This is a genomic window from Dyadobacter sp. LHD-138, assembly GCF_030929615.1.
Lineage (GTDB): Bacteria > Bacteroidota > Bacteroidia > Cytophagales > Spirosomataceae > Dyadobacter.
This window is the reverse complement of sequence record NZ_JAVFVU010000011.1, coordinates 1-57671: the sequence shown is the minus strand read 5'-3', so window position 1 is coordinate 57671 and position 57671 is coordinate 1. Positions and strand designations below refer to the sequence as shown.

Genomic DNA, 57671 nt, shown 5'->3' with positions numbered 1-57671 from the left:
CATCATGCTCGCTGACGTCGTCAAAATAGCATCAGAATTGCAGATTCCAGTGATTTCACATATTCACGAGCTGTCTGCAATGTATTCTCAAATCAGCAGCAAAGATTTTGAAACCGTTTTAACGAGCTCAAACCTGCATATTGGCTGTTCCGACATCGTTTGCCAGTGCCTCGAAGAATCCGGAAGTACCCATGTAAAAAGACTTTACCCCTTTGTTGACCTGAACGAAATACATCCGGATCCTGAAAAAGTAAAACAGATCCGGCAGGAATGGGGTGCCGGCCCCGATGATTTCGTGTGGATTATGTCGGGTACAACATCCGAGCGAAAAGGCTTTGATTTACTCCCTGAGATTGCGCTGCAGATACCGGAAGGCTCAAAAATTCATCTCGTTTGGGTCGGACATTCCAGTGACGACGGGCTGGTTTACTGGACCAAAAGGCGCTGTGCAAAGTTAACAAACGTAAAAGTCCACCTGATCGGCGCGAAAAAAGCCGACTATTATTCCTACATGGACGCAGCTGACGGGTTTATGCTCACATCCCGACAAGAACCTTTTGGTATGGTGCTCGTGGAAGCTGCCTGGCTGGGCAAACCAATCGTTTCTTTCGCAAGCGGCGGACCCTCTGAATTTATCACGCCGGAGCTTGGCACGGTGGTCCCCAATCTGGATATTTCCCTTTTTGTGTCCAGTATGATCGCGTGGAACAACAAATTAACAACTTTCAATAAAGACCTTTCGCGTCGGAAAGCACAGGAATTTAGCGTGGAAAACGGAGTTGCACAATGGCAAAAAATTATTGAACAATTTTAACAGATCATCAGTCATTAACCATTTCCTGATTAAGCGTAAAAGAGCCGTTTTTCACGCATTTAATTAATCCAATACTTCAAAAATTTTTTCCTATTGGTATGCTTGCATAATATTAGGAAAGAGAATATATTTGCTACACACAATATAGTATGCAAGCATACTATATTCGTTCCAAACTTTTAGTCAAATCCAAAAATCAATCATCATGGCTGTTGCAGAAGGTAAAAAAACGTCGATCAAGGGAGGTGAATTTTTAATAAAGGAAACCCCGGCATCACAGATTTTTATTCCGGAGGAGTTTAACGAGGAACAGCAAATGATCGCCGATACCTGTCGTGATTTTCTGCGTACAGAAGTTTGGCCGCGTCTTGACGAAATCGACCAGGCGAAAAGTCCTGAACTGATGTCCTCGCTAATGGATAAGGCTGGTGAACTGGGTTTGATGGGCACTGTGGTTCCGGAAGAGTATGGCGGGTTCGGGATGAATTTCAACACTTCCATGCTGGTTGCGGAAGCCACCGGTGCAGGAAATTCATTTTCCGTGGCACTCTCCGCGCATACAGGCATTGGCACTTTGCCCATTGTGTATTATGGAAACGAAGCACAGAAATCTAAATATTTACCGCAACTGGCGTCCGGGGAATGGAAAGCCGCGTATTGCTTAACGGAGCCTGATTCCGGATCGGATGCAAATTCCGGAAAAACAAAGGCCAAACTCAGTGAAGACAGGAAGCATTATATCCTCAATGGCCAAAAAATGTGGATAACCAATGGCGGTTTTGCTGATCTTTTTATTGTTTTTGCGAAAGTGGTTGAACCCAACGGAGAGACGGACAAACATCTCAGCGCCTTTATTGTTGAAAAAACGTTCGGCGGTATTACCATGAATGAGCCGGAACACAAAATGGGCATTAAAGGCTCTGATACACGTCAGATTTTCTTTAACGACTGTGCCGTACCGGTAGAAAACATGCTTTCTGAACGCGAAAACGGCTTTAAGATCGCGGTGAATATTTTAAACATTGGACGGATAAAACTCGCCGCCGCGGCCCTTGGAGGTTCCAAACAGGTAGCACGACAGGTGATCAATTACGCCAATGAGCGTAAACAATTTGGTATCTCCATTTCCAGTTTTGGTGCGATCAAACATAAACTGGCTGAAATGGCTATCCGTATGTTTACCACGGAATCTGCGGCATACAGAGTAGGACAAAACATTGATGACCTTATCGTTGCGTTGCAAGAAAAAGGTTTGAGTGATGCCGATTCCAAATTGAAGGCACTGGAAGAGCTGGCTATCGAATGTGCGATCATGAAAGTGCATGGATCGGAAGTTTTGGATTATGTCGTGGACGAAGGTGTTCAGGTGTATGGCGGCATGGGTTATTCCGCTGATGCCCCGATGGACCGTGCGTACCGCGACAGCCGGATCAACAGGATCTTTGAAGGAACCAATGAAATCAACAGATTACTCGTTGTGGACATGCTTTTAAAACGCGCGATGAAAGGTCAGCTTGATCTGATGGGTCCGGCGATGGCCGTTGGAAAGGAAATTATGTCAATTCCGGATTTTGGACTGGATGAAGATGAAACCCTATTCGCTGCCGAGAAAAAAGTGATCAGGAACCTGAAAAAGGCCGTGTTGATGGTAGCCGGATCGGCCGTTCAAAAATTCATGACAAAACTTTCCGAAGAACAGGAAATTATCATAAACCTCGCCGACATGGTTATTGAAACCTATGCGGCTGAATCTGTTCTTTTGCGTGTTGAAAAACGGATCGGTCTGCTTGGTGCGGACGCCAGCACCTTGCACAAAGATATTGCACAGGTTTATTTACATGAAGCCGTAGAGCGTGTTAACAATGCCGGAAAATCTGCAATAACCAGTTTTGCCGAAAGCGATGAATTGCGGGTGATGCTGATGGGTTTGAAAAGATTTACCAAAATTGAACCAGTCAACCTGAAAGACGCCCGTCGCCGGATCGCCGATGCATTGATTGCCAAAAACGACTATATTTTTTAAAAAAACAGGTATACCGAACTTATTGCACCGTGTATTATTAACCTAACTGTTAAATAATATTAAAGAAAAATCAGGTTTGAAACCTGCACAACTAAAAACCAATACGATTAATTTATAAGGCCGGAGCTGGTTCAGTTTCGGCCTTTTTGTGTCATTTTTTTGCATCAGCAAATGCCGGTTGCTTAACAAGTGTTAATGAAGTAGTTTAACTCAGGTTTTTTCATGAACTTTCAGTCCGATTGCCGGGTTTATTTTGTTAAATGCACGTCACCCTAAACACTGATTCCTTTGCATTCCTTAATTGAGACTGAAAAACCACCTTTCATGACTGTTCATTCCCTTGATTTGCGTAAAACGGGGCAATTCCCTACGCTACTTCTCGATTATCTGGATCAAAAACCATCTCTTAAAGAGTTTTACGGTACTTTTCCAAAGGTTGAAAATGCAGCAGATGTAATGAAGCAACGGGCAGATTTTAGCATTGAAAAGCGTCAGACACTGGTTAAGGTTCTAAAAGAACAGTACAAAGACCAACCGCATATGCCGGATTTTTCCATTCTTTTGGATGAAAAAACGTTTACGGTAACTTCCGGTCACCAGCTCAATATTTTCACGGGCCCACTGTATGTGATTTATAAGATTGTTACGATCATTAAACTCGCTAAAAAGCTAAAAGACACTTATCCCGACCACAACTTCGTCCCGGTGTACTGGATGGCTTCAGAAGATCATGATTTTGAAGAAATTGCATCTTTCCATTTGATGGGGAAAACCCATAAATGGGAGGGAGAACACAAAGGCGCAGTGGGAAGGCTTAATCCAAAGGAATTAGAGGGCATATTAAGAAATTTACCCAACAGGCCTTTACTTTTTGCAAAAGCTTATCTTGAGAACAACACCCTTTCCGATGCGGTTCGATGTTATATGCACGAATTGTTCGGCAAAGAAGGGTTGATTTGCCTGGATGCAGATGATGCAGATCTTAAACGCCAGTTCGTTCCCGTCATCAAAGAAGAGCTTACAACTTCATCTTCCGCAGAAATTGTAACCAATACGACTTCAAAACTTGCTTCGCTCGGGTATCATACCCCGCTCAGTGCACGCGAAATAAATTTATTCTACCTTCAGGACAACCTCCGCGAACGCATCATTAAGGAGGATAATCTCTTTAAAGTCCTCAATACCGATCTCTCTTTTACAGAAAACGAAATCACAGCGCTTGTCGACGAGCATCCGGAATATTTCAGCCCGAATGTTGTATTGCGTCCGTTGTATGAAGAGATCATTTTACCAAACCTTGCTTACATTGGCGGGCCGTCCGAAGTACCGTACTGGATGCAGTTAAAAGGTGTTTTTGATCACTACAATGTAACGTTCCCCATGCTGATTCCCCGGAATTTTGCCATGTATATTACGGATCAGCAAGGCAAAAGGGTAGAGAAACTAGGTGTAAATTATGAGGATCTGTTTCTCGATGAAGTCTCGCTGAGAAAACATTTCGTAGAAAGCCATTCAAATAACGTACTGGATTTGAATGAGGAAAAAAAATCGTTTTACGCGCTTTTTGAAACCATACTGGGCAAAGCCATCGCGATTGACAAATCCATGGAAGGTGCTGTAAAAGCCGAAGAAACCCGGATCCGGCACTCCTTTGAGCATCTGGAAAAGCGATTGAGAAAAGCGGAAGAACGGAATCATGAAAGTGAAATCGAGCAGCTTCTTGCGCTGAAATATAAACTATTCCCCGGCAAATCTTCACAGGAGCGTTATGACAACTTCCTGAATTTTTACCTGAGCGATCCGGCCTTTATCACAAAACTTATGGCTGCTTTCGATCCCCTGGATTTCCGTTACAATGTGTTGGTTGAGGAGCAGCCAGCGTAGTTCAGTTTTTCAGTTTCACGTCCCCAAAGTTGGAATAAACGGTGATTTTTGCACCGGAGCCGGTACCGATTTTACCCTGATATTGACGTGACTGATTTGATGATTTACCTTCATGTGAAGGCTGTTTAGAGAAATTGACATTAGTTGGGTAGCTAAAATCTCCGTTCGTAACGGTAACATTAAAACTGTTTGACTCGGCTGGAAGCGTAACAGAAGAAAACTCCGCGTGGATATCAAGGTTTTCTTCTGAGGACGTAAGTTCCTCCATTCGAAAGTTATTGGTATAGTTCAGTCTGATCTTCCCCGTCCCTCTCAATTTTCCGATAATCGCCTTGGAGTAATTCATATTGGTCGTGAGGTCATTAACATCTCCGATGGAAAGTTCCCCGCTTTTACTATTCAGAATAAGCGTCTGTACTCTGTCCAATTTGAGATCTGAATTTTCAAATTCAAGATTTCCCCCTTCCATCTTACCGATTTTCACCTGTCCGAATTGAGAGTAAATGACATTCTGGGCATTTCCTAAAATATTTGCATTAAAATTCCCATGTTTCGAATCAATGGTTAAGGGCGCTTCAAAAGAAGGAATATTGGTATCGCCAAATTGATTTTTAACCACCAGCTCGTTTTCCCTGGGCATGAAGATCGTGTAATCGATCTGGATGAAATTTTTCTCCCCGGTCTTTCTCTTTAAAGCACTCCATCCACTTCTTGCAAAGCTACTTTTATCAATTGTAGTTCTCAGGCTTATCAGGTTTTTGCCCCTGCTTTCGCCAATTTTTATAGAACCCAGATATTCCACCACCTGCGATTCGCTTGGCGCAGAGGCCGTGATGATCACTTCAACTTTTATCTCATTTTTATTCCACAGATTGACCTTAACCTCTCCATATTGATTGTCCACCACCAGTTGGTCCTTTTCACTCACTTCATACACTTTCACGACATGCCTTCGTTTTTCAATGAGTATAAAAGACTCGGTATCCAGTGAAAAACCGAAAGAAGGCCAGCATATTACAAGACTAAATAGTAGGCGAATTATATTTTTCATGGCTTTGGGTTGCCTTATTGATGCGTTGTAAAATATTTAACTGTCGGTTCAGCAAATCCACCTGAAATTGCAGATTTTCAATCATCGCACGAATCAATGCTTCCTGGTTCGGGGCATTGCCCAAATCAGATTTCAGATTTTGATAGCTGTTCTCAAGACTTTTGAGGTCAGCGGAAAAATCTCTGTAAAGCTCTGGACTGTTGCTGGCCAGCTTTAAAATTTCACTCCGTTTTTCATCAATCAACGTGTTATACTGATTGAATTCGCGGGCATAGGCCGGTACTTTCAGCGCAACACCAGGATCTCTGGTGACGCCATACTCGTTATTGAGGTAAAAGAGGTAACCCGTTCCCAGTGCGAGGATCACGCCGGCAGCAATTCGCCAGTCGAAATAAGGACTACTCAGACGTCTAACTTTTTTTTGCGGTTCAGCGGGAACAGAGGGAATACTATTCTCAATCCGGTCCCACAAAGAATCCTGAGGCAAGAAAACGTCGAACCCATCCCTATTATCTCTCACAAACCTCTCCAGACGATCTTTTTTATCAGAAAACTTTTTCATTGATCATTAACATAAGTGTAAAGTTTTAACTCAAATGATGATAATTTTTAGTTTACGTGTTATCAATATTTACGCTCTTTTTGTACTTTCCGTTGCTTAAGTCAGTCCTCATTACGCCCTTCCGAGCATTTCCGTTAATTTCCTTTTTCCCCGCATATACTGCGTTCTCGATGTCGTTTCACTGATCCCCAAAACCTCGCCAATTTCTTCGTGATCATACCCCTCGAACAAATAAAGGCTCACCACCACGCGATAACCGTCAGGCAAACGTAAAACTGCATTTCTTATCCGTTCTACTTCCAGCGTTGTATCATTTTCGTGCCAGGAAAAACGATCTTCGATATCCTCACAGTCATCAGGGCTATCCTGAAATTCATCTATTTCCACCCATTTTACCTTTCTGCTGCGCAGGTGATTGATAGATTTATTGACGACGATTTGCTTGAACCAGGCGCCAAAAGTCGACTGCTGACGAAACTGGTGGAGGTTCGCAAAGGCATCCACGAACGCCTCCTGCAAGACATCCTCTGCTTCACCGTGATGATTTATGATCCGCATGCAAATATTGAACATAGCCTTCGAGTAGCATTTGTATAACTCATACTGCGCTTTGCGCTCTCCGAGTTTACAACGCTCTACCAGATCCACATGCTGGTCGGTGTACAATTTCGTTTTCAAGCAGAAGGTTTAGATTTGAACGTTCTGTATTAAAGAGGTAAAAGGGAATGCGGATGTTGCATCAATTTACAAAATATTTTGATGGCTTTCGGCAATCGGCCGTCAACAGTCGGCAAATCCTGGACAAAATTCCTTTTATTAACCTTCTGAAAGCCAATCACCGAAAGCCGAAAGCCATTTTGATTAACCACCTGAAAGCCGACTGCCGAAAGCCGAAAGCTTTTTTTGAACAAAGCCAATCCCTCATTTGTTACCCAAAAGAATAAGTCAGGTTTTGACTATTGCTCAAAAATGGCCTATTTTGTTATTTACAATCTACTGAGTCAGTCAATGAAAACGTTTAATATACCCGATTTTTACCGGAGCCGTGTTATCACACCCATTAAGGAGTTTCGCCGTAAAAACGATAAACTGAAACGTGACTATACACCAACGGTCCTCGATTTCGGACCGGTGCAGTTTCTTGTTGCGCGTCATTTCGGCTTCTGTTACGGCGTGGAAAATGCCATTGACATCGCCTACAAAGCCATTTCCGAGAATCCCGACAAACGGATTTTCCTTTTGAGCGAAATGATCCATAACCCGGACGTTAACCGGGATCTGACCGACCGCGGCGTAAAATTCATCATGGATACCAAAGGCAAACAGCTGATTCCATGGGAACAACTGACGCCTGAAGATATCGTGATCGTCCCGGCTTTTGGTACGACCATTGAAAATCAACAGAAGTTAGCCGAGCTTGGCATCAATTCATACATCTACGACACCACTTGTCCCTTTGTGGAAAAGGTATGGAACCGTGCAGCACAGATCGGGGAGAAAGATTATTCGATTGTCGTTCATGGAAAACCCTTTCATGAAGAAACCCGCGCGACTTTTTCCCATAGCAAAGAAAACGCGCCAACCCTGGTGGTTGAAGATATGAAGCAAACCATTCGCCTGGCTTCTTACATCACCGGCGAATTACCTGCACAACAGTTTTTTGAAGATTTCAAAGGTCAGTACTCGGATGGATTTGATCCGGAAAAAGATTTACAACGGATTGGCGTAGTGAACCAGACTACCATGCTAGCCTCTGACACACAAGGCATTGCGGATTATCTTAAAAATGTAATGACCAAACATTACAGCCTGCGCCCGGAAGAAGTGGAAAGCCGCTTTGCCAATACACGTGATACGCTTTGTTATGCCACCAACGATAATCAGGATGCAACTTATGCGCTGCTGACGCATCAGGCCGATCTTGTGATCGTTGCCGGTGGTTATAACAGTTCCAATACTTCCCATTTGGTGGAGCTTTGCGAAGCGAAACTTCCTACCTATTTTATTGAATCGGTCAGTAAAATCCTCGATAAACAGCTCATCAGGCATTTTAACATGCATACAAAGGAAGAAACGGTGACAGAAAATTATCTGCCTGAAAAATCTCCCGCACGTATTATGTTAACCTGCGGCGCTTCCTGCCCGGACGCCGTCGTGGAAGGGATCCTAATGCGGTTATTATCATTTTTCGAAGGTGCAAAACCCATCGAAGAAATTATGGAAGCCTTTTAATACCGCATGCAGTTGAAAAATTATGCTTACCGTTAACACATTTGTGAGCCCGGAAAAATAAGATTTGCTGCAATTAAAGTTAAATTAGACGGATGGTTTTTTGTTATAAAAAATCATCCGTTTTTTACATCCTGATTTTGGATAAAAAAACGTTATTGCCGGAAACATAGTCCTGTTAGTCTGAAAAATTTCGTTTAAAATCCTCATGAGAAAACGCTCCGCCGCTGTTTTATTTTCCATTCTCTTTACAGCCTATTTTTTCAACAGTTGTTCTTCGCTAAATGAAGTCAAAATTGCAGGAACGAACTTCAAAGACGAAATCGGGCAATCTCAAAATCTGGTTTTTACTTTTAACAAAGATCTCGTTCCTGAAAGTCAGCTGGACACCTGGGACTCTACCCAGTACATCAAGTTTGAACCTGCCGTTCGCGGAAAATTCAAATGGTCAGCGCCCAATGAGCTCGTATTTTCACCTGTGGCTGGCTTCGGCTCGGCGACGGCATACAAGGCAAAACTCACAAATCAGTTATTAACACAATCAAAAACGGATAAAAAATACGATGTTTCGTCAGAAACAATCGATTTTCATACACCTTATCTGCAATTGATCGAGACAGAAAGCTGGTGGACACTTTCAAAAGAAACCGGCAGGCAGGAAGCGCATGTCAAACTCATTTTTAACTATTCCGTCACCACGCAAAATGTTGCGGAGCGACTCAAACTGGCCCTGAACGACAAAGACGTTCCTTTCCGAATCCTGTCATCCGCCGAAGGAAAAAATGTTACACTTGCTTTGACCAATACCGGAGCGGCGGACAATAATCCGTTACCCTTGACGATAAAACTGGAAAAAGGACTGAAAGCGCAAAACACCGCTTATGTTACCCAGGAGGTTTTGGAAAGAACGACAAACCTGCCTTCACCGCTGCATCTGGAAGTGGCCGATATCAAGACCGGATTTGAAAATAACGCGGCTTACGTGCGGGTGATCACCACCCAGGAAATCGTTAAAGAAAGTCTTGAAACAGGATTTTCGATTAATCCGACAGCTACACTGACCAGTGAAGTGATTGAAAACGGTTTTATTCTGAGAGGCGATTTTAATGAAACAGATACCTATGCATTACTGATCAACAAGACATTAAAAGGAGTACTTGGTCAAACGCTGGAAGACGGAACTTCGCGGGACTTGTTTTTCGGGAAAATGCCTGCGGGTATCTCGTTTGCCAATAAAAAAGCCCTTTACATGACGCCCAAGGGTTCCAGAAACATGGGTGTCCAGATCGTTAATGTGCCTAAGGTACAGGTGAAAATCTCCAAACTTTATGCCAATAATATCCTGAGTTACGTGCGTGCAAATCGCTGGGAAGAATATGGTTATGTGAGTGAAGAATGGAAATCGACCGGTTCTTTTAATTACAGCGGAGACGAGGACAGTAATTTTAGCGATGTCATTGTTAATAAGGTCATTGACACAGAAAATCTCCCCAAAGCAAAAGGCGTTTCAGCACTGAACATCGCGCTTCCGGACGACAACAGCCGTCGCGGTATTTATCTGGTTTCGGTTAATTCGAAAGAGGAGGCCTATCTGGGCGCCACCAAGCTGGTTTCTATTTCCGATATCGGGTTGATTGCCAAGCAGGGAAAGGATGAAATCTGGATTTTCGCCAATTCAATCAAAACGAATGAACCGCTGGCTGGTCTTGAAATCACCCTGATCAGCAGCAATAACCAGTCGGTTTACATAGCTACTACCGACGGCGATGGCATTGCCCATGTGGATAAACTTGGCGAAAAAGCACCAGGATTTCGCCTGGCGATGATCACGGCCGGTAGCAAGGATGATTTCAATTATCTTCTTCTCGATGACACAAGGGTAGAAACTTCGCGTTTTGAAGTAGAAGGGCAACGGGATAATACTTCCGGTTTACAGGCATTTATTTATGGACAGCGCGATATGTACCGCCCCGGCGAAACCGTTCATTTTAATACCGTTTTACGAAACCAAAATTGGCAGACTGCCGGCGAAGTTCCATTGAAACTGAGGTTGGTTACACCAAACGGACGCGAATATCGTACCTGGCGAAAAAGTACCAATAAACAAGGCGCTGTTGAGACAGAAGTAGCCATGGATGCGGCGGCGCTCACCGGGACTTATGTGCTGGAAGTTTATAATGCAAATGACGTTTTGCTGGCCTCACAGTCGGTCAATGTCGAAGAATTCATGCCTGATCGTATCAAAGTGGATTTGAGCGGCGCACAAAAGGAATACGTTTCCGGCGGTATGGTTGCGCTTACCGCTACGGCACTTAATCTATTCGGGCCACCGGCCAGCAACCGGACTTATGAGATGGAATCCCAGCTGAAACGAAAGCTGTTTTTAGCACCCGGTTTCCCTGAGTTCACCTTTGATATTCCCTCTGAAGCGACTTTTGAAAAAGAAACGAGACAGGGCGTTACCAACGACCAGGGACAGGCAACCGAACGGTTTGCATTAGCACCGGGGCTGAAAGACATTGGTGTACTTGAAGGGAAAATTTACGTGACTGTTTTTGATGAAAATGGCCGTCCCGTTAATCGTTTGCAGCGATTTGATGTTTTTACCCAAAATACATTTTACGGTATTCATTTACCGGATTCCTACGTAGGCGTGAACGCACCTATTCCTGTTGAAGTGATTGGGGTAAACAGCAAAGGTATTTTACAGAACGGAGCCAAAGCAAAGATTGAGGTGATCCGGCTTGAATACCAGACCGTTGTTGAAAAAAAGAACGAACAGCTGACCTACACTTCCCGAAAAAGCGAAAAAGTAGTTTATTCCAATATTCTTAATCTGAACAATGGCAAAAACACATTCCGTTATGTGCCTACGGTTTCCGGAGAATATGAAATCAGAATCCGACGACCAGAGGCCGCGCATTACAGCGTTGCCAGTTTTTACGCTTATGGTTCCGGTTACACCCAATATTCTTCGTTCGAAGTAAGCAACGAAGGGCGGGTTTTAATGGAAACCGACAAGGCAAAATACAATGTCGGAGAATCTACCAAAGTGCTTTTTAAAACTCCATTTGACGGCCGGTTACTGGTCACTGTAGAGCGTAACAGCATTCTTGAACATCACGTTTTAACGACTGAGAAGAAAGCGGCCGAGTTAAAGCTAAATCTCAAAGAAGAGCATTTGCCAAACATTTTTGTAACAGCTACGCTCATTCGCCCGTTGGATAGTTCAGACCTTCCATTAACTGTCGCAAACGGATTTATTCCGGTTTTGGTGGAAGACACCAAGCGAAATCTTCCGGTCGCGATCACAACCGTTGATAAGTCCAGATCAAAAACAAAACAACAGATACGTATTAAAACACAACCCAATGCGCAGGTAACCGTAGCCGTTGTGGACGAAGGGATTTTGCAGATCAAGAATTTCAGGACGCCGGATATCCACGGATATTTTTATCAAAAACGTGCTTTGGAAGTAACCAGCCATAATTTGTATGCCTTGCTTTTCCCTGAACTAACCATTTCGGGCGCTTCAAGTTTTGGGGGTGACGGTTATGATCTGGAAAAACGCATTAACCCGTTAAGCAACGGCAGGACGGAGCTCGTGTCTTTCTGGAGTGGCCAGTTAACGGCAAACGGAAGCGGAGAGGCCACTTTTGACATCAACATTCCCCAATTCAGCGGCGACTTACGAGTTATGGCGGTCGCTTACAAGGATAATGCTTTCGGTTCTGCTACCAAAAATATGAAAGTGGCTGATCCCGTAGTGATCAGCGCCGGTTTACCACGCTTTTTAAGTCCGGGTGATGAGTTGGTTTTACCCGTAAACATCAGCAATACCGAAAGCAAAGCGGCGAACGCTACGGTCTCACTGGCGGTTAGCGGTCCTTTAAATGCAGGTGCCGCGCCATCCGTTCAAAAGATCGTCATTCCGGCAGGTAAGGAGACAAGGGCTATATTTTCAGTCAGAGCGTTACTGGCTATCGGGGCAGGAAAAGTTATTGTGCAGGTGAATGCTTTTGGAGAAACTTTCACTCAGCAAACAGAAATAACGGTTCGTCCTGCTTCTCCACTGCTCAAAACGAGCAGTTCAGGCCTGATCGCTGGCGGACAGCAAGGTGTGATCAACCTGACAAACAGTTTTATTCCGGCTACCAACAGCAGCCAGGTCGTATTGAGCCGGTCGCCGCTTGTCGGTGGGGGAGGAAAAGTACTCTCCACTTTGTTGGGTTATCCGTATGGCTGTCTCGAGCAAACCATTTCAAAAGCATTTCCTCAGCTCTACTTCGCAGACCTGGCCAAAGCCATGGCTACGCCTGTTTATCTGGTCAAAACCGGTGAAAGTGATTTTAATCCGGTGACGAATGTGCAGCAGGCAATCCGCAAGATTGAGTCGCAGCAATTGTTTAGCGGCGGTGCCGTGATATGGCCCGGTGCAACCACCGAAGACTGGTGGACGACGGCTTATGCAGTACATTTTCTCGAAGAGGCGCGTAGGGCAGGTTTTGAAATAAATCCCAAAACATTAAGCAAAGCCATTGCATATCTGACGGCTAAAACCGGAACCACAGCAACCCGGGAAATTGCCGTGGCGAGCGCCAATAACAATTTACCCAAAGAAGCCGTGACGCAAATTCGGACCACCGTGGCGCGGCGGGAGGCAATTTACTCCTTGTACGTTTTGGCCTTAACGGGCTCGCCTAACCGGTCTGCTATGAATTATTACAAACAAAACCCTCAGCTGCTCACACAGGATGCACGTTACTTGCTGGCTGGCGCTTTTCAGCTGGTGGGCGATACCAGGAGTTTTAGCGCGCTCTTACCCCAAAGTTATACTTTGCAAAACAGCAATGTCGTGTTTGACGACAGCTATTCCTCTCCTTTGCGGAATCTTGGACTCGTATTGAATACACTTCTGGAAACAGATGATGACAATGTGCAGATTACTCCGCTGGCCCGTCAGTTGTCTAAAGCGATTCAATCGGCTTCCTACATCAACACCCAGGAAGCAAGTTTTGCGGTGCTGGCTTTGGGAAAAGTGGCCAGGAAAACTTCTGCTTCGACAGTCACCGGGACAGTAACCATCAACGGCAAAAAAATCGCCGGTTTTGATGGCAAGGAATTGAAAATCGCGAAGGGTATTGCCAATCAGAAATTGGCCGTCAACACGCAGGGAAGGGGTGATCTGTATTGGTTTGCACAATCGGAAGGGATGTCGGCTACCGGTGCTTATGTGCAAGAAGATCAGGGGCTGCGCATTCGCAGGGAATATTTAACGCGGAATGGAAAAGCGATTACGACGTTACATCAGAATGATCTGGTGGTCGTCAGGTTAACACTTTCCAGCGCCAATGGATTGCCTGTTGAAAATGTTGTGGTAACGGATCTTTTACCGGCAGGTTTTGAAATTGAGAACCCGCGCATTACGGAACCCCGGGATATGCCCTGGATCGTAAATGCGGCAATCCCGGCCTATTATGACATCCGCGACGACCGTATTCATTTCTTCACGACCGCGGACAAAGCGGACAAATCATTTTATTACCAGGTGCGTATCGTTTCCAAAGGGACTTTTACCGCCGGACCTGCCGCCGCTGACGCGATGTACCAGGGAGAATACCGGAGTTATTCAGGAGGAGGAAAATTGAAGGTTGAATAGGTTTTGCTTACCCGTCAGACGGTAAAAAACCGTCGGACGGGCCGGCAAGCCGGTCGGATGGCTGTTTCGCCATCCGACCGGTAAAGACCTGCACGCACAAAAAAGGACTGCTCCGAATCGAAACAGTCCTTTTGAATTACTATGGCGAAATTATATATTGTCTTTATATCTTAAAAAGCTTCTTTAAACAACTTCCTAGGCGGATTTTTGTCTCAAAACATCCAACAGGAGACTCCTATGGAGTCAAAATAAATATATCTCAAATTCATGGCTATAAACAGGGTATTCCTTCGGAATTCAAATTCATATCTACAAATAGGATATGCCTACGAAATTATTCTAATCGACCAGATTTACCATTTCCAACACGAAATTGTATCCTCTTCGTCTGCAAAACACTCTTTTAAAAGCATCCTGTTTATAGAAAAACCCTGACATTCTCGATTACTTGGCTCCATAGGAGCCGCCTGATTTTAAGCCAGATTTTCCATATCCTTATTTTCTTATCACGGCCTGTTCAACCAATTCCTGCCACGCAGCCAGCTCAGGCGAACCCGGTTTACGTTTTCCAAAAAACTGGTTAAACATCACACCATCCTTGTCAATCAATTCAATTCCGGTAACAATTCCGTCTTCCGTAGGTTTTTTCACAACCCAAGCCTCATCAATCGCATCTTCACGTAAATGCAGGTTGAAGGCCGGATCCATGATATTCAACCACGGACCCATAACAAAAATCTTTTTGATCGGTCCCGTATGGATCTGAATACAGTTCGGATTTGAAACAAAAACCATAATGGGCAATGCTGTTTCAGAAGCAGCGTCGAAAACGGCCTTCATACTTTCCGGTTTGATCTGGTATGCATATCCTTCCGGCGCATGACGCAGCGCTTCTTTCCTCGATAACTTATATTTACGCAACAGTCCGAAAAACTCGTGTGTATCTTTCAAAGTCAGCCACTCCGCCTGAAACGCGGCTGTATCGATATCTCCCACCGGCTCTTCTGCTTTTTTCTCAGGTTTCGCGGTCGTTATAGCCATTCCTTCCTGATCCGCAGCCCGGTATTTTTCAACCAGCGCGTCATAAGCTCCCTTATCGCTTTCCTCTGTCAAATAAATCTTATGTGCTGCATCTCCATAGCTATTGAAAAACTGAAGGCTGTAACGATCGCCTTCATGGACAGCGAAACCGAATTTCCAGTCGCCAAGGAATAACCGAAGATCAATATCTTCCCCCAAAACCAATCCTACGTGGTTATTGAAAGAGATATTCTGGTAAACACCTTTACGCTCATGCACCACATGGTCGTTACGGGTTAACGCCATCACATACCCGAGCGATGTTACCTCTTTAAGCAATTCACGAAAATCTCCTTCCAGCAAAGTGATGTTATCACCAAGGCCCGTCGCCAAGAGATCAGCTTCTGTGGTATCCAGTTCCCTGGCTGCATCGCGGATACGGGTTTTAGGATTTTCGGATTTAAATTCAGACCAACGTTCTTTAAGATCAGCTCGGCTAGCCATTAATATTGTTTTCATAGTGAAAGATAAATTATTGATACGGAGATATTTATTTAATTTTTTGAATTAATTTTTAAACGATTGCCACCGGACTTGCTTCGGGTATAATGACCGGAAACGGTGCGTCATCAGGCTGAAAAATTCTTACCGAAACGCCGAAAGCATCCCGGATATTTTCTCCTGTCAAAACTTCACTGGCATTTCCGATCGCAAACATTTTGCCTTTTTTAAGCATCAGAACCCGGTCCGCGTATTGCAGGGCAAAATTCAGGTCATGGACTACGGCGATAACACCGTAACCTTTTTGCGTCATTTCACGCGCCAGCTGGAACGTCTCATATTGATGCAGCAGGTCCATTCCCGACGTTGGTTCGTCCAGAAAAATAAATCCTTCCTTTACTTCCCAGATTTGTGCGAGCGTACGTGCAAGCTGAACCCGCTGCTGCTCCCCTCCGGAAAGTGTCGGATACAAGCGGTCTTTAAAATGAACGATACCAACCGTCTGAAGACAATGACCGACAATCGACAAATCACGTTGCGAAGGCTTAGAATCGTAAAAGGGATACCGGCCCATCAACACAATATCTTGGACGGTAAAGGCGAGCGTAATCACATTTTGCTGCGCCAGTACCGCACGCTTTTGCGCCAGTTCTTTTAAGGAATACTTTTTTAAATCCTTATTGTGAAAAGAAATATTTCCCTGCGTTGGTGTAAGTTCTTTCGACAAAAGTTTCATTAATGTGGACTTACCCGCACCATTTGCTCCAACAACAGCCCAGAATTCACCGGCTTTTGCCTTAAAGCTAACACCCTGCAAGAGCGACTTATTCTTGACGCCAAAATGTATATTTTCAACCTCGATCATACACGGTTACGTTTTTGGTTCCAGAGAAGATAAAGGAAAAACGGTGTGCCCAATAAGGCAGTCAGGATACCGATCGGAAGCTCACCGGGTGCCACAATGGTCCGCGAAATGGTATCTGCGAGCGTCAGTACAATGGCACCGCCAAAGGCGGACCCGACGAGCAGATAACGGTTATCCGGACCAAAAACACTTCTGATGATATGGGGGACAACGAGTCCTACGAAACCAATCGTACCCGCCACAGCCACCGATGATCCCACGGCCATTGTCGCCAAAACAATTACACCACGTTTCAGTTTGACCATATTTACGCCCAAATGCGCCGCCTGGCTTTCCCCTAAAACGAGCAGATTCAATGATTTGGCCAGATAAGGCATAAACAAAATGCTGCATCCTACAAATGGCAAAACGGAAAGCACAGTGGTCCAGTTGGCTCCTCCCAGACTTCCCAGCGTCCAGAAAGTGATGGTCCTCAGCTGCTCATCCGTGGCCATGTAAGTCATCAGGCCAGTCAAAGCACCCACAAAAGCATTGATTGCAATACCGCATAACAACATGGTTGTGATCCCGCCCTCCCCTGTAATTTTGGAAAGCTGATAAACCAATGCCGTCGTCACCGCTGCCCCTATAAAGGCCGCAAATGAAAGTGTATACGCACCCGCTATTTCGTTGATAATGCCAAAAAACTTTATGTTTAACATAATCACAATCACGGCAAAAAGCGACGCGCCGGACGTCACACCAATCAGCGTGGAATCCGCAATCGGATTACGAAAAAGCCCTTGTAATGCAGCGCCTGCTACGCCAAGACCGGCCCCAACCAATATCCCAAGACAAACTCTCGGCAGGCGTATCACCCAAAAAACAATCTCTTTCTGCTCTTCTTTAATAGGTGTTCCGGTCAGTCCTATTTTATAGGAAACGATCCCGACAATCTCCGAAAAAGAAATAGACAAAGCCCCGGTTGCCACCGAAAACAAAACACAGGCAAGCAATGCCATCCCCAAAATCAGGATAACCCAACCGGGAGACAGCGGCTGTTTGAGCTCCTCCCGTATTATTTTTTGATCTTTCCGCTCTGTTTTTTCTATGGTTTCTTCCTTGATCATTATTGTACTTTTAGCGCAAGCTCTGTGGCCGCTTTCCCCAAACGGGGACCAAATCCGGTCAGCAATTGGCCATCCATTGAAACAATTTTTTTATTTTTCCCGGCATTGGTATAGGCAATACCCGGCACTTTTAACAAGCCCTCAATACCGTCAACACTTTCAAGACCACTGGAAAAAAGGACCAGCACATCCGGATTGGCTGCCAGAAGCGACTCCGAAGTAAGCGGCTTGAAATCTGTAAAATCAGTGACTGCATTTTTATGCCCGATCAAACTGAACATTTTATCCGGTGAAGTATTCTTGCCGGAAACCATCAATGTTCCCGTGCCCCGGGCATAAATAAAAAGAAGCTTTTTCGATGCAGCAGCCTTCGGAAGTTTCGCCAGATCAGTCTGAATAGTCTTCACCATCTTTTCCGCCTGTACTTTTGCGTTAAAATACGCTCCCATTTCACGGATCAGTCTGACGGTACCTGCATGAGATAAATCTTGTTTGAACATCAGCACTTTTTTACCGGTGCTACCCAATTGTTTGGCTACGGTCGGCGACAACATACTTTGATCGCTCACTACGATCACATCCGGATTTAAGGATAAAATCCCCTCCGCCGAAATACTTCGGTTATGCCCCACCTTTGGAATCTTGTCCAGTGAAGCGGGGTATGTACTCGTGACATCAACCCCTACAATCTGAGATTCAAGCCCCAGTCCCACCAGGATTTCGCTCAGCGTGCCATTGACAGAAACGATTCGTAACGGTTTCCCTGCCACACTTAAAGTAGGTTTTACGGCAAAGCAGACAATAATTAACAGAGCAAAAATCGCTCTATACGGGCATGTTGTGCGCATCGTCTAAAAATTCAATTATCTTTTGTATGAAAATATTTTATCAATTTCCAGTGCCAGCAGGGTTTCCTGAAAAAGCCCCTTGATCTCTTCCACTTCCTCGTCGTTAAAGGACAACATGAAATTAGGAATCGGGGAAGGCAACAGGTGGTTTCTTCCGTGTGGCAGTGCAGTTTCCATGGTATGGAACTGCTGTTGGTCGTACAGCACCGAATGAAATCCATTCAGACCGTCTTCTGAGAAAATAAAAAGTACATTACCGAATACAAAATTGTAATGATCACAACAGTTGCACTGGCCGATATACCCGTTTTTCGACTGGCTTAAAATCCGTAATGACGAATAAGAATGAGAAGCGTCATGCATAAGTACCTATCAATAAAAATGCCCTGAGATAAATTAGATATTCCGGAATACTATATCGCCACCATTAGATGTGCACAAATATAGAAATTTATTTAGACCAAGTATAAACAATAAGAAAAAATAGTTTTCTGTGAGCAGGGCCGATAAAAAAGTACTTTAATATTGTAACTTGACTACCATCCAAAATCCTGACAGAAATCAAGACGGTGTAAATTCCAACGGATAACCCTTTATTCCTTAACTACTCACAAAATTGAAGAAGCTCTTTACCAACCTTACCTTTTGGGTCCTGACTGCAATCACCGCCGGTGCACTGCTGGGGCACTATACTCCGGAAACGGCGGTTCAGATGGACGTTTTAGGCAAAGGTTTTATCCAGATTGTCAAATTGTTTATCAATCCCATCATTTTCCTGACCATCACGCTGGGAATTATTGGCATGGGAGATTTAAAAAAGGTCGGCAAGGTTGGGGCCAAAGCGCTTCTGTATTTTGAAGTTGTGACAACGCTTGCGCTCGTTGTCGGGGTATTGGTTGCCAACATTGTGCGTCCCGGGGACGGCGTAGCGACGGCAAATCTTCAGAAAGGTGATATTTCCGTATATGCCGCCAAGGTGCATGATTTTAGCTGGCTCCAATTTTTCCTTGACAATATGACGCTTCAGGTGCTCTTATTTTCTCTTATTCTGGGGGTGGTGTTAAGCCGGTATTCGGGTAAAGCGGTTATTGTTGAATGGCTGAATTTTGCTTCAAAATATGTTTTTAAAGCGCTTCATCTGGTGATGATGTTTGCCCCCATCGGTGCTTTCGGAGGGATGGCGTTTACGATCGGAAAATACGGAATTCATACTTTATTCCCCCTGGCCAAGCTGATGGGAACGGTCTACCTGACCATGGCGGTCTTCATCTTTGGCGTTTTGGGATTGATTTTAAGAACTTACAAGATCAGTATACTGGCCTATCTGAAATACATCCGCGAGGAATTGCTGATTGTTTTGGGGACATCGTCCTCCGAGGCCGCGCTGCCTTCCATCATGGAAAAACTGGAACGGATGGGTTGCTCAAAACCCGTTGTGGGGCTGGTTATTCCGGCCGGTTATTCATTTAACCTCGACGGAACCACGATTTATCTTTCGATGGCCACCATTTTCCTCGCCCAGGTTTTTAATGTACATCTTACAGTCGGGCAGATATTGTCTGTTATTGGCATTCTGATGGTCACTTCAAAGGGCGCGGCGGGCGTTACCGGGAGCGGTTTTGTCGTGCTTGCCTCCACGCTGACGGCGATTAAGGTGATTCCGCTGGAAGGCCTGGCCCTATTGCTTGGTGTCGACAGATTTATGTCAGAAGCCCGCGCCATTACCAATATTATCGGCAACGGTGTGGCCACAATCTGGCTGGCCAACAATGAAAAAGAATTTGACCGGGACAAAATGAATTTCGCCTTTGCCAATGTGCACGAAACGGAGAATATCATCACAGATAATCTGACGGATGTGACACAGCAGTCGGGGAAGTAGATGTCAACGGTGTGCAGCCATTTTCCTGCGAAACAAAAATCCGGCCAGGAGCAGAGCAAAAGCAGTCGTTGTTAAAATCACATAAATTCCGCCTTTCGAAATTCCAGTTTCAACGGGTTCCGTATTTCCGACAAGCACCATACCAGCCCATGCATAAGGCAGCTGGTCGCTTTTGGACGCGGTTTGAAGCCATTCAATCTGAGCCTGCTGCAATGCAACATCCAGTGGAAGTCCATTATCGAGCTGGTTATAAAAAAGTTCTGTTAATTCATAAATTGATTTATTTTCAACACTCCATAAGGTTGTCAAAGTTGAAGGAATACCGATGCCAGCAAAACCACGGGCCAAACTAAAAACACCTTCCCCTTTCTGATTTTTTCCTACACCCGTTCGGCAGGCGGACAAAACGAGCAGTTGTGTTTTGGATAAACCTGATGTCGGCAGCTCAGAAAGTTTAAGTGTCGAATCGGCGAAGTATAACGTTGGCTCCACTTCGGAGCTGTCTGCGCTGGCGTGTGTGAGCAGCTGAATAATCCGGTGGTCGGAAAGTTCTGTCAGAAAGGTCTTTCTGGATGCATCTGCCCCGGTGACGATTTTGGAAAAGAGAAAATGCTTGTTGATCGTTTCCAGCGCCAACTCAGATCCTGGCAGAGACGCCTGAACAAGTTTGGGAGAAAACGTGCCCGGTGCCATTCCGAAAAACATTTTTGTGTTCAGAAAATCACTTTTTGATCGAAATGTTTTGGTCAGGAATCCTGCTGAATAGGTATAACTGAACGCGTATTTTTTTACGAGAAATTCTGGTTTTGACGAGGAAAAACTCAGACTTTCAAAAGGCATAAAGTTACCGTCAGGGGAAATAATCACGCGCCCGGATTTAATCCCAAAAGGTTTAAGCAGCAATTCATACAGACGGTTGGAGGCCGTCAGATAATTACCGAATTCTTTGTTCTGATTTTCTCTGTTACCCAATAACCGCTGAAATTCCTGAGTATAACGTTTATAATCTGCTATATTTATTTTTCGTAGGCTAATCTTATTCGCCGTCACATTAAGCCCATAAACGGCACTGTCGCCAACAAAATAAGAGATCAACGCCTGTCCATCCGGAATAACTTTTGCCCGGATTTCCTTTAATGTCGCAACACGGTTATCATACTTATAAGCATAATATTGCGGATTGGCTTTTTCCAACTGCTTTACAAAAATTTGCTGCTCCTCCTGCACATGAAACAAATCGTTCCGGAGACTTATGTACTGCTTTGATTCCGGTTTGCTTTCACCCAGCTTATTTTGCAAATCACTGATCCGTTGCCGCAATGACCTTTCACGTTCCGCATCCTGCTGACTTAATTGCTGGTTGGCTCCCAATTCATTCAACTGGTCGTTGAGCATAACCGCCCGGCTTTTCTCAAAAAAATAAAATGCCGTGACGGGGTCGTTCAGCAGATTACACGTTTCGATGGCATGCTCGTACATAGCACGGGTTTTATCCCGCCAGAAAAGTTTTGTTACATTACCCGTATGCTCCCAACGCATAAAATCGATCATCGTATCGGCAAGCATGTAGGTTTTGAGGGCGTTTTTTAGTGTGGGAATATTATTTGAATTATGTTTAGCATAATCAAGCAAGGTGTTAGCTTTATCACGAATAAGAGTCAATAAGTATAACTTATTTGGCGATATTCTAATGAGTTTGGCCGACGGATTATTATCCTCCTTCCCTAAAACATTACTCTGCGCAACCCTTGAAAGTGCTTCTTCATAAATTTTGACTGCGAGCTCATAATTTCCTTGTTTGCTGTATGACTCTGCGATGTTTCCAAGGATTCGAGAACGGGCCAGGTCCTGGTTCACATATTTCAAAGATTCACTAAAAAAAAACAAAGCCTTAGAATAATCCTTTAATTCTTCAAGATAAATATTCCCGATATTATTTGTGACAGCAGCACAGTTAAATAGAGCATAACTATCTGTTTTAACATTTTTGAGGTGCTCTTTAAACTCTGTCAACGCTTGGCCGTACACTTCGATTGCTTTTGTAAAACTATTCTTGGAAGCATACAGATCCGCCACCTGCGTCAACACAAATCCTCTGGTTTTATGATCGCTCAATTGTCCAACCATTGCATTGGTCTCCTTCAGCAATTCAAATGCCCCTTTTACATTATTTAGCGCGTTGAGTGCCTGAATCCTTTCAACTCTATTATTAACCTGCTGAATCACAGACCCTTGATTTTTGGCAATACTTTCTCCGATTTCTGCATATGAGAGACATTTTTGGTAATTGCCTGAATCATAATACAAGTTCGCGAGCCGTTGATATATCATCGGCAACAAATAAATCTTATCCGAATAGTTTTGTGCAATTTGAATTCCATTCTGGAATGCCTGGACCGATTTATCCGAATTATTGAGCGACCGTTCGATATTGCCTAAATTTAAATAACTATTTGAGGCATTTTTGGGACTTGCAGTATTACTTTTCGAAAGATTAATTTTGATTGCCTGTAAAGTGTATTTTTCTCCGAGAGCAAGACTGTCAAGCTGCCAATAAGAACGGCCGATAAGATGCAATATCTTTGCCTGAATTGAATCGTTTTTATAGCTGCATTTCAAAAAGTTTTTTTGTAAATCAATACAAAAAAACAGCAATTCCCTATCTCCTAAGTCGTCATTAGCTTTTTCAAGATTGTCGTATAAAACATTTATTGGTACGCATTGGGCTTTTGCTTCAATGCGTACCAATAAATTGAATATGAATACTAACAATAAACGAGATTTCATTCCATATTTTTATTTTAAGGAATAATGGTATTATTACCACTTACTTGTGCGGGAGAAATCCAATTTTGAGGCGATGCAATCTGAGATAATAAATTGGGATTCACAGCTGCACCTCCCGCGATTTTTGCTGCGGCTTTGCCTGCCGCGACTGGTGTGGCAAATGAAGTTCCTATGCCGGTGCCGTTCATAAGAGAACCGGATAATAAAAATCCACAAGAACTATCTGCCCTAACAGCCACTTTTATATACTGAGGCGAATAATTTTGATTATCACAGACTTCCAATAAGCCAGGAGATCTTCTGGATTCAACAGACGAAGTTACCGAAATCAAATTTGGTATATTTTTTAAACATGCCGGAAAAAACAGAAGGTTTCTGACAGACAAATTACGGCTATGGGTTCCATCCAATACGTCCATTTCGGGACTCTCATTCCCGGCCGCTGCAAAAAACAAAGCACCGGTTTCCTTGATACAAGTTCCGATAAATTCGTTTGTTACCTGGTCTTCTTTTGGAGCATAATACCCTAAACTGGCATTAATAATATCAACTTTTTTACCCTTTAATGATGACAACGCACATATCAGATCAAAAATGCTCCCATTACCGGCTGAGTTTAAAACCTTGACAGGTATAATACCTACCCGGACATTCTCTGGCAATTGCTTTAAAATTAGTTCGGTGACAAAAGTACCATGTTTGGTGTCATCGTCGTCTATGGGATTGTTAAAGTATTTTGAAGACAGGATACATGGGTCTTGCAAAGAAAAATTGGGAAATACCGTTCCATCACCATAACCAGTATCCAAGACCGCAATTTTTACAAATTTATCTTCCTCGTTTATAGCAATGCCGGGAAATTTCCAGGTATATTTTGAAGTCTCACCACGATATGTTTTTAAAGTTTCAAAGCCGGATGGTCCTTTTTGCAATCTATAATTAGGTGCGAAACCAATTACGTTTGAAAATTCTACATCTCCCTCCTTCGTAGATCCATTTCCAACCGTCAGTTTTTCACCACTTTTACTAATTATGCCAATTGGGAAATTGTAATATCTCCTCAAACGTGGGCTACAATCACAGACCTCCACATGCAGATCAGGATATTTCGTCCTTACTTCATTCTCAATTTTCTCAATTTCTAAAATGTCAAAACTATCTTGATATTTAAATATAAAATCAATAGGAACTTCGCCATTGCCAGCAACAAGTCCAAACTTAAGAGACTTATCATGTTCGAAATCTTTATCTAATTTTTTTACAAGTTTACCATCTTTTAATGTTTGGTAATAACCTCTATTACAGTCTGATTTCCAAGCAGGAGTTTTCTTTTTTTTCCAACGGAAGACAAATACAAAAAATGCGGCTAACGCGGCGGCTAGTGAAAATAAATATTTCATGACCTGGGGGATTTGTAATTACATTTAAACTTTAAAACTATTTAACCCACTTCACAGCCTCTTCCTTTCCTTCCAAATTACCATCAATTACCTCCCTTAACAAACTGTCGGCTAACTTCTTATCCAACGGTAAACCACGTTGCAGGCGGGCAATGGCTTCATAGAATTTCCCGGGATTGGAGAACAATTGTTTTTGCACTCCAAGCTGATGAAAATGGTTGATCGCTTTGTCGTAATCTCCTTCCCTCAGGGAAACAATACCCGCAATTTTTTGTGCCTCAGCATTTTGAGGATCAAGTCTCAGCATAGCGTCAACCATGGATCCCGCCTCCTTATAATTGCCTTTATTGTACTGATTAATAACCTGTTGCAGGCTGTCCGCGTTACCGTCCATTTGTACGCTCAGTGTTGAAAAATTTTCCTGAACATAATGTTCCGCCAACTGCTCCCGGCTCTGGACACCCGGACTTAAAAAGTACCAGCCCAACCCCATGGCAATGAATAAGACAGCGGCGGCGGCGTAATAAAATAACGTTCGGGAAATTGTTTTCGGCTGACTGTTCGGCAATTTCTGCCATGCCTCATGCCTTTCAGCCAGTCTTTTATCCCGTGCTTCCTGCCCGGCAGCATTTTTCACGAGCAGGTAAAAGGCAACGGATTCGGCCAGTTCAGGATCCGTTTTTAAATCCTTTTCAAACTGTTCCTTCTCCGGGTCGGAGAGTTGCCTTTTAAAATAATCTTCGATGCGCTCTTCCATGACTTTTTAATTTTCTCCACTATCCTTTTTTCACGCCCTTATGATACAGCTCCTTTAACTTTTCAAGGCAGCGCAACCGGCTTGTTTTGACCACAGCCGCTGACTGGTAGCCCATGTCAACGGCTATTTCCTGATCCATAAAACCTTCTCCCCAGGCTTTGATCATTTGCTGGCATTTGTCGCCCAGTTCACGCAGGCGCCGATACAAAATTTCCGTATCATACTGATCAATAAGCCTTTGCACAATACTCCGGGAATCATCGGGAAGAATGTTAATAAAATCATCCAGCGTTTCGCCATGGTGTACCTGCTGACGATTAGTCGCGTTTTTACGTAGAAGGTCAACACACTTATTGGAAAAAATTTGATACAGATAAGTCTTCAGGCCCGAGCGGCCTTCAAAACGGCCATTTTGGATATTTTCAATAATGGTAAGAATCGTATCGGAATAAGCCATGGAGCAATCATCGGCCGTGAGACGGTGTTTCCAAACACCCTCCCGAATCAAATATGCATATTTTTCATAAAGTCGATTTTCAAATGAACGCCGTTGGCGGTCATTCGATAAAATACCGTCTGTCAGCGCATTATCTGAAATCGTTTTCTGAAAGAAAGACATAATACATAGCGGATACCCTACGGAAATATACCTAAAAAAACCAAGTCTTTGGCAAATTCACAATGCATGTTTGCGCAAAATATACCTGTTTCGATTAAACGGCAAGGTTACAAGGGCCTGGAATTCGTATAAATCATTTTTAAGTAGCCGTTGGCAATTAGCTATATGCGATTAGCTCAGTAACCGGATGATCAATAGCTTATTATAAAAATCAGTAATATAAACTAATTTTTCACTACCCCTTATCAAAAAAATAATTAAAAAAATATGTTTCCATCCACCCCGATATCCATCCATAGCTTTCAGATTCCAGCAATTCCATATTACCTTTGAACAACAAATTATCGCAATCAAAGGAAAGATGATAAATCAGGAAACTACGACGTTGACCCGATCCAACCGGGCTTTTATAGGAGAAGAATTTGATCTGAAAAAATGGGATGACCTTCAGCCGTTTTACGATAATCTGGTCGCCCGGGAAATTAAGTCGGCACCGGACCTGCGCCAGTGGTTTTTGGACAGAAGTGAGCTGGAATCTTACTTGTCGGAAAATTTCGCCTGGCGATATATCCGTCAAACCTGCGATACCGCCAATACAGGGCTGATCAATGCCTTGCAGTTTTTCATCACAGAAATACAGCCAAAACTGGCAGAATACGGAAATCAGCTTGATAAAAAAGCTGTGGAAAGCCCATTCCTGAACGAATTGACAGATCAGGGATTTGCGATCACCATCCGCAGTATGAAAAAAGCGATTGAATTATTCCGCGAAGAAAACATTCCACTTCAAACGGAAATGCAGACCGAGGAACGGAAATATGGTGCCGTTGCCGGTGCCATGACAGTCACCCTCGATGGAGAAGAAATGACTTTGCAGAAGGCCTCTGACCGCCTGCAGTCGGCCGACAGAGCCGTGCGTGAAGAAGCTTGGCGCGCAGTGGCAGACAGACGTTATCAGGATCATGAGACGCTGGATGAGTTATTGAATAAACTGGTGACATTGCGGGATCAGGTTGGAAAAAACGCTGGATTTCCCAACTATCGTGACTATATGTTTGCAGCCATGGGACGTTTTGACTACACGCCGCAGGACTGTTTTAATTTCCATACCTCCGTGAAGGAAGCCGTCGTGCCCCTTTTGAACGACATGGCCAGCAGCCGGAAAAACGCTTTAAAAGTTGAACAGCTGCGTCCCTGGGATACCAAAGTGGATCCGAACGGGTTGCCTCCACTGAAACCTTTTACCAGCGGAGAAGAATTGCTTGGTAAAACAATACGCTGTTTCAGCCGTTTGGACCCGTTCCTTGGCAACTGCCTTCAGATCATGAAAAACATGAAACATCTGGATCTGGAATCGAGGAAAGGAAAGGCACCAGGTGGCTATAATTATCCGTTGGAAGAAATCGGCGTACCATTTATTTTCATGAACGCAACGTCCAATCTTCGGGATATGGTGACGTTATTGCACGAAGGTGGCCACGCAGTCCACTCGCTGGTGACCCGTGACCTGGCTTTGAATTCGTTCAAACATACGCCTTCCGAGGTTGCAGAATTGGCTTCTATGTCGATGGAATTGATTACTATGGACTTTTGGGATGAGTTTTTCGATAACGATGACGACCTTCGCCGCGCCAAAATCCAGCATCTGGAATCGATCATTGAAACATTGCCCTGGGTCGCTACCGTGGATAAGTTTCAGCACTGGATGTATGAAAATCCGACACACACGGCAACGGAACGCACCGATGCCTGGGTGAAAATTTATCAGGAATTTACGGATGAGGTGATGGATTGGTCGGGACTGGAATCTTTCCGAAAATATCTGTGGCAGCGCCAGCTGCACATATATGAAGTGCCATTTTATTATATCGAATACGGAATTGCGCAACTGGGTGCGATCGGTGTTTGGAAAAACTACCGCGAAAACCCGGCAGAAGGCCTGAAAGGATATCTTGACGCCCTGAAACTGGGATATACCGCTCCGATCACGGAGATTTATGAGGCTGCCAATATTCCATTTGATTTTTCAAGGAAATATATAACAGAACTCATGCAATTTGTCCATAATGAATTAGAAAGATTAAAAATTTAATAATTCAACTCCTATCCGTTTGGTGGTTATGGAAAAGGCCGTTATTTTTGTGCGTATTACTATGAACAGCAGAGAGATGAAATTTAGTAAAATAGCCGCCTTTGTGGCATGTATCGCATTGTTATCTTCTTGTGACTATCAAAAATATAATCACAAAGAACAAAAAGACCTAAATGCAAAGAATCAGTATGTTTACGGCGTAAGCCCTGATTCTTTACCACGTCAAATGGCTAATAAATACGAAGCAAATCCTGAGCTTGAGCCACGTGTCAACGCAATCCGTGCGAAGTTGTATGATGGTGCCGGTAGTGCAGTTGTGAAAGAATAACACGGTCTCTTAACAGGCTAATATCATAAAAAAAGATATCCTCAAAAATTGAGGATATCTTTTTTTATGCCCGACTTTCCCATTAATTCAATAAAGAAAGGATGTGAATGCCTTCTGTTAAATAATAAATGAGGTATAAAACCGAGATGGAAAGCATGGATAAAATGCTCAGGTTAAATAGGAGCGAAGACTTTTCACGGATAAAATTCAATCCTGCATACAGAATCCAGATAATCGAGAAGAAGGCCTGAAGGAACAGCCGGGATTGAAAACACACCCAGACGTTGTATTTGGCCCCCGCAATAATGACGAGTAAAATACTTAAAAGTAATATACCCAACCATGCTGCTTCTTCAAGTCCTTTCTCAAAGGATGCTTTTCCCGTTGATTTCAGTTTACCAATAAATTTAAAAACAGATACCGATTTCAGGAATGTCCCAAGCAAAATCAGTACCGAAGGAATAAGTCCTATGACATAAATCACGCTGCCAATGTATTTGAAGGAAGTTCTGGACCCAAGTTCAAATCCGTTTAGCGGTTCGCAGAATTTGTACCAGAACGTGGCATAGAATATGATGGGATAAACGTGTTCAAGCATCGGATCCCCTTCAAAAAACGTTGGATATTTAACCAACTGCTTTAAGTTGAAATACAAAATACTTTTGAGCCCGATAAACGTGTTCGCCGGCATGTAATAGAAGAAATCGATATTGTGGGCTATAAACCGGTGCTCGGCGTAATAGTTTTCCAGATATTTATAGGAACCGAGCAGGAAAGTCACCACACCAAAAAGTACGAGTCTTGCCAAAATTATTTTTACCGGTATCTCCTTTTTCCACAGTGATAAAATCACCACCAGTCCCAACGGAGGGCCAAAAGCCAGAAATGTACCTTTCGTTAACAAACCAAGACCAAGCAGGGCGGCAATAATGATTTCGTTTTTCAGATCCGGTTTACGGATGTAATGATGGAGCGCATACAAAATGCAGGTACCTAAGAAGTACGCCAGGGTATCATTAGAAACATACAATGAAAAGGTGACAAACGAATGCAGGAAGACCGCCAGTAGAAAAGATATATTCCTGACAAGAATATTGGACAGCAATCTTTTGCATAAGACAAACAATAGATAGAGGTTCCCACAGGCCAGCAAAAGCGAAAATAGCTGTGTTACTTTTTGGCTGTGCACATCATCAAAATAAAAAAAGGGCAGCGCTAACAAATAATAAAGCGGTGGATGCATGGCGCAAAACACTTCGCGGGTGAGCGGCAATCTTCCTTTTTCAATAATAAAATTAATTACCTCACCATGCGCATCAACGCCAAACCCGGGTAATGTGAAATACAAAAAAATTCGGAGCGCAATACCAGCCAGCAACAGATAACTTAAAAAGTTATCTCTTCCCAAAATGGCAGTCAATTGTTTAAACATATATTTAAAGTGCAAGGGTAATGCCTGCAAAAAGCAGAACAGATCTTGGAATGCATACAGCTTGCATCACAACGATCCATAGGTTCGTTACAAAATAGCAATGAGACGCCTTAGGCTTTTCCGACGATATTGTAGAAAATTAAGACTTTCAAATAAGGAGAGGTAATTTTCTGTAAAATTATAGAAGTGTGAACGAGAATCGAAATTTTTTATCGAAATAGATCAATTATTTTATAAACGACTGAAAATCCGACACAATCATCCTTGTTGAATCGTTTATGATCAAAAAGGGCAGTTAATTTTCTTACCACTTGAGCAAGCGGTTGGGATAATTGTTCGTTTTTAATTTACTTTACATCCTTAATATACACATCGAAAATATAGTATTATTTTAATACCACATTTAGAAACCAAATATGAATATAGCATTGGTTACCGGCTCGGCCGGATTGATAGGAAGTGAGTCCGTTGCGTTTTTAGCTGATAAGTTTGACCTGATCATTGGTGTTGACAATAATTTACGTGAATATTTCTTCGGAGCAGACGGAAACACAGCATGGAACAAGAGCCGTATTGAGTCCGCTTATGCTAACTACAAACATTATTCGGCAGATATCCGGGAAGTTAGCCAACTGGAACCGATCTTTAAGGAATACGGAACAGACATTAAGCTGATTATCCATGCTGCTGCACAGCCGAGCCACGACTGGGCCGCCCGCGAGCCTTTTACAGACTTTGGAGTAAACGCAGTTGGGACATTGAATATGCTTGAAATGACCCGTCTTCACACACCTGAAGCTGTGTTCATTTTCACCTCTACAAATAAAGTTTACGGAGATAATCCAAACTACCTGCCGCTTGTTGAGCTGGAAACACGTTGGGAAATCGACGAAAATCACGCCTATTTCAAAAACGGAATCGACGAACAGCACAGCATCGACCATACAAAACACTCGATCTTTGGTGCTTCGAAGGTAGCCGCTGATATCATGGTGCAGGAATACGGCCGTTATTTTGGCATGAAAACAGCTGTTTTCCGCGGCGGATGTCTTACAGGACCGAATCACTCGGGCGCTCAGCTGCACGGATTCCTTGCTTACCTGATGAAATGTGCGATCACAGGCAATCATTACACCATTTTCGGATACAAAGGCAAGCAGGTTCGTGACAACATTCACAGCCATGACCTGGTAAACATGTTCTGGCATTTTTACCAAAACCCACGTCCGGGCGAAGTTTACAACGCAGGCGGTGGCCGTTTTGCAAACTGCTCCATGCTCGAAGCCATTACTTTGTGTGAAAAAATCACGGGTAACAAACTTTCTTACTCCTATTCCGACACCAATCGTATCGGTGACCATATCTGGTATGTAAGTGACCTTTCGAAATTCAAGTCACACTATCCGGGCTGGAATTGGGAATATGGCCTGGTGGAAACATTAACTCAGATTCATGACGGTATTTCTTCTCGTTTGGGAAGTGTAAAATAATATGTTAATTTTCGTAACCTCCGAACGAGTTAAATCCATTAACTTGTCCGGAGGTTATTTTTAATCGCCACTATGCCGGAAAACTTTGTAATTATTATACCTCAGTACAACGACTGGGAGGCCCTAAATCTGCTGATCACGAAAATAAACACAGATTTAGATCCTACCGTGCTGAAAAATGCATCCATACTCGTGGTAGATGATTGTTCATCGATAGACCGGACTAAACCTTTTGTTCCATTTGGCGGGAAAGCTATTCAGGTTTTACGTCTTTACCGCAACCTGGGCCATCAAAAAGCCATTGCGATCGGCTTATCTTACGTAGCTGATAATATTGATTGCGATAAAGTGATTGTGATGGATGCGGATGGGGAAGATGCTCCTTCTGATATTAATAAGCTGGTAGCGAAATCACTGGAAGTTCCCGGTAAGATCATTTTTGCCGAAAGAAACAAACGTACCGAAAACTTCGTTTTCAGGTTCTTTTATGTGATTTACAAGTATGTATTTAAACTGCTTACCGGCAAAGTAATCACCTTTGGGAATTTCAGTCTGGTGCCTAAAAACAGGCTTCAAAACCTGGTACGCGTTTCTGAAATCTGGAACAACTATCCGGGCGGAATCATTAAATCGCGTATTCCTTACGACTCCATGCCAACCGACCGCGCGACGCGTCTGGCGGGGGAAAGCAAAATGAATTTCGTTTCGCTGGTTTTACACGGATTAAGCGCCATATCGGTACTGGTTGACACCACTGCGGTAAGAATTTTGATCTTTTCAATGTTCATGTCCGGCGTGGCCGTTGCCTTTATCTGTATTATTTTATTCCTTAAACTGATTGGAAATGCCACCCCGGGATGGGCCTCCACATTGGGCAGCACGCTGATTATCCTGATGCTTCAGTCGTTTTTAATTTCCCTGTTTCTGGTGTTTATGGTACTGCAATATCGCTCACAGCAGCACTTTATTCCGGCCATTCATTACCGCGATTTCGTAGACAAGGTAGATACAATCAACTAGGATCGTATGCTGACTTTCGACAATGCTCCGACAGTTTACTGGTTTCTTGGCTATTCGCTGGCCGGACTGGTCATTTTAGCAAGTATTTACAAAAAAGTGCCGGTCAATGCATTTGTAATACTTTCTATCCTCCTGCTCGGCTTTATGCGTATGCCTGTGATTGTGCTCAACAGAGAGCTGAACGCGGATGAAAGTCAGATGCTCAGCCATGCGATTACACTGCACCAGGATCCTGTTTACTGGCGCTCTGTCGACGGTACTACCATCGGACCTCTTGACAATTATCTGCTTGTCCTTCCTAAAATATTCGGCTTTCAAATAAACTATACGTCGGGGCGAATCATGGGCCTGCTGTGCTGTATCGGGGCTTTGCTGTTTGTTTTTTCAGCAATGAAAAAGTGGTTTGGCACGTCAAACGCGCGGGTTGCGTTTACAGTTCCGGTCATTTTTCTCTCCTTTACACAGGAAACCGATTTTGTTCATTATTCCAGTGAACAGCTTCCCGTATTGCTACTGGCTTGCACAATCTGGTTACTCTCAAAACTTACCGAAGGCAGACAGTTATCATCAGCAACAGCCTTTTTTCTTGGACTTTTTGCGGGTATGATGCCCTTTGCTAAATTACAGTCTGTTCCTCAGGCTCTGGTCGTGGTAATCGCTGCTTTATGGTTATGCTACCAATATTATGGCCGGACCAGACAAATCAAGCCACTTTTAGCCTTGCTTTTAGGGGGAATAACCTTTCCCATTCTGTTTTTTGCATGGATTTTTGCCAACAATGTTTTCCAGGATTTCATCGATTTCTATATTCTTGCCAATGCCATTTACGCCGGAGAAAACAATTTACTGTCCATTCCGTCACAGTTTATAGGTTTGGTCTCAAACAGCCGGGATTTTAGTATTTATTCACTGGTTTTGATCATACCGATGATTCTGGGGCTGTTTCAGGCATTGCGACCGACTCTTACCAGTAAAAAAATCAACGATTTTCTCATTCCTGCAACGGCAGTACTATTGATCCTGGCTGGTATTTACTCATCGACAAAATCAGGAAACAGCTTTATTCATTACCTCAATTTTTGCATTTATCCCTGGATTTTACTCGCTGCTTACGGTATTTCAAAACGAAATACCTGGTTCATCGCCGCTCCGGCTGTGCTGCTTTTATGGTTTGCCGGAAACGATGCCATATCCTACAAACGGGAACATCGCCTGAATGCTTTTGAATCTGTTGGCGGGGCCAATAAGCTCGATAAAAGTGCGGTGGTCAAAGCGCTGGAAAAATTTACCAAACCCGGAGACTACATGGTGGTGTGGGGTTGGCAATGCAAATATTATGTGGAAGCGCAACTCGCGCAGGGAACGGCAGAGAATCACTCGGAACGCTCCATTTTCAAACAACCGATGCAGGATAAATATCTGAGCCGTTATGTGCGCGACCTTCAACGGACGAAACCCGCTGTGATTCTTGATGCAGTCGGGAAATATAGCATGTGGGTGCAGGATAAGGCAACGCAGGGAATCGATAATTTCCCTGCGGTGGCTCAATATGTACACCAGCACTACACACTGGTTTCCACGATAGACGATGTAACCTTATACGTAAGAAAAGATAAGCTGACTAGTCTGCAATCAGCTGCTCAGCCGTACCTTGCTGCAACAAATCACTAAGGGTGGTCTGGTCTAAAACGGCAAGGTTGGCATCTCTCCACTTCTCTAAAACCGTACGCAGGCTGCATGTTTCCTCATCTTTGCAGTCATCACATTTTCCGTAGAAAAACATAGAAACGCAAAGTGCCGGAGCAATAGGACCGTCAATAATCCGAAGCACTTTCGAAAAACTTACTTCTCCCGGCGGAATTCGTAACAAATAACCGCCTCCTTTTCCCTTTTGGCTTTGTAAAACGCCGTTATTTCTCAAATCAAGCAAAATTGCTTCAAGAAACTTCTTGGGAATTCTTTCCTTCTCCGCGATGTACGAAATCAGCACGGGGCCTTTCCCGAACTGCTCCGCCAATACCTTAAGCGCTTTTAGAGCGTATTTTGCTTTTTTTGATATCATTGTTGATAAGTATACTAAATTTCGCCAATTAAAAACTCACAGGACTCATTTACACCACAACCCCCATCTGATCGCTGTACTCACCTGATTTGCTTGGTGTTATAACAATTAATATTGGTTTTCTATTCATTATCCGGCTGTATATCAGAATGTCTGAAAACAATCGTTTGGTTAATAAAGTACAATTTTATAAAATATTATACTTACTCTACTAATTTATAGACTTTTAAAACTAATTTGTAATAAATACAAATATTAAATTCATTATAAGTCGTAGTGAAAAATTAGTTTATATTATTGATTTTTATAAAAAGCTATTAATCATCCGGTTACTGAGCTAATCGCATATAGCGAATTGCCAACAGCTACTTAACATTAAATACACACATCCGATGGCCGCTATTGCAAACCTCCAGCCAGATAAAAATCAGATTGAAATTGTATCCAAACTATACCTGTACGGCTCAGAGGCAACGGACGAAATCGGCGGCCTTATCACGGACGAAATAAACCGGATGTACAACGAACCTCAGGCAATGGTTGAGTTTGAAGGAAAACTGATGAAAGTCGTATTCAACATCAGCTACAAGCTTATCTCAACGGCCGAGGCGATGCTGAGAGCTGCGATCAACCAGAATTTCCGGAACAACTACATACGTATCGAAAACGAAAACCACATTACCCGGTCTTTCATGGGTTTTGGTTTGGGTGATAACGTCGGGCATTGGCTCACAACGGACAATCTTGGTGTTTCAACCACAGCAGCGCACGAATTCGGACATAGCCTAGGTCTCGATCATCCCACTCAGGTTGATTTTCGGGGAAGCGCTACACCGCCGCCCATTATGGCACCAAGAGGCAGCATCGTTGATCCCCAGTATCAGTGGAATCCACAAGCCATAGCCGGTGAATTCGGCGGCACCATGAACCCAAAATACCGTAAAGTCACAGCAGAAGAGGTCCGGCTTATTTTGCAGGACCTCTCTTTTGCAAACGATAAAAATTTACATATCGGTCAGATCTCAAACACGCTTTTTGACAAAACAGGCAGTCCGACACGCTGGTTATCCTGACTTAGTTTCTCGGTGGTTTTCCACCGTTCAGCAATCCCTGCATTCTTTCAAGGGTTTTCTTTTCGCCGCAAAGTGATAAGAAAGCCTCTCTTTCCAGGTCGAGCAGGTATTGTTCCGTGACATTTTGTGGATAACTCAAATCTCCGCCATTGATAACATAGGCCAGCTTGTTGGCAATCTTAGCATCGTGTTCGCTGATAAAATTCGCGAGTTTCATCTGCGCAATACCGGTCATAAACAAAGCCATACCCGCCTTTCCCTGCACTTTAATATCATTTCTTTGCTTAGGCTGTGTATAACCATTGTCAGCAAGATCGATCGCTGCCTGCTTTGCCTCCGCAATCAGGCGGCTTCGGTTCAGCACAATCTGGTCTTTTTCCTGCAAGTAATTCATCGCACGGGCATCATGTGCAGAAGTAGAAACTTTTGCCTGGGCAATGTTCATGAAAGCGGTTTGAAGGATATTCAATTCCGTATCTCCGGCCTGGTACATATCCGAGCACCGCAGCGCCATTTCCTTGGTACCGCCGCCCGCAGGAATAATTCCCACGCCAAATTCCACCAGACCAATATAGGTTTCGGCATGCGCTACCACCTTATCAGCATGAAGGTTAAGCTCACAACCACCACCCAACGCCAGCGTGTGCGGTGCAGTAACGACCGGAATGGATGAATAACGGGCACGCATCATCGTCTGCTGGAATTGTGCGATGACCATATTGATCTCGTCAAATTCCTGCTCAATGGCAAACATAAACAGCATCGCCAGATTGGCTCCCGCTGAAAATGCTTCACTGGATTCATTTCCGATAACCAGTCCGCGGTAGTCTTTTTCGGCCAGACTTATCCCTTTCTGAATCCCTTCGATCACTTCTGAACCCATGGTATTCATCTTGGACTTGAATTCAAGATTCAGAATTCCGTCCCCGATGTCATAAAGATTTGCACCTGCATTTTTCCAGACGATATTGTTCGTCAGGTTGCTCAAAATGATGAAGCTATCCTGACCCGGAATCACTTTATACGTTTTTGACGCAATATCATAATACCGCTTTTTGCCCTGCTCCACTTTATAGAATGACTCATGACCGGCTTCCAGCATTTCATAAACCCAGGGTGCCGGTTTTGCATTCAGTTCTTCCATAATCGCAAGCATTGCTTTTACGCCGACAGCATCCCAGGTTTCAAACAAGCCCATCTGCCAGCCAAAACCGGCGCAAATAGCCTGATCAATCCTGAATATCTCGTCCGAAATTTCCGGAATTCTGAACGTTGCATACTTGAAACAATCCGCAAAAGTCCTTCTGTAAAACTCGCCCGCCTTATCCTTTCCGGCCAAAAGCACACTGAAACGTTTGGCAACATCGCCAATCGCCTTGGTTCCTTCCAGCGTTGCAAATTTTACTTTTTCGGAAGGTTTGTATTCCAAAGTCTGGAAATCGAGCGCGAGAATAACCGACTTGCCCTTTTCGTCTTTTATCTTTTTATAAAAACCCTGTCCCGTTTTGTCGCCAAGCCATTTGTTATCATACAGTTTTTGCATGATAACAGGCAATTTGAAAGCGTCGCGGGATTCATCCGTTCCTTCGCCTGACGCATACAAATTATTGGCAACATGAACCGTGGTATCCAGCCCCACCACATCAGACAAGCGATAGGTACCCGACTTCGGTCTGCCGACCACAGGACCGGTCAGCTTATCCACCTCATCAACCGATAAATTCATTTCCTCTGCCACACGAATGGTCTGGATCAGCGCGAAAATACCGAGACGGTTGGCAATAAAACCAGGCGTGTCTTTACAAAGCACCGTCGTTTTACCCAAAAAAAGATCGCCATAGTGCATCAGAAAATCAACAACCGACTTGTCCGTATCCGCTGTCGGAATAATTTCCAACAAACGCAGGTAACGCGGCGGGTTAAAAAAGTGCGTTCCGCAGAAATTCTTTCTAAAATCTTCACTGCGGCCTTCTGCCATCAAATGAATCGGAATTCCGGAAGTATTCGAGGTAATTAACGTGCCCGGTTTCCGGAGCGCATCCACCTTTTCGTATAAACTTTTCTTGATATCAAGACGCTCCACAACCACCTCGATTACCCAATCGTAGTCTTTAATATCTTTCAGGTTATCGTCAAAATTGCCGAGTTTGATCCTCGAAGCAAAGGCCGGACTATAGAGTGCGGCTGGCGTTGCCTTTAACGTTTGCTGAAATGAATCATTTACGATCCGGTTACGGACAGCAGGATGATCCGTATTAAGTCCTTTTGCTTTCTCCGCATCGCTGGTTTCTTTTGGAACAATATCCAGAAGCAACACCTCTACACCAATATTGGCAAAATGGCACGCAATCCGTGACCCCATAATACCCGAGCCCAGAACGGCTACTTTACGAATAGAACGATTCATTATTTAAAGGTTTTGGTTCGTTGTACTTATTGGAACGCCTTTGAGAGGCATTATTTATCAAAATTCATCTTCAATTTCCCCGGCTTTCAACTTCTGGTTTTCTTCCTCTACCAGCCGGTTGATGTCCTTGATCACGTCAAAAAACACGACAAGCTTATCCAGCGGAATTTTGTCCCGGATCATTGTATTGAAAGATAATACCCCTTCACGGGATAACTCCCTTTTTTCCTTCCCCAGATCCGTCAGCACAATTCTTACAAAACGCTTGTCACTTTCGTCCACCTCCCGACGGATCAAGCCTTTTTCTTCCAGGTTTTTAAGCATCCGCACCAGGCTCCGGGGTTCCATGCCAAGCAGCGGCGCAATTTTGGTTGCCGGCGTACCGTGCTCTATATCAATATTTAACAACACATAACCAACCGCCATGGTGGTATCAAAGCGAGCCGCATAAGCATTGTACATCCTCGAAATAGAATGCCACGCCCACTTAATCTGGAAATCAATTGTCTTTTCCTTGCGCATCTTTGAATTTGGTACGGTATCAGCAAAGTACTGTGTACAAATGTAAGAAATCAAATTAATATTATGCAAGCATACTAATTTAGTTCTATAAAAAAACGCGCCGGAAATTTTTGAACTCCGACGCGCTGGTTTGATTTATTTTTCGCTGAGCAGTTTATCCATCAGCTGATTGAAATCCGTAACAAATTCATCGTAATATTTCCCGGTTCCCGGGCCTGAAAAACCGGTATGTATCTCCCGCACTTTGCCTTTTTTATCAATAAAAATAGTCGTCGGATAGGACATCACCTTGTTTAACATGGGCAAAGCTTTGGCCGTGGCCACATTTGTATTTGTACCGGCCAATAAAACCGGATAATCAATACCCAACCGGCTCACCATTCTTTTCAGCTTCGGCGCAGAAACGGCCAGATCATTCGAATGTTCAAAAGCCAGACCTACAATTTCAACACCCCTCGACTTATTTTTCTTATACCAGGGGACCAAAAAATTGGTTTCGTCCATACAATTCGGACACCAGGACCCCATGATCTGGATAATTACCGCTTTATCTTTAAACCGCGGATCTTTTAGCGAAAGCGGTTTTCCGTTTGCATCAGGAAAAGTAAAATCCACCGTTTCTGAACCCGGTTTTAAATAAGTCAGCTTGGTGGCATCCGGTAATTTCGCATTTTCATTTAACACAGAAGTAAAGGTTTTATACCCCCTAATACCCGACCAAAAAGCACCTTTCAGCGTACCATCCTTCAAAATGGCAGCCTTAATCAGATAAGCATTTGAGCCGTCAAAAGTTGACAGGTATAAACTATCGCCCTTCACATTGCCGGAAAGAAAACGATAATCGCTCGTCGGAGTCAGGAATGAACCTTCCACAATATTTCCCCTTTGCGTAAAATTGCCTACCGCAACTGAAGAATCGCCGGTCACTTCATTTTTAAAAATAGTAGCGTATTTGCCTGTGACATTTTTCACACCTGCCTCAGCATCTTCTCTGAAAAAACGATGGGAATCACCAAAAGTCGCCTGAAAAGGCAAAAAACCCAACACTTTAATCCCATCCAGCCTTTTATACACGCCCGTCAACTTATCACCATTGACCGAAGCGGTTATTTCGGAATCAAAAAGCTGCATCGGGATATGGAGTGAATCCTTTTCAAAATAGGCAGTATCCATTTTCAGGCGCTCGCTGCCATTGACCGAATAGACGGTATAGGTCTTACCATCAGGGTTTTTAGAAACATCAAGAATAATCGGAAGTAACTGTCCGTCACGCGCGAAAGTCCCCCGCCAGGTTCCCGGTTTCAGTACCGTTTCGGCTGATGACTGACATCCCCATATACTTACAGCGGCAAATAATCCAAATATTAATTTTATTGCTCTCATATTCAATTTATTGATATAGAATCACAGGGATCACAAAAAAATTAAATCCCAGCCCAGGCGCCATTGGTACCATTGAAAATTGCTAAGTTTGTAACGGCCTGATGGCAAGAAATAGTTCCTATCTACGTTGCTTTTAATAAATGGATCTTCCTAGTACATATCATGAACCTGTAATGCTGTCCGAATGTCTGGACGGCCTGAATATCCGGCCTGACGGCATCTATGTAGATGTTACCTTTGGCGGAGGAGGACATTCACGGGCGATTTTAGAAAAATTAACAACCGGCCGTCTTTTGGTTTTTGACCAGGACCCCGACGCAATAGCCAATGCAGAACAGTGGAAGGACGATCCGAGGTTTACCTTCATTGCTGCTAATTTCCGGCATATCAAGCGTTATCTTAAACTGCATAAAGCAGAAAAAGTAGACGGCATCCTGGCAGACCTTGGTGTTTCATCGCACCAGATCAATACACCGGAACGTGGTTTTTCAACCCGTTTTGAGGCAGATCTGGATATGCGGATGAATCCGAACAATGAAAAAACGGCGCGTGAAGTTTTAAATGTTCGCTCAGCCGCAGAATTGCAATCGATTCTGGGAAGATATGGTGAAGTAACAAACGCGCGTACAGCGGCAGAAGCGATATTTTCTGCAAGACATAATTCCCCGATTGAAACAGTTAACGACCTGAAAGGAATTTTGATGCGCTACGCCCCGAAACACCGTGAAAATAAATATTTCGCTCAGGTATTCCAGGCTTTACGCATTGAGGTTAATGACGAAATGAAGGTACTTGAAGAATTTTTGATGCAGGTGCCGGAAGTTTTGAATCCGGGTGGAAGGCTGGTCGTTATGTCCTACCACTCGCTGGAAGATCGACCGGTCAAAAACTTTATCCAAAAAGGGAAATTCGATGGAGAAGTTGAAAAGGATTTTTACGGTAATGAAATCAAACCATTGAAAAGCATTACCCGAAAGCCGGTTGAGGCGACGGCAGAGGAGGTGAAACGCAATCCACGTGCAAGAAGCGCGAAATTGCGGATTGCCGAGAAGCCGGAATAGGCCCGGTTTTTGTAACGCACGTTAAAAGTATTGGCTTAAAAAGGGATTCTGGCCTATGTTCTGTCACCCGTTCCGGGTTTTGCAGGGGGATAAGCCAGGATAAATTTTCTATAATACTTTCATCCCTTCGGGATTGCGATTGGTTAGAATCTAAGAAAGGATTTTTGTAGAAAACACACCTATGCAATTATTTCAATATCAAAAAGTCAAAGCCAGAATGACGCCGGGGCTCGATAATCCCGAACGGATGAACGATATTGTAGTATCGGTTGACGAAGCAGCAATTTGAACCCCGGAGGGGTGACACATTTTACGATTTGATGTATTTCAACCTATAAAAACGAAAATTTTTACCGCTATTTGAACAATTGAATTTTGGTAAAACCGACGCATTAATCAATGATTTTTAATGACATTGAACTGTTATAAAAAACATGGCTGAAAATAGAAGACGACCAAAACCTGCTTCGGAAAAAGCACCCAAACCAAGACGGCAATTTAACCTTTTCAACTGGCTGAACCGCTTTCTGCCGTTGGACACCATCTTTGGCGATAATGTTCCTGGTCGGGAAGAAAGGGTTCCGGTAAAGTATTTTTATTATTTCGGCTGGATTGTCCTGCTTTTGGTAATTTATGAACGAATCGGATTTCAGTCGGAAGAATATGTCAGAAACAGCATCAAACTAAAAAAAGAAGTGGATGACCTCAGGGCTGAATACACATCGATTCAAGCCGAATATATGAAAAGCGGAAAACAGTCTGTCATCATTGAAAAGGTTAAACCCGACGGATTGGAAGAAAATCTCAATCCAACCAAAAAGATTATTATCAAAGGAGATTAAACACTTCATATCTATTTAATGACATCACACAGGCATGAAGACTGACATAGAAAGCGGCCAAAATAATAAGAAAGCACTGATATACCGGGCACGTGTCGTTGCGCTGTTGCTTTTCATTTTTGCAGTCATGGTTTTTGGGAAACTCCTCCATGTGCAATATTACGCTACCCACAAAGGCAAAACCTGGTCGGAATATGCCGTCAAAAATGACTTGAAGCTTGATACCATCCAGGCCATGCGCGGCAGCATTTTTTCGAGCGACGGGAGTTTGCTGGCCACTTCGCTCCCTTATTACTATGTGGGATTTGACACGAAAGTTGCCGATTCGGCTTACTTCTATAACAATGTAGACCAGCTTGCCAGTTTGTTGGTAAAAAACTTCGGAGAAAACACTTTTGAAGGTTATAGAAACAAACTGGTCAGATACCGGGTCAGCAAAAATAAAAGATATCTGCGCCTGAAAAGCAAGGAAATCGGGTATCTGGAACGCGAGAAGGTTAAGGAATGGCCATTTTTTAGCAAAGAGAAAAAGGGCGGGGGAGGAAAGTTTGAAATGATCTATAAACGTTACAAACCTTTTAGCCCGATGGCTGACCGGACAATAGGTGGCACAGACCCGAAAAGCGGTCGCGGATACATCGGTATTGAAGCGAGTTTTGACAAAGATCTCGAAGGAAAAGAAGGCGTCAATCTGGTGGAACAGGTTGAGGGTGGCATAAAAATCCCGGTGGGAGACGCCCTGAATATTCAGCCGGAAGCCGGCAAAGATATTTATACAACGCTGGACATGAACTTTCAGGACATGGCCGAAATTGCCTTAAGAAGGAAACTGACGGAAGCGCAGGCAGATTTCGGCTGTGTGATCGTTATGGAAGTCGCTACGGGGGAAATTCGTGCAATGGCAAACCTCACCAAACGTCCGGACGACAAGTACGAGGAAGTTTTCAACTACGCACTCGCCGGAAGTACAGATCCTGGCTCCACTTTCAAGTTGCCAACCATGATGGCGTTGCTGGAAGAAACAAAAATGAACCCGAATCAGGTGACGGTTAATACCGGAACAGGCTCGGTTCGCTTTCGCGGGCTTTCCATCAACGACTCAAAAAGAGGCGGACATGGGGTACTGACAGCCGCTCAGGTATTTGAAAAATCATCCAACATTGGCGTGCATTTGCTGATGCAGCGCTATTTTTTCTCAAAACCTGATAAATATCTCCAGTATCTTAAGCAGTTTCACCTGACTGAGCCGACGGGAATTCACATGAAAGGTGAAAATCCGCCTTACATCAAAGACCGGTCCTCGAAGCAATGGAACAATTATTCTCTTACCTTCATGTCGTACGGATATGAAATGCGCATGACGCCGCTACAAACACTCACTTTTTACAATGCCGTTGCCAACGACGGGTATTGGGTGCGACCCATGGTAGTCAGAGAGGTGCGCAGCGCTGAAAACCTGGAAGACAAAATCCTGCCTTACGTTTCAGAAAAACCGATCTGTTCGCCTGAAACATTACGTAAGATTAAAATAATGCTGGAAGGTGTTGTGGACCATGGCTCTGCCAGAAATATCAAAACTGATCTTTACAAAATCGCCGGAAAAACCGGAACTGCCCAAAAGCTGATCAACGGGATCCACACAGCTGGGAAATATTATACCTCATTTGCCGGCTATTTCCCTGCTAATAAGCCTAAATACAGCTGTATCGTCATTATCGACACGCCACGTGGAGCCAAAGAAAACTATCAGCTTTACGCCGGAAGTGTAGCGGCCCCCGTATTCAAGGAAGTGGCCGACCGCATTTATGCCTATGATCAGAGCATTCAGAAAATATTAAAAGATACCAGCCGCGGGGCAGAAAAAATTGTAAAATGGGCGGGCAGAACTTCCGATCTGAAAATTATCAGCGAAGAATTAAAATTAACGCCAGTGACGGAAGAAAATGAATATTCGGCCGGTTCTATCTTACTTAAAGGCAAAACGAACTGGAAACCGCGTAACATCGAATCCAAAGATGTTCCGGATCTGCAGGGCATGGCGATGCGCGATGCTTTGTTTATCCTGGAAAATAAAGGCTTCAAAGTGACATTCAAAGGTTCGGGCAAGGTGGTGGAACAATCGCTTCCGCCAGGCACCAATAAAAGCGGACTTAAAACGATCCTGTTAACATTACAGTAAATCCATCAATGGAAAGCATTCAAAAACCAATTCATAGTTTAATCGCTGGAATCGCAGGCGTAACAGTTCACGGATCCAGCGATGTCCTTGTTAATAAAATAATTATAGATTCCAGGCGCGTTTTGCCGGGAAGTTTGTTTGTTGCACTCAGAGGCACGCAGGTTGACGGACACCAGTTTATCGAAACAGCTGCTGACCTTGGTGCACTGGCCATTTTGTGTGAAGATCTCCCTGCTCAGCCTAGAGAAGGAATTACCTATATCCAGGTTGCGGATTCGGCGCTGGCGATGGGTTTTATCGCTGCTTCGTTTTATGATCATCCCTCTAAAAAACTGACACTGGTGGGCGTAACGGGCACCAACGGAAAAACGTCGGTTGCAACCTTTCTTTTTCAGCTTTTCAGGGCTCTGGGTTATCGCTGCGGGCTGCTGTCGACGGTTCAAAATCAGATTGAAGACGAAGTTATTCCATCTACGCATACCACGCCTGACGCCGTTGCTTTGAACGAGCTCCTGGCATTAATGCATAAAAGGGGCTGTTCGCATGTATTTATGGAGGTAAGCTCTCATGCCGTCGCTCAGCATCGTATTACCGGCTTGCATTTTGCAGGCGGAATTTTCACCAATATCACCCACGATCACCTCGATTTCCATAAAACATTTGATAATTATATTGCTGCGAAAAAAGGTTTTTTCGATCAATTACCGAAAGGCGCTTTTGCACTTGTCAATATTGATGACCGCCGCGGTTCGGTGATGGTTCAAAATACAAAAGCACGCATAGAAACCTATTCACTGCAAACGCTGGCAACCTATAACGGAAAAATACTTTCGGATACGTTGACCGGCATGCACATGGAAATCAATAACCAGGAGGTCTGGTTCCGTGTCATCGGACGGTTTAATGGTTATAATCTGCTTTCTGTGTACGGAGCGGCCGTGGCACTTGGAGAGTCTCCTGAAGAAATTTTAACGGCATTATCCAATCTGAACAGCCCTCCGGGCCGGTTTGAGCAAATTCATTCGGCTGATAACATCGTGGGTATTGTTGATTACGCCCATACGCCGGACGCTCTGGAAAATGTCTTGCAAACCATTGCACATTTACGTCATGGCAATGAGCAGGTCATCACCATTGTAGGATGCGGAGGAAATCGTGACGCTGCAAAAAGGCCTAAAATGGCCGAAATTGCCTGCAATTTAAGTACTCGGGTCATCCTGACTTCCGACAATCCACGTTATGAAGAACCCCAGGATATTCTGGATCAGATGCTTAAAGGTGTTCCGCCTTTAAAATATAAAAACACGACCGTGATCCCGGATCGTCACGAAGCCATTTTCAAAGCGGTTGCTGAGGCCAATCCGGAAGATATTATCCTGATTGCAGGTAAAGGCCATGAGACCTATCAGGAGATTCGCGGCGTAAAACATGACTTTGATGACAGGCAGGTGTTGAGAGAGGCATTTTTTAGTTTTCATTCTCAGAAAGAATAAAAATTCAGGACACGTTGTGTAGTCTGCCAGAAAACGTCAACTTTGCAAGCGCTAATTACGATTTTACATGCTTTATTATCTATTCGACTACCTAGACAAGCAATTCAACATACCCGGAGCGGGCGTATTCCAATACATTTCCTTCCGCGCACTCGGTGCTACGGTATTGTCTTTATTTATTGCAGCCACCTATGGAAAATGGATTATCAACTTTCTGCGCAGACAGCAGGTGGGTGAGTCGATCCGTGATCTGGGTTTGGAAGGTCAAATGGAAAAAGCGGGCACACCAACCATGGGTGGGTTTATCATTCTCGCATCCCTGCTGATTCCGGTATTGCTGTTCGCCAAATTATCGAACGTTTATATCATCCTGCTGCTGATTACGGCTGTGTGGACCGGGATGATCGGGTTTATTGACGATTATCTTAAAAAATTCAAAAATAACAAGGAAGGCCTTCACGGGCGGTTTAAAATTGTCGGCCAGGTGGGGTTAGGACTTATTGTAGGCTTAACACTTTCTTTCAACGATCACGTCAAAATCCGGATATACGATCAGCCGCTTTTAAGCTCTTCCCTGGGAGAGGTGCAGCGATATAAGGATTTGGTACACCCGACCGTAACAACACTTCCATTCTTCAAAAACAACGAATTTGATTACCGAACGCTGCTTTTTGGCTGGCTACCCGAGGAATACACCTGGGTTATTTATACGATCATTGCTATTTTTATCATCACAGCCGTTTCCAACGGTGCCAATATCACCGATGGTATTGATGGTTTGGCAGCAGGGATTTCCGGCATCATCGCCCTGGCGCTGGGCGTGCTTGCCTACCTGTCCGGTAATACGAAATTCTCTCAGTATCTGAACATCATGTACATTCCCAATTCGGGAGAGCTGGTAATTTTCTGTGCTGCTTTTGTCGGAGCCTGCGTCGGGTTTCTCTGGTATAATGCCTATCCTGCCCAGGTTTTCATGGGGGATACGGGAAGTTTGATGCTTGGCGGCGTGATCGCCGTCGTGGCACTGGCAATCCGTAAAGAACTAATGATTCCGGTTTTGTGCGGTGTGTTTCTTTCTGAGCTCGTCTCGGTGATTACGCAAGTCAGCTATTTTAAGTATACCAAAAAGAAATTCGGTGAGGGAAGACGAATACTGCTCATGTCGCCGCTTCATCACCATTATCAGAAAAAAGGTATACACGAAGCAAAAATCGTGACCCGCTTCTGGATTGTTGGCATCATTCTGGCGATTTTGACACTGGCAACTTTGAAATTACAATAAAAATAAAAAGCGTTCACGGAGAAAATCTTCCTGAACGCTTTTCTTCTGTTTGGGGCACGCTATCGTCCTACCTGTTCTGAATATCTTCTTGGATCATATCCTTTTGCAAAAAGCGGATATTGATCAAAAATCCTTCTCACGACACTCCGGTAATGATTATTTGAGTTTTCAACACCCTTGAAAATCCCCGAAGCATACCCTCTCCACACCACCTGATCACTTTCCGCATCAATCAGAGAAACGATTAACGTACCCTTATCGAGCGCGTATTTGATCGGCTCATATCTGAAACCATCGTTCTCCGTATCCACCCAGTTTTTGATTACGGGCTGCATATATCCCTGATAACGCAGGTTATCATAGAAAATACCATAATTTACTAATAGCGTTGGTTTTTCAGCGGTAAGCTTATAGCCTCTCACCTGCATCTGACGACGGATTGCCTCGTAAATTTCTGTACAAAGATTATTTGTATCACGCTCACATTCCAAAAACGTATAAGAGGAATAATCTTTGAAATTTGTTTCATAACTGTAGTCATGTTCCACAAATACTTTACGACCACTCGAGCAACCCGCTAATATCAATATCACTAATAAAGCGGCATAAGTTTTAATAGACTTCAGCATAGGTATTTAATTTTGTCAGGTTATAAATAGATATAGTTACTCTAATTTTGAAAACCCACTCATCAATAGCTTATGCCGTCCGTCTACCCAGGAACTACCCCATATAATAAGCTACTGCTTTACGCATTTCTGAAACCGGCACTGGCATATCATAACCGCATTTCCCGGCCCCTTCCAAAAGAGAAAAACGCACTTCGCTTCCTCTGTTCTTTTTATCTTGACGGGTCAGCGCAATGATTGGCTCCACATCCTCAGGTTTTATGAGTACTCTGCCATAGGTGGCGAAGATAAACTCCTCAATGTCAATCAATGTCTTCCGGTCTATGAGATTCCTTTTAAATGAAAGGTAACTCTCCATGATCATCCCCACTGCGATCGCTTCCCCATGGAATAATCTTTCCTTCTCCGATTTTCCTAAAAAATACGTTTCAACGGCATGCCCCAATGTGTGCCCGAAGTTCAGGATCTTTCTCAATCCCTTTTCCGTAGGGTCCTGATCAACGATATTTTGTTTGATCTTCACCGAATGTGCAATCAGGTCAGCCCAGTTTTGCTCTTCAAAATCATTATGACTGATCACTTTCCATTTTTCTCCGTCCGCAATCAGGCAATGTTTTATAATTTCTGCAAATCCCGAACGGATCTCCCTTTCAGGTAAAGTTTTCAGAAAAAACGGGTCAATCAATACACTGTTTGGAATATCAAAAACACCGATATGATTCTTAAAACCGTGAAAATCAATTCCTAATTTACCTCCTACACTCGCATCAACCTGTGACAGTAACGTCGTTGGAATCTGAATAAAATCTATCCCGCGCTTGTACACTGCCGCACAAAAACCGCCCATATCCCCTATCACGCCACCGCCAATGTTGATCACCAAAGCATGTCTGTCCAATTCCGCCGCCGTCATGCTTTCCCAAATCGTTTCACAAGTAGCCATTACCTTGTGTTTTTCGCCACTCGGCACCGTTACTAATTTATGTTTCGGTAACAAGGGCTTTATTAATGGATAACAATACTTGCGGGTATTGGAATCCGCAATAACAAACACGTTCGAATACAGTGCTGAACTAATAAACGCTGGTAAAGTTTCGGTAATGGGTGCTAAAACTACGGACTGAGTCATTCTAATCAATTCAATAAAAAATACAATGCTCATCAAATATACGATGATGAGGCCATATTGGATGCGTGAATAATTAACTAATTTAATATATTATTTTGGAAAATATTACTTGGAGCAAGTATTATTGGGTTTTATTAACAAATGGAGATGATTAGCATAACAATCAGTTTTCCAATGCAATGATCCGGATCATTCCAAATTACCTTTTTTCCCGTACAAATTTGGTTGCCAGTGTGAGCATATGGGCATTCAGACCATTCGATCGATGGAAAAAACCGTACCGCAGATTTAACTCATCGAAGGAAATTCTTTTCGTCAGATACGCCGACGGCAGATATCTTAAATTAATCCCGGCCTTATAACTCTGAAAAGAAGCCAGGTCGTAGTCGGAAGTATAATATTTTTCAGAAATCAAATGTTCCTTGTAAGGCCTGAAATAGGCTGAACCTGACTGGTTATAAAATCTAAAAAAAGGTGATATCGTCCATTGTGGTGACGTTTTAATGGCCGCTTCCAGTTCGATGCTGTTCCCCTGGATATTAAAACTGTCCCAATAAAACCCGTAGTTCAGTTTCAGTATTGTACGGCTTCCCATGAAATAATTAAGCCTGACACCCACGGGAACTTTATACCGGTCGCCGGGCAAATTTTCCACTTTCAGGGAATCATTGTTAAAATAAACCCGGTGAAAAGGAGTCGCCAATAACCCTTGCTGGTAGGCAAATTCGGGAAAAATCCCGAGCACGAGCCTTGGGTTGATGACCTGTGTAAATCCAAATTTAAAATTGTAAGATTCCCGCCGGTAATTATCAAACCACTGCTTGTTTCGGAGCTCAACGGGATAAATCAATCTGACCGGTTTGTAATAGTCAGGATCGAGCCGCCCCCAGCGCAAATCGTCAAAGTAAGCCTGAAAATCGAATGAATACGTCCTCGTTTTAGCCGGATTTGTATATTCCGCCGACGCAAAAAAAGGTATTGACATGTAATCCGACTCAATCGAAAAACCCGAACCAATGCCCAACCTGATGTCCTTCTTTTTCAACTGACGCTGATAGTTGAGATTACCATAAGAACGGGCATCGCGTTTGGAAGCCGAAGACACGATAAAATCGATCTTATCCACTGACGCGGAACTGATAATGTCAACCCCACCGACAAAACGGATCGTATTATATTCTTTAAAAGTATGGCCAATACGAACCGAGGGAGAATAAACGGTTAATTTTTCTGTCCCGATCCCGCCCGTCACCGCAGAGTTATGCCCATCCTGAATGTAATGACTGTATACAAGCTCAACTTCCGTTTTTGACAACGTACTTTTCTGGTAGGTGCTATCGGAAGTCTGGGCTTTTGCTTTTAGTAAAAATGCACTGAGTAATCCGGCAAGTAAAAATCTTTTTTTCATAAAACAGGCTAATTACATCCGCATCCACCACTTGATTTCGTCCCGGCGGCCTGCGTGGCGCCTTCCCGGATATTTTCCACGTAATCCTCAAATTTTTTCCCTGCATTGCTGCCCATTTGCATTTCAGGATCATTGATAAAAACGCGTTGGTAAGGTTTCACAGCCTGGCAGCTGAATCCGCCAAGCATCAGGATCAATCCGGCAAACAAATAGTACATTTTAGTTCTCCGCATGTTTAAAGTTAAGGTTTCGTGAGTGAAACACTTCATTTTTATCATTAATAATCAGACAATGCGTCTGCGGGAGCTGGTTAATAAAATGAATACCGACCTCAATACCCATGACAAAGACTGCAGTTGCCAGCGCGTCACAAAGCTCCGCACCCGGACTGATCACCGAGACACTTTTAATGCCGCTTACCGGCTTTCCGGTCCGGGGATCCATGGTGTGTGCGTAACGGATTCCGCCGCGCATAAAAAATTGTTCATAATCACCCGAAGTGGCAACGGAGGCATTTTCAAGGGGCAAATAACACAACACTTCGCTGGCCTCGTCAGGATTGGCGATACCGATCTGCCAGCGCCTGGCATCTGATTTTTGTCCCATTACAGTTAAGTCGCCGCTGGCATTGATGACACCGTGGCTGACAGCTTTTTCCTGCCACATTTTTTTTACCTGATCCGCCGCATAACCTTTCCCGACAGCCGCAAAACTGATGTGCATACCTTTCTTTTCCAAAAAAACATGGTTATCATCCAACAGCGTAATATGTCGGAAACCGACACTCGAAAGCGCATTTTTCACTGCGCTCTTTTCGGGAAATATAAAATCTTCATTCTTAAAATTGTATAATTTTTTGAGAGACCCCACAGTAATATCAAAAGCGCCTTGTGTGAGATTCGACAGGCTAATGCAGCGCTGGATGAGTTGGTAAACTTCCACATCCACCTGAACGGATCTGATCCCGGCGTTGGCGTTCAACTGTGAGGTACAGGACAAGGGATCGAATTCTGTCAGCAGACTTTCCAGCCTCTTTATTTCATTGTGGCCATCGCGCAGCAACATTTCTGCCCGCGTTTTATCCGTGTCTCTGATGATTAATTCAAAGGCAGAACCCATTAACTTTTCAACCAGCCGAAACTCATCCATTTAAATGCTGTAAACGGGTTTTCAATTCGCTTACAAATTCCTGCGGCGTCTGGTTATTGTATTTTACAATTTCAAAATGATTGCCGTCGGCAGAAATAAGGACCAGATTAGGAAAGACACCTTTGGGATTATATTTTTCCGCCAGCGCTTCATTTTGCGCAACAATATCTTTGGAAAGTTTCGTCCGCTGCGGGAAATCCGCCACGACAATTTCAAGATTTTCCCTGGCAAAAGATTCAAATGACGGATCACTCAAAACTTTTTTCCTGAACTGTATACAACCTTTACACCAGTCCGAGCCTGAAAAAACGATAAACCTGTTTTTATTTTCCGCCGCCAGCGCGGGCTGAACCTTTTCCGGCGAAGTTCCGGAATCCTGCGACGACAGTGTGAAAATATTGATTAAAAATACGAAGACCAGTGAAATCATATTTGTCAGGAGTTAAGGTCATTATTCAGAAAACAGCTACCCGCGCAGTTAGTTCCCCTACATTTGAAAACGTCATTTTTTAAAATCAATGTATACCGTTTACGATCAAAAAGATTACAAATACAAGAGCAGCTACGGTGGAAATACCGCAAACAGTTGCGTATCAGCAATCAATTATTAGTCTTCTAATGCCTACTTACTTTTTTATTTTGTAAAATTGCGGTTTGTTAGGCGGCAGGAACATGCAAGTCCGGCCTTATGATTGAAACTTTTGTCTTACATATTAAAAATATAATGCCCTCATGAGTGCTGCACTTATTTCCGGAATACAACAAGTGGGTCTTGGTGTCCAAAACGTTCCAGAAGCCTGGCAATGGTATCGCCGGATTCTCGGATTTGATGTTCCCGTTTTCGATGACAAGGCCGAAGCTCCGTTAATGACCCCTTATACCGGAGGCGCCGTGCATCAAAGGCATGCAGCATTGGCATTGAACCTGGCCGGCGGCGGCGGTCTTGAAATCTGGTCTTTTACCAGCCGTGTTTCTCAGCCTGCTAATTTTAAACTGGAATTAGGCGATTTGGGGATAAACGCGATCCGTTTCAAAGCACCGGACGTGAAAAAAGCACATGCCTGGGTTAAGGCACAATCCAAAGAAGCTGTGGGGCCTCTGGTTTCATTGCCGGAAGGCGAGGGTTTCTGGGGAAATGATCCATACGGCAATATTTTCCAGATCACCAGCGACACTTCCTGGTTCCAGAACACGGGCAAGCCGGTCGGTGGCGTCGCAGGGGTGGTTGTAGGGGTAACCGATGTCCAGAAATCCATTTTGTTTTATCAGACCCTTATCCAGAACCTGGAAGTGGTTTATGATAAAACAGGTGTTTTTGAGGATCTGCCGACTTCTATCGCCGGACAACGTTTCCGTCGTGTTTTGCTCAGAAAAAACTTCACCCCGGAAGGTGCATTCAGCAAGCTTTTGGGAAATATTCAGATTGAGCTTATCCAGGCGCTGGACCGTACCCCAAAAAAACTTTTCGAAAACCGGTTCTGGGGCGACTGCGGTTATATCCACTTATGTTTTGATGCGCTGGATCTGGCTACATTGAAAACCAAAATGCAGTCCAAAGGTTATCAGTTTACCGTTGATAGTGAGTCATCTTTCGGTATGGAAGCAGCTGCCGGACGTTTTGCCTACGTGGAGGACCCGGACGGGACTCTGATAGAAATGGTGGAAACACATAAACTACCCATTCTGAAAAAAATAGGCTGGTTCCTGGATATCCAGAAAAGAAAGCACCAGAAACCGCTACCGGACTGGATGTTGAAAATGATGGGGCTGAACCGGGTAAAAAACTAATTCAGTTACAAGATATTTTTCGCCACGAATGTCATCCATTCGTGGCGAAAAATAAAATCAGCGGTACCGATTTCCCAGATAAGCCAAAATTGGTAAAGCAGCAAAAACCGCAACCGCAGCTTTGAAACCGGCAAATATTCCGACAATGGCGGAAATCACAAGTACAATGACGGGGTATAAATAAAGCAGCAGTCCAAATAATGCAGAATCGTAGAAAACCGATCTGGCCGTTATCTTGGCTACTTTTTTATGAAATGCCTGATAAATAGGGCGGTGAATCAAACGACCCAGCCAACCAAATCCGCTAAGCAAAAAATTCCCTTTCGGAGGTATCGAATCTGCTCCAAAAAAATCATCGAAAGCGACTGAACGTTCCTCCCTACTAGCATCTTCAGGAATCGTTAATATTTCCTGGTTCATTTTTGCATAAAGAATATCGTTAAATTCCCGCAACCATTTTTCGTAATCATCAGGGCTCGTCTTAATATCGTCGTAATAAATGGCATCTCCAAAACGGATTGCAACCCGTTTTCCTGTGCCACGGTAGTGCTCGTAATTCATGCCAACGGGAATCACCTGCATTTCCTTCAGATTCCTTTCTCCAAACCAGGCCTGATGCGCCATCCGTGCCGTACCTTTTCCCAGCGGACGCAGCTTCCATTCATTTACACACACACCTTCCGAGAAAACGATAACAGCATCGCCATTGCCCATGGCATCCAGGCTCTCCTTCATCGTTATATCGATATTTTTAACAGCCTGCCTTCCCTCAGATCCTCTAAAAACAGGGATCAGATTGATCTGACGCAGCCAAAAGGCCACAGCAGGTTTTTTAAACGCATCGCCGCGGGCAAGTGTAAAAATGGGCTGTGTGAGTGTAGCACCAATAACCAGCGCATCAAAAAAAGAATCCGGATGATTGGATGCTAAAAGCAAAGGTCCCTTATTTGGTACTTGTTTGAAGTTTACCACAAGAAGGCGGCGGAGAAAAATAGGAAACGCCAACCGGATCAGGAATCGTGAAAAATAGAAAAAATACAAAGTATAAAAAGGTAAGTTTCAAGACAAAACTAATGCTAAATTCGTTTTGAAAGAAGTAACGTAAAATTTCAATTCCCTTTTTTACTGATATTCAATACTTTGTCAACAAACGGGAACATGTCAGGGAAACACCGGCGCGAATTCTATCCGTGAAGTTGTTAACTTTGCAACACTTTATCACTAAAAAGTACCCGATTATCCACAACAAACTAACCATAGTGAGTAATTTCATGCGTATAAAAAACTATCCAGCCATCATTGAAAAAGCCTGGGCGGGATTTGATGACTCCACTTCCATTAAACAAGTGGAAGATATAAGTGCAAAAGTTTCTACAAACCACGTTTTCAAAGTTACCCTTGACAACGACGATATTGTTATTGCCAAGCTTTCCTATTTTGGGAAATATGAACATTTCAAAGAAGATCACCGGATTATTCAAGCCGTTTCCAACAATCTGCTCTATCCCTTTGAAAATGTTGTCGCCAAGTCGCTTTTAAAGAATAACCAGGTTTATACCTATCGCTATAAGGAAGATTTTCTGGATACCTGGGTAGTTTTTTACAACCCGATCCGTGCCATGCACCGTTTGCCCAGACGGCTGAATGAGGAGAATATCCGTAAATTCGGGCGGGAAATGGCCAAATTTCACCAGGCTTGCTACCGGGTTGGAAAATCAACGCCCAAATCCTCTAAAAAGCTGAGAACTGATATTCAGCATTTACTGGACATTCTGGATACGGAAGCCGGACAGTATGAGCACAGAATGCACGTCGATTTTTTACGGGAGCAGTGTGAGATTTTCCTGAAAAATGTTCAGAAACTGAATGTGATCTCCTTTGATATGATGCCCGTTTTCGTAGACTGGAACATTGGAAATTTCTCTGTCACGGACGACCAGCATTTATTCTCCCGCTGGGATTACGACTGGTTCCGGGTTTCCTCCCGTATCCTCGACTTTTACTTTTTCAGCCGGGTGGTTTCAAACGTCGGCGACCGCACGGTTTTCAGCTACCTGATCACGCCGCTGATGGAGGATCGTTTTATGATCTTTCTTGAAGAATATCATAAAATATACCCGCTTTCGGAAAACGAGGTACGGTTTATGAAAGAGGCCTATCGTTTTTTCATTTTAAATTACGTAATTAAATACGGAAAATACTTTTTTCATAGGACATACTCCACCAAATTGCAGCGTGAAGCCTACGAGCTCTATTTTCCGTCCATCGAAACTTTTGATGCCGACAAAATTCTAAAAGTTCTGAATATAACACCAGAACCTAAGGGAGTTAAGAAAAAACAAAGTTCAGATAAACATTAAAACCTAAGACGCCAATTTATGATTTTAGACAACTTCAAATCCGTGCTGTCAAAGTACGAAGTGATATTCTTTGATGCATTTGGCGTTCTTAAAACTTACAACGGGCTGATTCCGGGAATCGAAAACACTTTTAGGTATCTGAAAGATACAGGAAAGGATTTTTATGTTGTCACCAACGATGCTTCGCGCAGCCCGGAGCAGCTTGCCGAATCCTATGTAAAACTGGGCATAGATGATGTTGCACCGGACCGGATTATTTCGTCAGGGATGCTGGCCCGCGAATATCTCGATTTGAAAGTAAGAAGCGGTATTGTTGCTTACCTGGGAACTGAGAATTCCGCGCATTACATCGGAACTGAAGATATTAAAACATTATCCATTCGTGAGCTGGATTTGAGCGATGTCGATAATGTAAACGCCCTGGTATTTCTGGACGATGAGGGTTATGACTGGAACACGGATTTAACAAAAACACTTAATCTGCTGCGAAAACGCAATATTCCCGTGATTGTTGCTAATACGGACAAAACTTATCCAGCATCCAAAACCAGACTTTCGATCGCTGTCGGAGCTTTGGCCAAAATGATTGAAGATACCATCGGCCGACAGTTTATCCGGTTCGGGAAACCCGATCCACAGATGTTCATCTTTGCTTACCAACACATCAAAAATTATCCGAATGTGAGTAAAAGAGATATCCTGATGGTAGGCGATACCTTGCAAACCGATATTTTAGGCGGGAATAAATTTGGCCTGGATACCGTCCTGGTGCTGACCGGTAATACCCAGGCGATTGACGCAGAAGTACGGATCAGAAGTACGGGAATTATCCCGACTTACATTTGTGTGTCGGCGGTGGTGGAGTAATTAGTGCTTCACCCCAAACTTCACGTAAAATTCTTTTACCCGAAGCGCTTCCAGCTCCGCTTCATCCGTTTTTCCCATCATTCTTAACAAAACCGCACGGTTTGCATGGCATTCAGCGGCGACATAGGAATCAGGAAAGGAGCGTGCCGAGCGCGTGAATAGATCATAAGCCTGACGAATGGACGTTGTGTCTGAGTTTTTCATTAAAGCCTGCCCGGCCAAAAAGTCCTGAAACCATCGGCGCGCCGTTTCATTCATCCTTTCTGCTTCCTGAAAAGCAAGGAATGGCGGCACGGAAACAAGGCTATTTTTAGGAATAATGTTTGGAATTGATTTACTAAAAAAAGCTTCCAGCGCCTCTGCGTAGGCTTGTGCCTCTTTCTCGTTATAATCTTCCTGTTTTAACTTTTGCTCTTCCGCGGCATTGGAAAAAAATGCAGCTTCCGCCAAAACCGCCGGAATACCATACGTCCCCCGTAAAACCTGGGCACCGGCTTTTGGAAATATCGTAAAATCAGAAACAACTGAAACCGGACTGTTTCCTGCGAACAGGTACTTCGTAATCGTCGTGGCCAGTTCCTTTCCCAGCGCAGCACCCGCCTGATTCTCTGAAATGTTTCCGTGAAAATAAACGATCGGAAAATTAACCTTTGGATCTGCCGTGGCATTGTGATGAATGGAAACAAACAGGTCAGCCCTGTTATCCACGGCCATTTTGGCCCTTCTCCATAGCGCCACCGTATCATCCGAGATTCTCGTCATGATCACCCTGGCGCCTTTTTCCAAAAGTTTCTTTTGCAGGATTTTTGCTACCCTCAGATTAATCCATTCCTCACGCTCACCACCCGGACCAACCCGATAACTGTCCGTTAACGCCGTTCCTCCATGGCCCGCGTCGACACAAATAATTTTACCGGATAAAGTACCCGGCCTGGTCTGAGAAAAGACATATTTCGTAGAAGTCAGGCAACAAATCAATAACAGAAAAAAACTACTTTTGAACATAAGAACAGAAATTAAGAAAGGCTATTTAATCAATGACGGATCTGTGTAAGTCCCATATTTGGTCCCGTTGCCCAGCCGCCAGAAATAATGATACAGGATTTTAGAAACAGATTCCATCACATGCTCTGATTCTCCGGCGACCTTGTACGTTTCCATAAATGCCACCGCATAGGGACGCTCAGCCAGATAAACGATAGCCCATTCGGTGGAAACACCGCTTAAAGCACCAGGTTTGTAAGCTACCGGCACTTTTTCCGGAATCGGTGTAGCTATGCGGCTTCCAGTACGAAGACCTTTTTTCAGGATAGAAAGTATATCCTCAGATACCGTTTTATTCACAAACTGACCTTTGTATAAAATCTCTAAAATTTTAGCAGCCTCGGATGGCGTTGAAATATTTTCATCTCCCCGCCCCGAAGCAGCCGCATCGATCATGCGGCGCTGCACTTTTGTGTTTTTTTGTCCGAGACCTGCCTGCGTGGCGTTAATATTTTTCATTCCAACCAGATCTATCAAGACGTTTGTGGCGGTATTATCACTTAGAGTATGTTTTGGATATTTATTTTGTCATTCTGTTTAAGAAAATTGATAAATAGGCAATTTCAAGCATTGCCTCAGAAGATTCTATGGTTTTCTCAACATCTCTGAAAAGTCTTCGCT

General features: G+C 43.7%; 45 protein-coding genes and 1 pseudogene (1 of these 46 running past the window's edge). 20 read left to right on the top strand and 26 right to left on the bottom strand.

The annotated features are described in order from the left end of the window. From RB622_RS09985 to bshC, 3 genes are all read left to right on the top strand, one after another. Positions 1–814 carry the 3' portion of a glycosyltransferase gene (locus tag RB622_RS09985; RefSeq protein WP_308046406.1) on the top strand. It extends 305 nt beyond the left edge of the window, so 814 of the gene's 1119 nt are visible here — the last part of the coding sequence; its start codon lies beyond the left edge, outside the window; the stop codon is at positions 812–814. Between the two features lie 205 nt (positions 815–1019). After that, the gene (locus RB622_RS09980; protein ID WP_308046405.1) at positions 1020–2837 is read left to right on the top strand and encodes an acyl-CoA dehydrogenase family protein; all 1818 of its coding nucleotides are present in this window, start codon (positions 1020–1022) and stop codon (positions 2835–2837) included. A 324-nt stretch (positions 2838–3161) separates the two neighbouring features. Further along, positions 3162–4721, top strand: a complete 1560-nt coding sequence (gene bshC / locus RB622_RS09975) for a bacillithiol biosynthesis cysteine-adding enzyme BshC (RefSeq protein WP_308046404.1) — start codon at positions 3162–3164, stop codon at positions 4719–4721. 1 nt (position 4722) lies between these two features. Here the strand turns inward: bshC and RB622_RS09970 are convergent, their stop codons facing one another. From RB622_RS09970 to RB622_RS09960, 3 genes are all read right to left on the bottom strand, one after another. Further along, positions 4723–5772 carry a hypothetical protein gene (locus tag RB622_RS09970; RefSeq protein ID WP_308046403.1) on the bottom strand — a complete coding sequence of 350 codons (1050 nt, stop codon included), beginning with the start codon at positions 5770–5772 and terminating at the stop codon, positions 4723–4725. Next, complete coding sequence (locus RB622_RS09965) at positions 5744–6334, bottom strand: hypothetical protein (protein ID WP_308046402.1); 591 nt, start codon at positions 6332–6334, stop codon at positions 5744–5746. The genes RB622_RS09970 and RB622_RS09965 overlap by 29 nt, the downstream gene beginning before the upstream one ends. Before the next feature lie 111 nt (positions 6335–6445). Then, entirely contained in the window at positions 6446–7012 is a 567-nt protein-coding gene (locus tag RB622_RS09960; RefSeq protein ID WP_308046401.1) for an RNA polymerase sigma factor, read from the bottom strand. Positions 7013–7342: 330 nt separating this feature from the next. Between RB622_RS09960 and RB622_RS09955 the strand changes: the two genes are divergently transcribed. Beyond that, positions 7343–8566, top strand: a complete 1224-nt coding sequence (locus RB622_RS09955) for a 4-hydroxy-3-methylbut-2-enyl diphosphate reductase (RefSeq protein WP_308046400.1) — start codon at positions 7343–7345, stop codon at positions 8564–8566. Positions 8567–8771: 205 nt separating this feature from the next. Beyond that, complete coding sequence (locus RB622_RS09950) at positions 8772–14222, top strand: MG2 domain-containing protein (protein ID WP_308046399.1); 5451 nt, start codon at positions 8772–8774, stop codon at positions 14220–14222. 495 nt (positions 14223–14717) lie between these two features. Here RB622_RS09950 and RB622_RS09945 read toward each other — a convergent pair whose 3' ends face one another. The 5 genes from RB622_RS09945 to RB622_RS09925 are packed head-to-tail and all read right to left on the bottom strand — an operon-like array spanning position 14718 to position 18928. Continuing rightward, positions 14718–15761, bottom strand: a complete 1044-nt coding sequence (locus RB622_RS09945; RefSeq protein WP_308046398.1) for a ChuX/HutX family heme-like substrate-binding protein — start codon at positions 15759–15761, stop codon at positions 14718–14720. A gap of 55 nt (positions 15762–15816) precedes the next feature. Beyond that, the gene (locus tag RB622_RS09940; RefSeq protein ID WP_308046397.1) at positions 15817–16608 is read right to left on the bottom strand and encodes a heme ABC transporter ATP-binding protein; all 792 of its coding nucleotides are present in this window, start codon (positions 16606–16608) and stop codon (positions 15817–15819) included. Then, a complete protein-coding gene (locus RB622_RS09935) occupies positions 16605–17717 on the bottom strand; it encodes an iron ABC transporter permease (RefSeq protein ID WP_308046396.1) in 1113 nt (370 codons plus the stop codon). Before RB622_RS09935 ends, RB622_RS09940 begins: the two co-directional genes overlap by 4 nt. Next, positions 17717–18565 (bottom strand): ABC transporter substrate-binding protein, encoded by an 849-nt coding sequence (locus RB622_RS09930; protein WP_308046395.1) that lies wholly within the window; start codon positions 18563–18565, stop codon positions 17717–17719. Before RB622_RS09930 ends, RB622_RS09935 begins: the two co-directional genes overlap by 1 nt. Positions 18566–18580: 15 nt before the next feature. Then, the gene (locus RB622_RS09925; RefSeq protein WP_308046394.1) at positions 18581–18928 is read right to left on the bottom strand and encodes a DUF6686 family protein; all 348 of its coding nucleotides are present in this window, start codon (positions 18926–18928) and stop codon (positions 18581–18583) included. Between the two features lie 253 nt (positions 18929–19181). On the opposite strand from RB622_RS09925, the gene dctA reads away from it, so the two are divergent. Beyond that, the gene (gene dctA / locus RB622_RS09920; protein WP_308046393.1) at positions 19182–20447 is read left to right on the top strand and encodes a C4-dicarboxylate transporter DctA; all 1266 of its coding nucleotides are present in this window, start codon (positions 19182–19184) and stop codon (positions 20445–20447) included. A 3-nt stretch (positions 20448–20450) separates the two neighbouring features. Here the strand turns inward: dctA and RB622_RS09915 are convergent, their stop codons facing one another. From RB622_RS09915 to RB622_RS09900, 4 genes are read right to left on the bottom strand one after another with little or no spacing between them, the layout of a single operon-like run. Next, positions 20451–23234 carry a CHAT domain-containing tetratricopeptide repeat protein gene (locus RB622_RS09915; protein ID WP_308046392.1) on the bottom strand — a complete coding sequence of 928 codons (2784 nt, stop codon included), beginning with the start codon at positions 23232–23234 and terminating at the stop codon, positions 20451–20453. Positions 23235–23248: 14 nt separating this feature from the next. Beyond that, positions 23249–24634 carry a S8/S53 family peptidase gene (locus RB622_RS09910; protein WP_308046391.1) on the bottom strand — a complete coding sequence of 462 codons (1386 nt, stop codon included), beginning with the start codon at positions 24632–24634 and terminating at the stop codon, positions 23249–23251. A gap of 37 nt (positions 24635–24671) precedes the next feature. After that, a complete protein-coding gene (locus tag RB622_RS09905) occupies positions 24672–25391 on the bottom strand; it encodes a hypothetical protein (protein ID WP_308046390.1) in 720 nt (239 codons plus the stop codon). A gap of 19 nt (positions 25392–25410) precedes the next feature. Next, positions 25411–26010 carry a sigma-70 family RNA polymerase sigma factor gene (locus RB622_RS09900; protein WP_308046389.1) on the bottom strand — a complete coding sequence of 200 codons (600 nt, stop codon included), beginning with the start codon at positions 26008–26010 and terminating at the stop codon, positions 25411–25413. Positions 26011–26371: 361 nt separating this feature from the next. Here RB622_RS09900 and RB622_RS09895 point away from each other — a divergent pair, with 361 nt between their 5' ends. Both RB622_RS09895 and RB622_RS09890 read left to right on the top strand, forming a co-directional pair. Next, entirely contained in the window at positions 26372–28102 is a 1731-nt protein-coding gene (locus tag RB622_RS09895; protein ID WP_308046388.1) for a M3 family oligoendopeptidase, read from the top strand. A gap of 28 nt (positions 28103–28130) precedes the next feature. Then, on the top strand, positions 28131–28430 hold the full coding sequence (locus RB622_RS09890) for a hypothetical protein (RefSeq protein WP_308046387.1): 300 nt from the start codon (positions 28131–28133) through the stop codon (positions 28428–28430). Positions 28431–28512: 82 nt separating this feature from the next. Here RB622_RS09890 and RB622_RS09885 read toward each other — a convergent pair whose 3' ends face one another. Beyond that, on the bottom strand, positions 28513–29862 hold the full coding sequence (locus RB622_RS09885; protein WP_308046386.1) for a glycosyltransferase family 39 protein: 1350 nt from the start codon (positions 29860–29862) through the stop codon (positions 28513–28515). A 416-nt stretch (positions 29863–30278) separates the two neighbouring features. On the opposite strand from RB622_RS09885, the gene RB622_RS09880 reads away from it, so the two are divergent. The 3 genes from RB622_RS09880 (at position 30279) to RB622_RS09870 (ending at position 34043) form a co-directional block, all read left to right on the top strand. After that, the gene (locus RB622_RS09880; RefSeq protein WP_308046385.1) at positions 30279–31352 is read left to right on the top strand and encodes an NAD-dependent epimerase/dehydratase family protein; all 1074 of its coding nucleotides are present in this window, start codon (positions 30279–30281) and stop codon (positions 31350–31352) included. A gap of 72 nt (positions 31353–31424) precedes the next feature. Next, a complete protein-coding gene (locus RB622_RS09875; RefSeq protein WP_308046384.1) occupies positions 31425–32372 on the top strand; it encodes a glycosyltransferase in 948 nt (315 codons plus the stop codon). 6 nt (positions 32373–32378) lie between these two features. Beyond that, positions 32379–34043, top strand: a complete 1665-nt coding sequence (locus tag RB622_RS09870; RefSeq protein WP_308046383.1) for a hypothetical protein — start codon at positions 32379–32381, stop codon at positions 34041–34043. Here RB622_RS09870 and RB622_RS09865 read toward each other — a convergent pair. Next, positions 33994–34434 carry an Rrf2 family transcriptional regulator gene (locus RB622_RS09865; RefSeq protein ID WP_308046382.1) on the bottom strand — a complete coding sequence of 147 codons (441 nt, stop codon included), beginning with the start codon at positions 34432–34434 and terminating at the stop codon, positions 33994–33996. The two genes, RB622_RS09870 and RB622_RS09865, sit on opposite strands and share 50 nt — an antisense overlap. Positions 34435–34826: 392 nt before the next feature. Here RB622_RS09865 and RB622_RS09860 point away from each other — a divergent pair, with 392 nt between their 5' ends. Continuing rightward, positions 34827–35507, top strand: a complete 681-nt coding sequence (locus tag RB622_RS09860) for a hypothetical protein (RefSeq protein ID WP_308046381.1) — start codon at positions 34827–34829, stop codon at positions 35505–35507. A 1-nt stretch (position 35508) separates the two neighbouring features. Here RB622_RS09860 and RB622_RS09855 read toward each other — a convergent pair whose 3' ends face one another. From RB622_RS09855 to RB622_RS09845, 3 genes are all read right to left on the bottom strand, one after another. Continuing rightward, positions 35509–37914, bottom strand: coding sequence for a 3-hydroxyacyl-CoA dehydrogenase NAD-binding domain-containing protein (locus RB622_RS09855; RefSeq protein ID WP_308046380.1), 2406 nt, complete (start codon positions 37912–37914; stop codon positions 35509–35511). A 57-nt stretch (positions 37915–37971) separates the two neighbouring features. Continuing rightward, positions 37972–38436, bottom strand: a complete 465-nt coding sequence (locus tag RB622_RS09850) for a MarR family winged helix-turn-helix transcriptional regulator (protein WP_254561543.1) — start codon at positions 38434–38436, stop codon at positions 37972–37974. Positions 38437–38571: 135 nt separating this feature from the next. Further along, complete coding sequence (locus RB622_RS09845) at positions 38572–39819, bottom strand: TlpA disulfide reductase family protein (protein ID WP_308046379.1); 1248 nt, start codon at positions 39817–39819, stop codon at positions 38572–38574. Positions 39820–39959: 140 nt separating this feature from the next. On the opposite strand from RB622_RS09845, the gene rsmH reads away from it, so the two are divergent. The 5 genes from rsmH (at position 39960) to mraY (ending at position 46676) form a co-directional block, all read left to right on the top strand. After that, positions 39960–40880 (top strand): 16S rRNA (cytosine(1402)-N(4))-methyltransferase RsmH, encoded by a 921-nt coding sequence (gene rsmH / locus RB622_RS09840; RefSeq protein ID WP_308046378.1) that lies wholly within the window; start codon positions 39960–39962, stop codon positions 40878–40880. Between the two features lie 434 nt (positions 40881–41314). Then, the gene (locus RB622_RS09835) at positions 41315–41722 is read left to right on the top strand and encodes an FtsL-like putative cell division protein (RefSeq protein WP_308046377.1); all 408 of its coding nucleotides are present in this window, start codon (positions 41315–41317) and stop codon (positions 41720–41722) included. Positions 41723–41756: 34 nt separating this feature from the next. Continuing rightward, a complete protein-coding gene (locus RB622_RS09830) occupies positions 41757–43901 on the top strand; it encodes a penicillin-binding transpeptidase domain-containing protein (protein WP_308046376.1) in 2145 nt (714 codons plus the stop codon). Positions 43902–43909: 8 nt separating this feature from the next. Continuing rightward, entirely contained in the window at positions 43910–45394 is a 1485-nt protein-coding gene (locus RB622_RS09825) for a UDP-N-acetylmuramoyl-L-alanyl-D-glutamate--2,6-diaminopimelate ligase (protein WP_308046375.1), read from the top strand. Positions 45395–45461: 67 nt separating this feature from the next. Then, a complete protein-coding gene (mraY, locus tag RB622_RS09820; RefSeq protein ID WP_308046374.1) occupies positions 45462–46676 on the top strand; it encodes a phospho-N-acetylmuramoyl-pentapeptide-transferase in 1215 nt (404 codons plus the stop codon). Positions 46677–46735: 59 nt separating this feature from the next. On the opposite strand, the gene RB622_RS09815 is transcribed toward mraY, so the two are convergent. From RB622_RS09815 to RB622_RS09790, 6 genes are all read right to left on the bottom strand, one after another. Beyond that, positions 46736–47311 (bottom strand): DUF4136 domain-containing protein, encoded by a 576-nt coding sequence (locus RB622_RS09815; protein WP_308046545.1) that lies wholly within the window; start codon positions 47309–47311, stop codon positions 46736–46738. Positions 47312–47399: 88 nt separating this feature from the next. Continuing rightward, complete coding sequence (aroB, locus tag RB622_RS09810; RefSeq protein ID WP_308046373.1) at positions 47400–48434, bottom strand: 3-dehydroquinate synthase; 1035 nt, start codon at positions 48432–48434, stop codon at positions 47400–47402. Positions 48435–48633: 199 nt separating this feature from the next. Continuing rightward, on the bottom strand, positions 48634–49842 hold the full coding sequence (locus RB622_RS09805) for a DUF3570 domain-containing protein (protein ID WP_308046372.1): 1209 nt from the start codon (positions 49840–49842) through the stop codon (positions 48634–48636). 8 nt (positions 49843–49850) lie between these two features. Beyond that, a complete protein-coding gene (locus RB622_RS09800; RefSeq protein WP_308046371.1) occupies positions 49851–50075 on the bottom strand; it encodes a DUF4266 domain-containing protein in 225 nt (74 codons plus the stop codon). Beyond that, on the bottom strand, positions 50062–50991 hold the full coding sequence (locus RB622_RS09795) for an FAD:protein FMN transferase (protein ID WP_308046370.1): 930 nt from the start codon (positions 50989–50991) through the stop codon (positions 50062–50064). Before RB622_RS09795 ends, RB622_RS09800 begins: the two co-directional genes overlap by 14 nt. Next, positions 50984–51421, bottom strand: a complete 438-nt coding sequence (locus tag RB622_RS09790) for a thioredoxin family protein (RefSeq protein ID WP_308046369.1) — start codon at positions 51419–51421, stop codon at positions 50984–50986. Before RB622_RS09790 ends, RB622_RS09795 begins: the two co-directional genes overlap by 8 nt. A 302-nt stretch (positions 51422–51723) precedes the next feature. Here RB622_RS09790 and RB622_RS09785 point away from each other — a divergent pair, with 302 nt between their 5' ends. Then, positions 51724–52779: a VOC family protein gene (locus RB622_RS09785; RefSeq protein ID WP_308046368.1), complete on the top strand. Its 1056-nt coding sequence runs from the start codon at positions 51724–51726 to the stop codon at positions 52777–52779. A 57-nt stretch (positions 52780–52836) separates the two neighbouring features. Here RB622_RS09785 and RB622_RS09780 read toward each other — a convergent pair whose 3' ends face one another. Next, positions 52837–53784 carry a 1-acyl-sn-glycerol-3-phosphate acyltransferase gene (locus RB622_RS09780; protein ID WP_308046544.1) on the bottom strand — a complete coding sequence of 316 codons (948 nt, stop codon included), beginning with the start codon at positions 53782–53784 and terminating at the stop codon, positions 52837–52839. Between the two features lie 266 nt (positions 53785–54050). On the opposite strand from RB622_RS09780, the gene RB622_RS09775 reads away from it, so the two are divergent. Then, positions 54051–55139, top strand: coding sequence for a hypothetical protein (locus tag RB622_RS09775; protein WP_308046367.1), 1089 nt, complete (start codon positions 54051–54053; stop codon positions 55137–55139). Between the two features lie 18 nt (positions 55140–55157). After that, the gene (locus RB622_RS09770; protein WP_308046366.1) at positions 55158–56006 is read left to right on the top strand and encodes a TIGR01459 family HAD-type hydrolase; all 849 of its coding nucleotides are present in this window, start codon (positions 55158–55160) and stop codon (positions 56004–56006) included. On the opposite strand, the gene RB622_RS09765 is transcribed toward RB622_RS09770, so the two are convergent. Then, entirely contained in the window at positions 56007–57011 is a 1005-nt protein-coding gene (locus RB622_RS09765) for an N-acetylmuramoyl-L-alanine amidase (protein WP_308046365.1), read from the bottom strand. Between the two features lie 21 nt (positions 57012–57032). Then, positions 57033–57545, bottom strand: a pseudogene (locus RB622_RS09760) (serine hydrolase); the annotation flags it as partial. Positions 57546–57671 lie beyond the last annotated feature (126 nt).

Excerpts from the sequence above, each read along its gene's own strand:
- RB622_RS09980 (WP_308046405.1), top strand. The coding sequence starts at position 1,020 with ATGGCTGTTGCAGAAGGTAAAAAAACGTCGATCAAGGGAGGTGAATTT.
- bshC (WP_308046404.1), top strand. The coding sequence starts at position 3,162 with ATGACTGTTCATTCCCTTGATTTGCGTAAAACGGGGCAATTCCCTACG.
- RB622_RS09970 (WP_308046403.1), bottom strand. The coding sequence starts at position 5,772 with ATGAAAAATATAATTCGCCTACTATTTAGTCTTGTAATATGCTGGCCT.
- RB622_RS09965 (WP_308046402.1), bottom strand. The coding sequence starts at position 6,334 with ATGAAAAAGTTTTCTGATAAAAAAGATCGTCTGGAGAGGTTTGTGAGA.
- RB622_RS09955 (WP_308046400.1), top strand. The coding sequence starts at position 7,343 with ATGAAAACGTTTAATATACCCGATTTTTACCGGAGCCGTGTTATCACA.
- RB622_RS09950 (WP_308046399.1), top strand. The coding sequence starts at position 8,772 with ATGAGAAAACGCTCCGCCGCTGTTTTATTTTCCATTCTCTTTACAGCC.
- RB622_RS09945 (WP_308046398.1), bottom strand. The coding sequence starts at position 15,761 with ATGAAAACAATATTAATGGCTAGCCGAGCTGATCTTAAAGAACGTTGG.
- RB622_RS09940 (WP_308046397.1), bottom strand. The coding sequence starts at position 16,608 with ATGATCGAGGTTGAAAATATACATTTTGGCGTCAAGAATAAGTCGCTC.
- RB622_RS09935 (WP_308046396.1), bottom strand. The coding sequence starts at position 17,717 with ATGATCAAGGAAGAAACCATAGAAAAAACAGAGCGGAAAGATCAAAAA.
- RB622_RS09930 (WP_308046395.1), bottom strand. The coding sequence starts at position 18,565 with ATGCGCACAACATGCCCGTATAGAGCGATTTTTGCTCTGTTAATTATT.
- RB622_RS09925 (WP_308046394.1), bottom strand. The coding sequence starts at position 18,928 with ATGCATGACGCTTCTCATTCTTATTCGTCATTACGGATTTTAAGCCAG.
- RB622_RS09915 (WP_308046392.1), bottom strand. The coding sequence starts at position 23,234 with ATGAAATCTCGTTTATTGTTAGTATTCATATTCAATTTATTGGTACGC.
- RB622_RS09910 (WP_308046391.1), bottom strand. The coding sequence starts at position 24,634 with ATGAAATATTTATTTTCACTAGCCGCCGCGTTAGCCGCATTTTTTGTA.
- RB622_RS09905 (WP_308046390.1), bottom strand. The coding sequence starts at position 25,391 with ATGGAAGAGCGCATCGAAGATTATTTTAAAAGGCAACTCTCCGACCCG.
- RB622_RS09900 (WP_308046389.1), bottom strand. The coding sequence starts at position 26,010 with ATGTCTTTCTTTCAGAAAACGATTTCAGATAATGCGCTGACAGACGGT.
- RB622_RS09895 (WP_308046388.1), top strand. The coding sequence starts at position 26,372 with ATGATAAATCAGGAAACTACGACGTTGACCCGATCCAACCGGGCTTTT.
- RB622_RS09890 (WP_308046387.1), top strand. The coding sequence starts at position 28,131 with ATGGAAAAGGCCGTTATTTTTGTGCGTATTACTATGAACAGCAGAGAG.
- RB622_RS09885 (WP_308046386.1), bottom strand. The coding sequence starts at position 29,862 with ATGTTTAAACAATTGACTGCCATTTTGGGAAGAGATAACTTTTTAAGT.
- RB622_RS09880 (WP_308046385.1), top strand. The coding sequence starts at position 30,279 with ATGAATATAGCATTGGTTACCGGCTCGGCCGGATTGATAGGAAGTGAG.
- RB622_RS09875 (WP_308046384.1), top strand. The coding sequence starts at position 31,425 with ATGCCGGAAAACTTTGTAATTATTATACCTCAGTACAACGACTGGGAG.
- RB622_RS09870 (WP_308046383.1), top strand. The coding sequence starts at position 32,379 with ATGCTGACTTTCGACAATGCTCCGACAGTTTACTGGTTTCTTGGCTAT.
- RB622_RS09865 (WP_308046382.1), bottom strand. The coding sequence starts at position 34,434 with ATGATATCAAAAAAAGCAAAATACGCTCTAAAAGCGCTTAAGGTATTG.
- RB622_RS09860 (WP_308046381.1), top strand. The coding sequence starts at position 34,827 with ATGGCCGCTATTGCAAACCTCCAGCCAGATAAAAATCAGATTGAAATT.
- RB622_RS09855 (WP_308046380.1), bottom strand. The coding sequence starts at position 37,914 with ATGAATCGTTCTATTCGTAAAGTAGCCGTTCTGGGCTCGGGTATTATG.
- RB622_RS09850 (WP_254561543.1), bottom strand. The coding sequence starts at position 38,436 with ATGCGCAAGGAAAAGACAATTGATTTCCAGATTAAGTGGGCGTGGCAT.
- RB622_RS09845 (WP_308046379.1), bottom strand. The coding sequence starts at position 39,819 with ATGAGAGCAATAAAATTAATATTTGGATTATTTGCCGCTGTAAGTATA.
- rsmH (WP_308046378.1), top strand. The coding sequence starts at position 39,960 with ATGGATCTTCCTAGTACATATCATGAACCTGTAATGCTGTCCGAATGT.
- RB622_RS09835 (WP_308046377.1), top strand. The coding sequence starts at position 41,315 with ATGGCTGAAAATAGAAGACGACCAAAACCTGCTTCGGAAAAAGCACCC.
- RB622_RS09830 (WP_308046376.1), top strand. The coding sequence starts at position 41,757 with ATGAAGACTGACATAGAAAGCGGCCAAAATAATAAGAAAGCACTGATA.
- RB622_RS09825 (WP_308046375.1), top strand. The coding sequence starts at position 43,910 with ATGGAAAGCATTCAAAAACCAATTCATAGTTTAATCGCTGGAATCGCA.
- mraY (WP_308046374.1), top strand. The coding sequence starts at position 45,462 with ATGCTTTATTATCTATTCGACTACCTAGACAAGCAATTCAACATACCC.
- aroB (WP_308046373.1), bottom strand. The coding sequence starts at position 48,434 with ATGACTCAGTCCGTAGTTTTAGCACCCATTACCGAAACTTTACCAGCG.
- RB622_RS09805 (WP_308046372.1), bottom strand. The coding sequence starts at position 49,842 with ATGAAAAAAAGATTTTTACTTGCCGGATTACTCAGTGCATTTTTACTA.
- RB622_RS09800 (WP_308046371.1), bottom strand. The coding sequence starts at position 50,075 with ATGCGGAGAACTAAAATGTACTATTTGTTTGCCGGATTGATCCTGATG.
- RB622_RS09795 (WP_308046370.1), bottom strand. The coding sequence starts at position 50,991 with ATGGATGAGTTTCGGCTGGTTGAAAAGTTAATGGGTTCTGCCTTTGAA.
- RB622_RS09790 (WP_308046369.1), bottom strand. The coding sequence starts at position 51,421 with ATGATTTCACTGGTCTTCGTATTTTTAATCAATATTTTCACACTGTCG.
- RB622_RS09785 (WP_308046368.1), top strand. The coding sequence starts at position 51,724 with ATGAGTGCTGCACTTATTTCCGGAATACAACAAGTGGGTCTTGGTGTC.
- RB622_RS09775 (WP_308046367.1), top strand. The coding sequence starts at position 54,051 with ATGCGTATAAAAAACTATCCAGCCATCATTGAAAAAGCCTGGGCGGGA.
- RB622_RS09770 (WP_308046366.1), top strand. The coding sequence starts at position 55,158 with ATGATTTTAGACAACTTCAAATCCGTGCTGTCAAAGTACGAAGTGATA.
- RB622_RS09765 (WP_308046365.1), bottom strand. The coding sequence starts at position 57,011 with ATGTTCAAAAGTAGTTTTTTTCTGTTATTGATTTGTTGCCTGACTTCT.